Raw genomic sequence first — 57,671 nt, 5'->3', positions numbered from 1 at the left:
GCTCCAGCACCGTCTCCAGGTCGTGCGCGGGCACGAGCCCGCCGCCCTGCCGCTCCCGCCAGCGCACGACCCGCACCGGGCCGTCCAGGCTCATCGTGGGACCGGTGAGCAGCAGCAGGTCGCCGCCGTGCGGGCACATGTCCCGCACGCCCAGCCCGCCGAGGTCGAGGAAGTGCTTGCGGTACGGCCCGTCCAGCCGTAACCGGCCGCCGCCGTCGTCCACCGGGCGGATCTCCAGCACCACCGCCCAGCCGCGCAGCACCGGCCCGCGCAGCCCCAGGTAGACCCGCTCGCCCACGACCGCGATGCCCTCGATGTCCAGCCCGTTGTCCTTGCCCGGCAGCGCCAGGAACGGCGCCAGATGGCGGTCGCCGGACAGCATGGCCGCGACGTTGCGCTCGCCGGACAGGATCGCGCCCGGCAGCGGACGCTCGCCGGTCCCGTCCAGCGGCAGGCGGACCAGGATGAACCGGTTCTCCTCGCGGACGACCGTGCCCAGCCTCCTGATCGACTTCTCCGGCGAGCCCGGCTTGGCCTTGCGGCGTTTGAGGCTGTGCGAGCCGACCGCCCACAGATGGCCGTCGGCCCTGGCCAGGCCCTCGATGTCGGCCTCGTCGAAGCGTCCGGCGGGCAGGTCCACGTAGTCGGCCAGGAAGAAGGAGCGCTCGTCGCCGAAGTGGTCGCCGGTCCAGGTGAGCCGCTCGACGGTGGCGGTCTCGTCGCCGGCCACCCACAGACCCGACGGCTCCCACCTGACCGCGGAGAGATTCGTGTGCGTCTGGGCGAACCGGGAGTCCTCGCCGAACCGCAGTTCCACCTGTTCCACCCCGCCATGATTGCACTTCGGTCGCTTCACACACGCAATGGCGGGATATGTCGTACGCTCCCGTCGTGCTCCATGGGGAAGATGAGACCGAGGGTTCACGAGTGAGAACCACAGACCGCCCTGCGAACCCTGTTTCACCGCCCAGGCGCTCCCGCATCGGCGATGTCCGGATGCGGTCGATATATCGGGGGCTCGCCGTCGTGGCGGCCGTGGCGGTCGGCGCCACGGTGATCGTCCTGGCGCTCCCCTCCGGGCCGGACGAGGTCGTGGCGGGGCCGGTAACCGCGCCGCCGGCTGCACCCGCCTCGTCCGCACCCGCCTCCTCCGCGCCGGCCCCCACGCCGTCGGCATCCCTCACGCCGACGTCGCCCGCCACGCCGGCGTCCACGTCCGCGCCGACCCCGACGCCCTCGCCGGGCGCCTCGCTGGCGCCCGGCTACACCGCCATGCAGGCCCTCTACGCCGACCCGCGGGTGCCCCGCCTGACCGGCCGGACCAAGCGGATGGCCCTGCCCCGGCCGGCCCGGCGGCTGCTGAAGGACAGGCGCACCGGCCTGGCCGTGCCCCGGCTGGGCAAGCCGTGGAAGACGCACGGGGCGGCGCCGTTCACCAGCAAGCAGGTGCTGCCCGCGGCGCGCGGCGGCAAGCTGCGCGGCATGCTGGTGACCTGCCCGCTGCCGATCATGGAGCAGAAGTCGCCGCGCGACACGGCGCTGCTGGCCGCCCGCTGGACGCTCAACCACCACCCCAAGGGCTCCAAGATCAGTTGGCTCGCCTCACAACGGGTTAAAACCGGATGGATGCTCGTATACCGCGTTAAATACGGCAAACATTCCTCCCGGGCGGCCGTCGTCGTGATGGACGGGGGAATGAGCAAGCCGGGACTTGCGTTCGTCACAGTGCCTGACTCGCAGAGAAAGCGTTGGCGTGATATTGGCCGCGTGGTCTCAGGAGTGCGTGTTCTAGGCTAGAAAGATCATGTATGCGGCGATGTGGGGGAGTGACGCCGTGGAACGCTCTGGACCGCCGCAGGCACCGAACAAGGGCAAGGTCAAGCCGCCCTGGCGCTCGGAGGGCCTGCCCGGTTCGCCAGGCGGGCGGCCGAAGATCAACTGGTGGCGCTTCGTCGTCACCCTGCTCGTGGTGTACGCGGGCTTCTTCGTCGTCTCCTCCCTGGTCGACAACAACTCGGTCGAGACGATCTCCTACACCGAGTTCACCAAGCAGGTCGAGGCGAAGAACGTCAAGGACATCTACGCCCAGGGGCTGTCGGTCGAGGGCGACCTGAGGAGCGCGGCCAAGAACCCCGAGAGCAACGAGTCCTACACCAAGTTCCAGACCGAGATCCCCGCCTTCGCCAACACCGACCAGCTCGACCAGCAGCTCAAGTCGGCCCAGGTGGAGACCACGTCCAAGCCGCTGACCCGCGGCTTCTTCTCCAACCTGCTGCTGTCGCTGCTGCCCGTCCTGCTGCTGGCCGGCCTGTGGATCTGGATCATGCGCCGCGGCGCCAGCATGATGGGCGGCGGCCTGAGCGGGCTCGGCAAGTCCAAGGCCGCCAAGCCGGTCGAGGCCGCCAAGGTGCGCGTCACGTTCGACGACGTCGCCGGCATCGACGAGGTGGAGAACGAGCTCGTCGAGGTCGTCGACTACCTCAAGGACCCCGGCAAGTACCGCAGGCTGGGCGCCAAGCTGCCCAAGGGCGTGCTGCTCGCCGGTCCTCCCGGCACCGGCAAGACGCTGCTGGCCAGGGCCGTGGCGGGCGAGGCCAAGGTGCCGTACTTCTCGGCCAGCGCCTCGGAGTTCATCGAGATGATCGTCGGCGTGGGCGCCTCGCGCGTCCGCGACCTGTTCGAGGAGGCCCGCAAGGTCGCGCCCTCGATCGTGTTCATCGACGAGATCGACGCCATCGGACGGGCCCGCGGCGGCGCGGGCGGCATCGGCGGCCACGACGAGCGCGAGCAGACGCTGAACCAGATCCTCACCGAGATGGACGGCTTCTCCGGCGCCGAGGGCGTGATCGTCATCGGGGCCACCAACCGGCCCGAGATCCTCGACCCGGCGCTGCTGCGTCCCGGGCGCTTCGACCGTACGGTGCAGGTGGGCCTGCCCGACGCGGCCGGACGCACGGCCATCCTGGAGGTCCACTCGCGCGGCGTGCCGCTCGACGGCGAGGTCAGCCTCGACCGCATCGCCAAGACCACCCCCGGCATGACCGGCGCCGACCTGGCCAACCTGGTCAACGAGGCCGCACTCCTCGCCGCCAAGCGCGGCAAGGAGAAGGTCGACATGTCCGACTTCGCGGACGCGCTGGAGAAGCTCCAGCTCGGCGCGGCCCGCAGCATCGTGATGCCGGAGGAGGAGCGCACCCGCACCGCCTTCCACGAGGCCGGGCACGCCCTGCTCGGCATGCTCCAGCCCGGCGCCGACCCGGTCAGGAAGATCTCGATCATCCCCCGCGGCCGGGCGCTCGGCGTCACGCTGTCCACCCCCGACACCGACCGCTACGCCTACGACGAGCCGTACCTGCGCGGGCGCATCACCGGCGCGCTCGGCGGCATGGCGGCCGAGCAGGTCGTCTACGGCATCATCACCACCGGCGCCGAGAACGACCTCGAACAGGTCACCATGATCGCGCGCGGCATGGTGGGCCGCTGGGGCATGTCGGAGAAGATCGGCCCGCTGACCATCCTGCCCAACGACGGCTCCTCGCCGCAGGCGTCGCCGGCCACGCTGGCCACCGTCGACGAGGAGGCGCGGCGCATCGTGGACGAGTGCTACGAGCGCGCCGTCCAGGTGCTCACCGAGAACCGCGAACGGCTCGACGGCATCGTGGCGGCCCTGCTCGAACACGAGACGCTCGACGAGGCGAGCGCGTACGCCGCCGCCGGCCTGGCCAGCGGCAGCAAGCAGCCCGCCCTCGACTGACCCCCGGGAGACCCGCCTTTCCCGAGACTTAGGGGAACCCCGGCCTTGCCTCGATCACGGCCGGGGAACGTCCTCCCGCGACTCGGATCGGGGGACTGCCTTGACACTGAATGACGAGCTTCTCACCCAGCTCGGCGACTCAGGCGTAGACCAGATCGCCGGCATGCTCGGCACCGACACGGCCACGGCGCGCAAGGTCGTCGAGGCCGTGGCCGGCACCGTGATCGGCGGCATGGCCCGCAACGCCGAGCACCCCGACGGCGCAGAGGCCCTGCGCGGCGCCCTCGACGACCACGTCGACGCCGACCCCTTCAACGGCGACGTGGCCTCGCTGACCCGCGACGGCCACAGCATCCTCGGCCACGTCCTCGGCGGCCAGGGCACCGAACGGGCCGCGGCCGGCCTCTCGCAACTGGCCGGCGTCAGCTCCGGCACCATCATGCGGCTGCTCCCGCTCGTCGCCCCCATGGTCATGTCCCTCCTGGCCGGCCGCGCCGCCAAGGCCAACATGGACGCCTCCGCCCTCGCCGCCGACCTGCGCCAGGAGCACGCCTCGCTGCCCGGCGGCCTCGGCCACCTGCTCGACGGCCTGCTGAGCGGCATCTTCGGCGGCGCCGTCCCGGCCCAGGGCGGCCCGTACGACCCCGCCGACCGGCAGCCCGCGAGGGGCACCCCGAACCACGACTGGTGACCGCGCGGGCCTTCGGTAAGCTGGGACGGTGATCGTTCTGGCCTCTGCCTCGCCCACCCGCCTCACCGTGCTGCGCAATGCCGGCCTCGACCCCAAGGTGATCGTCTCCGGGGTCGACGAGGACGCCTTCACCGCACACTCGCCGGCGGCGCTCAGCCTCGTCCTGGCCAAGGCCAAGGCGGAGGCGGTCGCGAGCGGGCTGGAGGAGGGGCTGGTCATCGGCTGCGACTCGATCCTCGAAATCGACGGCCGCCCCTACGGCAAGCCCGGCACCCCCGAGGAGGCCGTCGAGCGCTGGCGCATCATGCGCGGGCGCACCGGCCGCCTGGTGACCGGCCACTGCGTGATCGACGTGCCGGCCGGCCGGCAGGCGGCCCAGGTGGCCACCACCGTGGTCCGCTTCGGCCAGCCGTCGCAGGAGGAGATCGCCGCCTACGTCGCCACCGGCGAGCCGCTCGGCCTGGCCGGCGGGTTCAGCATCGAGGGGCGCGGCGGCTGGTTCGTCGAGGGCATCGAGGGCGACCACGGCAACGTGCTCGGGGTGTCCCTGCCGCTGCTGCGCGAGCTGTTCGACGAGCTGGGTTACGCGGTCACGTCGTTCTGGCGCTAGCCTGCCGGGCATGCGATCTCTGCGCGACTTCGCCGCCGGCGTCGGCTTCTTCTTCCAGGGTCTCGGATGGGTGTCGCGGCACGGCCGGTGGTGGCTGTTCGGGCTGATCCCGGCGGTGATCGCATTCGCCGTCTACGTGGCGGCGCTGATCCTGCTCGGCACCCACGCGCGCGACCTGGCCGAGTTCTTCACCCCGTTCGCCGACTCGTGGAGCTGGGCCGACCTGTTCCGCACGCTGGTCGGCATCGCGCTCTTCCTCGGCGGGCTGGCGCTGGCGGTGCTGACGTTCACGGCGCTGACGCTGGCGATCGGCGAGCCGTTCTACGAACGGCTCTCGGCCGAGGCCGACCCGCTGCCCGGCGCGGTGGAGCAGCCGTGGTGGCGTACGCTGCCCCGCTCGATCAGGGACAGCCTGGTCACCCTGTTCTACGTGCTGCTGTTCACCGTGCCGCTGTTCTTCCTGGGGTTCGTGCCGGTGGTCGGCCAGACGGTGGTGCCCGTGGTCGGCGCCTTCGTCTCCGGCTTCTTCCTGACGGTCGAGCTGACCACGCTGGCCCTGGAACGCCGGGGGGTGGCCAGGAAGGAACGGTTCACGCTGCTGCGCCGGAACATGGCGACCACGCTGGGGTTCGGGGTGGTGGGGTTCCTGCTGTTCCTGGTGCCGTTCGTGGCGGTGGTGACGATGCCGGCCGCGGTGGCGGGCGCCGCCCTCCTCGTACGCGCCCGCATATCCCCCACCCAACCCCCCGACCCCACCCCCAACCCCACCCACCTAACCCCACCCGCCTAACCTCCCGCCCGCGCCCTCCCTCGGCCTGACCCCCACCCGCATGTCCCGCACCGGCGTGACCCCCACCCGCGCGCTCCCTTCCGGCCTGACCTCCACCCGCGTGACCTGCACCGGCGCGCTCCCCACACGCGCGCTCCCCACCGGCCTGCCCCTCACCCGCGTGCTCCCACGGGCCTGACCCCCACCCGCGGGCCCGCACCTGTGCCTGACCCCCACCCGGCGCCTGATCCTCACCTGCGGTTCCGCCCCCTGACCTGCCGGTTTGGCCCATCCCTTCGGTCGTCCACAGGGCAGGACGTCGGGGAGGTCGTCATCCACAGAACCGCGCTCGGGCGCTTTCGAAGCGTGCCTCCCCGGCACCCTTGACGCTCATGACGACCAACGCCCCGGCCCCCTGCCTCACGCTCACCAGCCCGGCCGACATCCTGGCCGCCGTCCCCTACCTGGTCGGCTTCCACCCCCACGACAGTCTGGTCGTGATCGGCCTCCACCGAGGCCAGGCCAAGGTGGCCGCGAGGTGGGACGTCCCGTTCCCCCGGGGCACCCTCGACCCCCTCACCGGCCTGCTGTCCCGTGAAGGCGTCACCGAGCTGGTCATCGTCGGCTACGGCAGCGGCGACACGGTCACGCCCGCCGTCGACGAGGCCAGGCTGCTGGCCGCCGCATCGGAGATCCGCGTGGGCGAGGCGCTGCGCGCCCACGAAGGCCGCTACTGGTCCTACGTCTGCGACCTGCCCCGGTGCTGCCCGCCCGAAGGCACCCCGTACGACCCGACCACCAGCCAGATCGCCGCCGAGGCCACCGTGCGCGGCCTGGTCGCCCTCCCCGACCGCCGCAGCCTCGAGCGCACGATCGCCCCCGCCGCCGGCCCTGTCCGCATGGCGATGCGCCAGGCCACCGCCACCGCCGTAGCCGAGGTCCGAACCCGCCTGGTGGCCGCCCCAGACCTGGACACCTTCGCCCGCGGCTACGTCGCCGAGGCCCTCGCCGAAGTCCGCGCGACCTTGACCGCCCACGCCGGCGGCGTCCGCCTCGACGACATCGCAGCCGCCCGGCTGGGCCTGGCCCTGACCGTGATCAGAGTCCGCGACGAAGCCTGGACCATGATGCGCGACGCCCACCTGCCCCTGTGGAAAGATCTCACCCGCCGCCTGGAGCCCCGCTTCGTCCCGCCGGCCGCCTCCCTGCTGGCCATGGCGGCCTGGCGCACGGGTGACAACATCCTGGCCACCATCGCCCTCGAACGCGCCCTCACCACCGATCCCCACTACTCGATGGCCAACCTCCTGATGCACGCCCTGCAGAGCCTGCTCTCACCCGCCGTCGTCCGCGGCCGCCTGCCCAGCCCCGCCGAGCTCGACACCGCCATGGGCTCGCCCAACGGGGGCTGGCTGATCCCCATGCTCGGCCTGCTCGACGACGTCCCGTCCCAGCCGGGGCCCGGCCCGCACCGGGGGGCGGGTGGGGGCGCATGAAGAAAGGGTGCCGGTGGCCTCCACCAGCACCCTTCCCGCCGGAACTACAGGCTGCCTTCTTCGCGGCGCCGGCGCTCGTTGTACGCCCGCATCCGAGGGGGGTAGCCCGTCAGCTGCACGTCGTACACCGGTAATGCCAGATCTCGGGCCACCTTGTGGATCACCGCGGGCGACCCGACCCGGCGCCTGGTCCACTCGCCGTCGTCGGCCACCGCCACGGCGGTCGTGTCGGTGGCGAACGTCTCAGGCTCGACGTAGAACTCGACGCCACGCCGCGAACGTGCGAAGGCGATGAGCGCTTCGATGTCGGCATCGGTCGCCTCGCGGTCGAACCGCGCGATCTTCTGCCCGCGCAGCCGACGGATACCGTAGCGGTCTCGCCATCTCATGGATCCTTTTTATACCGTCCGAAGCGCCGGTGTCGGGGATGATCTCGGGGACAGCTCGGGGTTTCTCCCGATGGCACGTCCGGCTCCGAGGACGCAGTATGAAGGTTGACTGCCGATTCCAAGGAGAGGCATGACCATCATGGCTGGGGTACCCAAGACCCCCGGGCCGGGACAGGTGCCGCCAGCTCATCTGCGCGTCACCCACCAGGACCGAGAGCACGTCGTCGAGCACGTCAAGGCCGCCTACGCGGAGGGCCGCTTCGACAAGCTGGAGTTCGACGACCGGCTGGAACGCGCGATGACCGCGCGTACGCACGGCGACCTGATGCCCATCATGAACGAGCTGTACGGGACGATGGCGGTGCCCAGACTCGCGCCGCCGATGCCCCGTCGGGTCCATCCGGAACGGCCTTCGGAGAGCAACGAACGCCTCCAGGCCGCCTTGGGCCACCTGCTGATCGCCATCGGGATCCCGGTGGTTGGCCCGTTGATCCTGCTGCTCACGGCGGCCAAGACGTCCCCGTACCTGCGGCGGCATGCGTTGGAAGCCCTGAACTTCCAGCTCACCGTGGTGGGGGCGACCTGCATCCTGCCCCTCACCGTCATCGGCGTCGTGCTGCTGCCGGTGATCTGGGTCGGCGCCGTCGTCCTGGGCATCGTCGGCGGCATCTCGGCCCTGGCCGAGAGCAGCTTCCGCTACCCCCTGACGGTCCGCCTGGTCAAGTAACGCCTCCTGTCGGGTTGGAGGAAACCGACTGCGGCGGAGGCTGACGAACAGACCCGCAGATTGCAGATTCGGGGGCCACGGATAGCGGAGGTCGGGGGGTCTCCGGAAGATGGATCGCGACATCCGAGGATCTGGATCAGGACCAAGCGCTGTCGGGGCTCAGGAAACTAGATCGGTCCCAAGGATGTCGGGGGGCGTCCATGAATGGCAGCGGGCCCGGGGCCCGGGACGCGCGTATTGGGACCAAGGGACGTCGGGGGACGTCCGGGGACATCGGGGGCGTCCCCGGGGTATCGCGGGTCCAGGAATTCGAGTCGGGGGCTTGATGGATCACGAGACCAGGGCCGCATCGAAGTATCCGGAAATGCGAAGGGGCAGGGGATCTCGAGTCGAGGGCCCCGAGGCGTTAGGGCCGCGACCGGAGAGCGTCCGAAGAGCGGGACCCGGGGATGGTGGGGGACATCTGGGGATGCCGGCCAGGTGCCCGGGGGCCGGAACTGTGGCGTTGCAACCGCGATCGGGGAACGAACCTGCGGGACGTCGGGGGACGTGACCGACGTCGGGAATGGCGGGGGATTGCGGACCCGAATCCGGCCCCGCGGTTTCGTAACCGAGGGACGTTAGGGGACGTCCGGGGACAGCGGGGGCGTTCCCGGGAGATCGGGGGCGGAGATTTGGGTTGGGGCCCGGGGTGTCACGGGACCAGGACCCACGTCGGGGTATCCGAGATGTCGAAAGACCGGGGATTCCGGGTCGGGGAGCCATCGAACCGCAGTATTGGGTCCGCGATCGGGAAGGCGTCCGGAGAGTGAGCCCCAGGGATGTCTGGGACCAGAACCAGTAACTCGACCACAGCTCTCGAACATCCTGGCCGCAGTCCTCTTGACATTCCAGGCCCCCAGCTCTCGGGCCTCAGCGCTCGCAGGGGTTTCGGTCGCAGCTTCCCGACGTCTCGGGTCCCGCTCCCCTGGACGCCCGACCCGGTTCCTTCGATCCCGATGTCGGGGTTCCAAGTCCTTGGCTCCACGGCCCTCCGATGGAGGCCGGCGATCGGAGCTGGGATGTCGGCAGTCAGGATCGGCGCATGTGCGGCATTCGTGGGCGCGGTGTTGAGGGAGGCCCGGCCCGCCCCCGGGGGACGAATGAGTGGGGGCGGGGCCGAGGGGAGGCCGGACGTCGTCAGCGGGCCAGGACTTCGTAGCGGACGGTCATCACGCCCGCGCCCAGGCTGCCGATCGCGTCGAACGCGGCCCTGGAGAGGTCGAGGCACCGGCCGCCCACGTACGGGCCGCGGTCGTTGATGCGTACGGTGACCGACGAGCCGTTGCGCGGGTTGATGACGCGGACGCGGCTGCCCAGCGGAAGGGTCTTGTGGGCGGCCGTCATGGCGGAGGGATTGAAGCGTTCGCCGCTGGCCGTCATCTGGGGCTCGCCGTAGTACGAGGCGCCACACGTCCCGGAGGACAGAACGCGAACCTTCGGCTTCGTGGCCCGGAGCTTGACCGGCTTGACGGTCTTGGTCGTCTTCTTCGCCGTGTCGGAGGCCGCCGCGTCGGACGAAGCCGTGTCGGAGGAGGCTGTGTCGGAGGCCGGCGTCTCGGTGGCGTCGGGGGCCTTCGGCGCGGGGTTGGCGCCGTGCGGAGAGTTCGGGACGCTCTTCGCGCTCGGCCCCGAAGCGGTGGAGGTCGAGGCGCTGGGGCTTGATGCCGTGGGAGCCGGGGTGGTGGTTCTGGCCTGGGAGACGTTGGCCGCGACCGGCGGGTTGGGGGCGCCGGTGGAGGTGGACGCCGTGGCGGCGTCCTTGGCGGCGGTGGTGCCGGGGGCGTCGTTGCCGACGGCGGCCCAGGCGGTGGTCGAGGCGGCGGCCACTACGGCGGCCCCAGCGGCGATGGCGGTCCAGCGGCGCTTGCCCGGGGAGAGCTTGCGGTCGTTGGGGGACGATTTGTGGGAGTGCTGGCCCAAGGTAAACCACGGTCCTAGCTAGGGGACAGGAAAGGGAAAGGCCAGGTCAAGGGGGGTGGGAGGCGTGTGACGGCCTGTCCGCCCGCAAGGGATGGGGGATCCGGCGGGCGAGGACGAACATATGCGACAAACAGCAGGTAAAGACAACTTAATGCGACATACAGTGATATATCTCACTTAAGGGCGCAAGAGGCCCAGAACGCCGAGCGTACGCCGAGGATCTTGGGGTTTCTGGAGAACGACAGAACTCGTCTAACCCCACGCCTCAGACCAACCCGACCCCAAGTCACAAACGCTCCAACCTGCCCCAAGGCCATAAACGGCCCCAACCGGACGTCAGACCGTGAGCGGCCCCACCGGACGTCAGACCGTGAGCGGCCCCACCGGACGTCAGGACCGTGAGTGGCCCAACCGGACGTCAGGCCGTGAGTGGCCCAACCGGACGTCAGGATGCGAGCGGCTCAACCGGGACGTCAGCTCGTGAACCGGCCAACCCTGCCCCAGGCCGCCAGCGGCTCAACCTGGACTCAGGGTGCGAGCGGCCCGAATGGATGTCAGGTCGTGATCGGGGGAGTTCAAGGAGTGTGTGCAGGGGGAACCGATGGGAGCGCCAGACGACCCCATTGCCTGCCTCCAGGTGCAGGTCTCTGGGGTTCGGGTGTGCGGTCTGGTAGGTGTGGGTGGGGTCAGAGCATGAGGGAGCGGACGGTGGCGACGGTGTCGGCGTCCTCGGGGCGTTTGTCCGGCCGGTAGCGCAGCACCCGGGCGAAGCGCAGCGCCATCCCTCCGGGGTAGCGCGGCGAACGCTGCACTCCGTCGAAGGCGATCTCCACGACCAGTTCGGGCCGCAGCTTGACCGCCCACTCGTCGGTGGGGCCGTCGGCGAGTTCGAGGAAGCGTTCGGTCTGCCAGGCCAGCAGCTCGTCGGTGAGCCCCTTGAACGTCTTGCCCAGCATGACGAACCCGCCCTCGGGGTCGCGCGCGCCCAGGTGGAGGTTGGACAGCTTGCCCTCGCGCCGTCCATGGCCCCACTCGGCCGCCAGGACCACCAGGTCGAGCGTGTGGCGGGGCTTGACCTTGATCCAGCCCGCGCCGCGCCGGCCGGCCGCGTACGGCGAGGACAGGGACTTCACCACCAGGCCCTCGTGGCCCGCCTTGACGACGTCGGTGAAGAACTTCTCCGCCTCGGCCACGTCAGCGGTGATCAGCCGCGGCGTCAGCAGGCCGGGCGGGACGGCGCCGGCCAGGGCCTCCTGGCGTTGCGAGTACGGCAGGTCGAGCAGGTCGGCGCCGTCGGCGCGCAGCGCGTCGAAGAAGAACACGCTGAGCGGGGTCTGCTCGCGCAGCCTGGCGACGTCGGTCTTGCTGGAGACGCGGCTCGCGGTCACCTGGAAGGGGTGGGGACGCCCGTCCGGCCGCAGCGCGAGGACCTCGCCGTCGAGCACCAGGTCGGCGGAGTCGAGCCCGAGCACCGCCTCGACCAGCTCGGGGACCTGCGCGGTGATGTCGTCGAGGGTGCGGGTGAAGACCCGCACCTGCGTGCCCGAGCGGTGGGCCTGCACGCGTACGCCGTCGAGCTTCCACTCCAGGGACGCGGGCGAGCCGGCCTTCTCCAGCGCGGCGGCCACGTTGGGCGCGCTGCCGGCGAGCATGGGGGAGACCGGCCGCCCCACCTCCAGCTTGAACGCGTGCAGCGCCGCCACGCCGCCGGTCAGCGCCGCCGCGCCCACGGCGGGCAACCAGCCGCGCAGGGTGAGCGCCCGCCGCACGTCGGCCGACGGCGCGCCGGACGCCTTGGCCAGCGCTTCGATCATGACGCCGTCGAGGGCGCCCTGGCGCAGCTCGCCGTTGAGCAGCCTGCGCATGAACTGCTGCTCCTGGCTGGTCAGCCCGGCGAACAGCTCGGCGACCAGCGCTCTGCGCGCCGCCTGCGAGCCGGGGCCGGAGACGGCCTTGATGCGGGTCAGCAGCGCGTCGACGGTCGTGAGGGTGGCGGTGGCGGCGAGTTTGGGCTGCGGGACGTCCTCCAGCGAGCGCCAGCCCACGCCGATCTGGCGCTGCGGCAGGTCGCCCGACAGGTAGGCGATGGCGATCTCCGCCTCGTCCGGGCCGACCCGGGCGAGCAGCTCGGCCAGATGCCCGACCTTGCCCAGCCGTGCGGAGGTGCGCGTCACCGCGTCGGAGGTCCGGACCACGTCGATCAGAAGCACACCGCTATCGTGCCTCACCACGCCGACATTTCCCCACCCGATATGTGCCGGGTTTTCCAAAGCAGGGGTAGCCGGGCGGGCCACCGTCGGCGGCCCGCCCGTGCCCGGTCTAGCTGACGCCGAGCAGGTCGACCACGAAGATCAGCGTCTCGCCGCCCTTGATGCGCGGCGGCGCGCCGCGGTCGCCGTAACCGAGGTGCGGCGGGATGACGAGCTTGCGACGGCCGCCGACCTTCATCCCGGCGACCCCGCGGTCCCAGCCCGCGATGACGCGGCCGCCCCCGAGCGGGAACTCGAACGCCTGGCCGCGGTTCCACGACGCGTCGAACTCCTCCCCGGACGAGAACGAGACGCCCACGTAGTGGACGCTGACGTTGTGGCCCGGCTTGGCCTCGGGGCCAGTGCCTTCGACGAGGTCGACGATCTCCAGGTCGGCGGGCGGGTTGCCCTCGGGGAAGTCGATCTCGGGCTTCTCGAGTGCCACGAATGTGCTCCTGTTGACGATGACAATAACCCGACGACTCTATGCCGTCGGGGTACGGCCGTCGTTCATGGCCGCCCTTTCTCCCGGCGCCGGGCCGCTCGGCGGGCGCGTCGCCGGGGGGCGCCGGCGCCGGTGGGTGGGCGTCACCAGCTCTGGTGCAGCGGCATGCCCTCCGCGTAGCCGGAGGAGCTCTGGATGCCGATGACGGCCTGCTGGTGGAACTCCTCCAGGTTGGCCGCGCCCGCGTACGTGCACGACGACCGCAGGCCCGCGACGATCCCGTCGATCTGGTCCTCCACGCTGGGCCGCTTGGGGTCGAGGTACATGCGCGAGGTCGAGATGCCCTCCTCGAACAGCGCCTTCCTGGCCCGGTCGTAGGCGGAGTCCTCGGCCGTCCTGAGCCGCACGGCGCGGGAGGAGGCCATGCCGAAGTTCTCCTTGTACTTGCGCCCGTCGGCGTCGGTGCGGGCGTCGCCGGGCGACTCGTACGTGCCGGCGAACCACGAGCCGATCATCACGTTGGACGCCCCGGCCGCCAGCGCCAGGGCCACGTCACGGGGGTGCCGGACGCCGCCGTCCGCCCAGACGTGCCTGCCGAGCCGGCGGGCCTCGGCCGAGCATTCGAGCACCGCCGAGAACTGCGGACGCCCGACGCCGGTCATCATCCGCGTGGTGCACATGGCGCCCGGGCCCACGCCGACCTTGAGGATGTCGGCCCCGGCCTCGACCAGGTCGCGCACGCCCTCGGCGGTCACCACGTTGCCAGCCGCGACCGGCACGCCGGGGTCGAGCGCCCGGACGGCGCGCAGGGCGGCGATCATCTTCTCCTGGTGGCCGTGGGCGGTGTCCACGACCAGGCAGTCGGCCCCGGCCTCCAGCAGCTCCTTGGCCTTGGCGGCGACGTCGCCGTTCACGCCGACGGCCGCGGCGATGCGCAGGCGGCCCTGGGCGTCGAGCGCGGGCTGGTAGAGCGTGGCCCGCAGCGCGCCCGTGCGGGTGAGGATGCCGACCAGCCGGCCCTCGTCGTCCACGATGGGCGCCAGGCGGTGGCGGCCCTCGTGCAGGCGGTCGAAGGCGGCGCGCGGGTCGAGCCCGGCGGGCAGCGTCAGCAGCTCGCTCGACATGACCTCCGACAGCTGCGTGTACATGTCCACGCCCTGGCAGTCGGCCTCGGTCACCACGCCGACGGGGCGGTTGTCCCAGTCGACGACGATGACCGCGTTGTGGGCGCGCTTGGGCAGCAGTTGCAGCGCCTCGCCCACGGTGTCGTGCGGGGTGAGGGTGAGCGGCGTGTCGTGGACCAGGTCGCGCTTCTTGACCCAGTCGACCACGTCGGCGACGACGTCGAGCGGGATGTCCTGGGGGATCACGGTGATCCCGCCGCGGCGGGCCACGGTCTCGGCCATGCGGCGGCCGGCGACCGCGGTCATGTTGGCGACGACGACGGGGATCGTGGTGCCCGTGCCGTCGTTCGTGGAGAGGTCGACCGCGAGCCGCGATCCGACCGAGGAGCGCGACGGCACCATGAACACGTCGCTGTAAGTCAAATCGTAACGAGGCTCTTGGTCGTTGAGAAACTTCACGTTCATCCATCTTATGGGGTGACAGGGCTAACAAGGGGTTTCCCCCGTTCTCCGGGGCTTATGATCGGCCGGGGACACATTTGGGGGAGGTAAGTCGTGGACATCGTCGAACGGGCCGAGCTGACCGTCGTGGGCTTCGCCGTACGCACGACGAACGCCGACGAGGCGGATCCGGCGCGGGCCGCGCTGCCCACGCTGTGGCAGCGGGCGGGCGCGCCGGGGGCCTTCGCGCACGTGCCGGGCCGCATCGACGAGAACCTCTACGCGGTCCTGACCGACTACGAGAGCGACCACACCGGCGCCTACACGCAGATCGTCGGCATCGGCGTGCGCACGGTGCCGCGCCTGCCCGAGGGCATGGTGGCGGTGCGCGTGCCGGCCGCCAAGTCGCTCAGGCTGGAGGCCCGCGGGCCGCTGCCGCAGGCGCTGATCGAGGCGTGGCAGCAGGTGTGGCAGCACACCGAGTCGGGCGGCCAGCCCTCCCGCGCCTTCACCACGGACCTGGAGGTCCATCACTTCGGCGGCGCCGACCTCTACGTGGCCGTCTAGGCCCCGGAAGTCACAGGCCGGGCGTCACAGGCCGAGCGCTTCGGCCGCCGCCGCGACGGCCGTCGGCTTGACCTCCTCCAGGGGGAGGCCGGCGTACTCGACCGTGCAGTCGGCCATGCCGCCGAGCGCCAGCGTGGCGCGGATCTGCTGGGCCTGCGTGAGGTCGGGGCCGAGCAGCAGGGCGATCAGCTCGCGCCGCCATTCGAACATGCGCCGGCCCAGGTCGAGGTAGGCCAGGATCGAGATGTCGCGGACCATCATCCCGGTCACGTCCCGGTGGCGCCACATGAGCTCGAAGTAGTCGTCGAGCAGCGCGCGCGGGTCGCCGGGCTCCTGCCTGGCGGTGAAGCGCTCGAAGTCCTCCACCAGCGGCTGCACGATGCTGCGCACCAGGTCGTCGCGCGAGGCGAAGTGGTAGTAGAGCGCGGGCTTGGTGATGCCCAGCCGGTCGGAGATCTGGCGCAGGCTGGTGTTCTGCACGCCCTGCTCGGCGAACAGCTCGCGGGCCACCGCCTGGATGCGGGACTTGGTGTCACTGGGCATGGCTGAAGTTTATCCCTTACCTACCGTTAAGTAAGGACGCGTGCTAGCGTGGACTTACCTACCGTTAAGTAAGGAGGGGGCCATGAAGGTCCTCATCTCGGGAGCCAGCGTCACCGGGCCGGTGCTGGCGTACTGGCTGACCAGGTACGGCTTCGAGGTCACGGTCGTCGAACGCGCCCCCGCGCTCAGGAAGTCGGGCGGCCACGCGGTGGACCTGTTCCGGCCCGCCATGGACATCGTCGAGAAGATGGGCCTCCTGGAGCCCGTCATGGCGAAGAAGACCGGCACCGACTGGCTCAGGATCCACCGCGAGGGCCGGGCGCGGCCCGTGGAGCTGGAGCTGCGCCGCATCCTCACCGCCGTCTCCGACCGGCACGTCGAGATCATGCGCGACGACCTGAGCGAGGTCTTTCACGAGGCCACCCGGCACGACGCCGCCTACGTCTTCGGCGACTCCATCGCCTCGATCTCCGAGGACGGCGAGGTGCGCTTCGACAGCGGCCGGCAGGACCGCTTCGACCTGGTGATCGGCGCCGACGGCCTGCATTCCAACGTGCGCCGCCTGACCTTCGGCCCCGAGGAGCGCTTCGCCACCTGGATCGGCGCCTACCTGGCCGTCGCGTCCGTCCCGAACTTCCTGGGCCTCGACGGCCGGATGGAGGCCATGGCGGGCGAGGGCTACATGGCCGCCGTCTACAGCGCCGCGCACATGGACGACGCCAGGGCCGGTTTCCTGTTCAGGACGCCGGAGCCGCTCGACTACCACTACCGGGACGTGGCACGGCAGAAGGAGCTGCTGCGCGAGCGGTTCGGCGGCCTCGGCTGGCAGGTTCCCAGGATCCTGGACGAGGTGGACCGCGCGTCCGTCTTCTACTTCGACTCCATCACCCAGCTCAGGCTCGACTCCTGGTCGCGCGGCCGGGTGACGCTGGCCGGCGACGCCGGCTACTGCCCGGGGCCGGCCGTGGGCGGCAGCACGAGCCTGGCGGTCGTGGGGGCGTACGTGCTGGCGGGCGAGCTGGCCGCGCACGGCGGCGACCACCGCACGGCCTACCCCGCCTACGAGGCCGAGATCGGCGAGTACGTGCGCCGCAGCCGCGCCTTCGCCCGCCGCGCGGCCAGGGGGATCGTCCCGGGGAGCCGCTTCGACGTGTGGGCGCTCGCCCAGGGCGTCCGGCTGGTCGGCCACCTGCCGGTCGCCCTCACCAGGGCCGCGACCAAGACCAGCGGCAAGGGCGTGCGCCTGCACGACTCGATCCGGCTCAAGGACTACGCCGCCCACGCGCGACCGGCGACGTCCCGCCCCTGACGAAGGCTCAGGCCAGCACGCCCTGCTCCCGCAGCTTCTCCGCCTCCGCCGCCGGCAGCCCCCACGCGGACAGGTCCGTGAGGCGGGTGGCGGGCGACAGGTCCGGGGCCGGCGCGCCGAGCAGGCGCGGCGCGGGCGCCGGCTGGGTCACGCCGCCGACCTCGGCGAACGTGCCCCGGGCGACGTTGTGCGGGTGCCGCGCGGCCTCGGCCATGGACAGGACGGGCGAGACGCAGGCGTCCGAGCCCTCGAACAGGGCCTCCCACTCGGCACGGGTGCGCTTGGCGAACTCCTCGGCCAGCCGGGCCTTGAGCGCGGGCCACTGCGTCCTGTCGTTGCGGTCGGGCAGGCCGGTCAGGCCCATCAGGTTCACCATGGCGTCCCAGAACTGCGGTTCGAGCGAGCCGACGGCCAGGAAGCCGCCGTCGGCGGTCTCGTAGGTGTCGTACTGGGGGGCGCCGGTGTCGAGCAGGTTGGTGCCCCGCGGGCCCCAGAAGCCGCTCTGGGCGGCCTGGTAGAACATCGAGAACAGCAGGGCGGCGCCGTCCACCATGGCGGCGTCGATCACCCGGCCCTTGCCGGTGCGCTCGCGTTCGAACAGGGCCAGCAGCACGCCGTAGGCGAGCATGAGGCCGCCGCCGGCGAAGTCGCCGAGGATGTTGATCGGCGGGGTGGGCTTGCCGCCCTCGCGGCCGAGCATCGACAGCACGCCGGAGATCGCGATGTAGTCTATGTCGTGGCCGGCGGTGGGGGCGAGCGGGCCGTCCTGGCCCCAGCCGGTCATCCGGCCGTAGACCAGCCGCTCGTTCACCGCGTGCAGGTCGGCGGGGCCGATGCCGAGCCGTTCGGCGACGCCGGGACGGAAGACCTCGATCACCGCGTCGGCGTTGCGGGCCAGCTCCTTGAAGGCGGCCACGCCCTCGGGTGACTTCAGGTCCAGGCCGATCGTCTGCTTGCCGCGGTCCATGACGTCCGTACGAGGTCGGTCGGAGACGGCCTGCACCCGGTCGACCCGCAGCACCTCGGCGCCGTGGTCGGCCAGCATCATCCCGGCGAACGGCCCGGGGGCCAGCCCCGCGAGCTCCAGCACGCGCACTCCGGCCAGCGGGCCGCCACTACCCTTCGACATGGACATCTCCTCGACAGTCGCACCGGCAAACGATCGGCTGCCGGGCTCCGAACCTGCCTCAGTAGAACAACATTCGGCAAGTCGTGGCAAGCGGCCTTTTGCGTCCTTCCCGCGAACTCGTGGGAGGTATGGGAAACTTGCCCACTGTTCGGGTGGTCTACAGATCGCCGGCGTCCAGCGGCTGTCTGCAGCAGGCGCTCGCGCCGCTACAGGGGTAGGACATGGTTTCGGAGAGCAACCGGCTTGTCGCCAGGCGCTACCAGTTACTGCGCGAACTGGGCCGCGGGGGTATGGGCGTCGTCTGGGAGGGCTACGACACGCTGCTCAACCGGCAGGTGGCCATCAAGGAGGTGCTGCTGCCCGAGGGGCTGTCGCCGGGCGAGCAGGAGCGCCACCTCATGCGCACGGCCCGCGAGGCCCGTACGGCGGCCAAGCTCAACCACCCCTCCGTGGTCGCGGTCTACGACGTGGTCGAGGAGGGCGGCCGGCCCTGGATCGTCATGGAGCTGGTCGCACATCCCTCGCTCGAAGAGGTCGTGGCCACCTCGGGGGCCCTGCCCGTACGGCAGGCGGCCGACGTGGGCCGCCAGGTGCTGTCGGCGCTCAGGGCCGCCCACGAGGCCGGGATCCTGCACAGAGACGTCAAGCCCGCCAACATCCTGCTCGCCGACGACGGCCGCGCGGTGCTGATGGACTTCGGCATCGCCACGGTCGAGGGCGACGCCTCGCTGACCAGGACGGGCATGGTGACCGGCTCGCCCAGCTTCCTGGCCCCCGAACGGGTGCGCGCGGACGAGGCGGGACCGCCCTCCGACCTGTGGTCGCTCGGCGCGACGCTGTTCGCCGCGATGGTCGGCCGCTCGCCCTTCGACCGCGGCGAGGCCATGGCGACGATCAACGCGCTGCTCAACGAGGAGCCCGACTACCGGCGCATCCCGCCGATCATGCATCCGATCCTGAAGGGCCTGCTGCGCAAGGAGCCCGCCGACCGGGTGGACGCCGAGGAGGCCGACCGGCTGCTCGCGGCCATCGAGGTGGCGGCCAAGCCCGCCTACACCGACCTGCCGGAGAAGAAGCCGGGCAGCGGGCGCGGGCGGGCCGTGCTGGCCGTGGCCGCCGCCGCCGTCGTGGTCGTCGCGGGCGGCGCGGTCGCCTACTTCAAGCTCGCCACGCCCGCCGAGGGCGCCCCGCGCACCGCCCAGCCGGCCGCCGCGGCCAGCCCGCTGAGCCCGTCCCCCTCGCAGCAGCCCACGACGAGCCGGACCCCGTCGGCGACCCCCACGCCGACCGTGCGGCGGGTGCGCCCGCTCGTACGGGCGTGGACCTCGCGGGAGGGCTGGTCGATCCTGCGCCCGATCGGCTGGCGGGGCGCGCTGCGCGAGTCCGTCACCGAGTGGACGCGCCGCGACGGCAACGCCCACCTCGGCGTGGAGGCCCTGTACTCCAGCCTCGACGCCAACCAGATCCTGCGCGACTCGGAGGAGACGCTGCGGCAGCAGGGCCAGGAGGTGATCAGCCGCGGCCGCCGCGTGGTCGAGCACCGGGGCGTCAAGGCGGTCGAGTGGGAGTTCTCCTGGACCGCCGCCAGCGCCGCCGGCACCCGCTGGATCAGGCCGGGCATGACCTACCACGAGGTGCGCCGCGCGGTGGTGTCCGGCGAGACGGCCTACATCCTGTCCTGGACCGTCGCCCAGGACCAGTGGCTGCGCAACAGGGGACTGATGCGACAGGTGATCGACAGCTTTACTGTGAAGGCATGAGCCCCTGGAACCTGCTCGCCCTGCCGCCGCTCCCCGAGGAGGCGACGCGCGGCCTGCTCGCCCCGCTCGGCGACCGGGTGACGGTCCGCGTGCCCGCCACCCGCGACCGGGCCGGGCTGCTGGCCGCGCTGCCCGGGGCCGAGATCGTGCTCGGCGACTGGACCTCCACGCTCGTGCTCGACGCCGAGGCGGTCAAGCACGCGCCCGCGCTGGCCTTCGTGCAGCAGCCGTCGGTGGGCGTCGACGGCCACGACCTGGCCGCCCTGGCCGAGGCCGGGGTGCCGCTGGCCAACACGCCGGGCGTCAGCGCCGTCGCGGTGTCGGAGTGGTGCCTGGCCGCCACGCTGTCGCTGTCGAGGCGGCTGGGGGCCGCCGACGCCGCCGTCCGCGCGGGGGAGTGGCCGCAGCAGGGCCTGCGCCCGCGCGAGCTGAGCGGCCGCCGGGTCGGCGTCGTCGGGTACGGCCCGATCGGCGAGAACTGCGTGCGCCTGTTCGGCGCCCTGGGCTGCGAGGTCTCCTACTGGACCAGGTCCCCGCGGCAGGCGCCCGGCCGCGCCGACCTGGAGACGCTGGTGGCCGGCAGCGACGTGCTGGTCGTGGTGATCGCGCTGTCGGAGGAGACCCGCGGGCTGATCGACCCGCGCCGCATGAAGCAGGGCGCGCTGCTGGTCAACGCGGCCAGGGGCGGCGTCGTCGACCAGGCGGCGCTGGTCGCCGCGCTGCGTGACGGGCACCTCGGCGGGGCCGCGCTCGACGTGTTCGACACCGAGCCGCTGCCCGCCGGCGACCCGCTGCGCGATCTGCCGGACGTGCTGCTGTCCCCGCACGCCGCCGGGGTGACGCCTGAGGCGACGACGCGCCTGCTCACGGCCGTGCTGGACAACCTCACGGCGGCACTGGAGGGACGAGAGGTGCGTGCCGTGCTCAATGGTGTCTCACCCCAGGTCCGACGTAGATTTCCGCATTTGCCTGCCATATAGGCGTTTCACCTGGCACGATGAACAGTTTTCGTGTCTTTAACGACCCCGGTCTGTTCGAGCCGGGCCGCGGGAGATACGGTCTTACGGACGATCTCTACCAGCTCAAGGGGGTGCTTCCGTGACGACGACGATGTCGACACACCAACGGGCAGTAGAGCAGATCCGGCAGTCCTACGCCGAGATCCCCGGCGACGCCGCTCCCCGGTTGGCCAAGTCCACGTCCAACCTGTTCAGGTTCCGTGACGGAGGCAGGACGGCCAAGCTGTCGGCCAGAGACCTCGACGAGGTCATCAGCGTGGACCCGGCGACGATGACGGCCGAGGTCCAGGGCATGACCACGTACGAGCACCTCGTCGAGGCCACGCTGCCGCACGGGCTCATGCCGTACGTGGTGCCGCAGCTCAAGACGATCACGCTCGGCGGCGCCGTCACCGGCCTCGGCATCGAGTCGACCAGCTTCCGGGACGGCCTGCCGCACGAGTCGGTGGAGGAGCTGGAGATCCTCACCGGCGACGGCCGCATCATCGTGGCCCGTGACGACAACGAGCACCAGGATCTGTTCCGCGCCTTCCCCAACTCCTACGGCACGCTCGGCTACGCCCTGCGCATCCGGATCAAGCTCCGCAAGGTCCAGCCGTACGTGCACCTGACGCACATCAGGTTCACCGACGCGGCCAAGTGCATGCTCGCCATGCAGGAGATCTGCGACAGCATGGTGCACGACGGCGAGCAGGTCGACTTCGTGGACGGCGTCTTCTTCGACCCGGAGGAGATGTACATCACGCTCGGCCGCTTCGCCGACCGCGCGCCCTACGTCTCCGACTACACCGGCATGCGCATCTACTACCAGTCGATCAGGCAGCGCAGCCGCGACTGGCTGAGCATCCACGACTACCTGTGGCGCTGGGACACCGACTGGTTCTGGTGCTCGCGGGCGTTCGGCGTGCAGCAGCCGGTGGTCCGCTCGCTGATGCCGCGCCGCTGGATGCGCTCCGACGTCTACCGCAAGCTCGTCGCCCTCGACCGGCGGACCGGCCTGACCGCCCGCATCGACCGCTGGCGCGACCAGCCCGTCCAGGAGTCGGTCATCCAGGACGTCGAGGTGCCGATCGAGCGCGGCGCGCAGTTCCTGGAGTTCTTCCACGACAAGGTGGGCATGACCCCCGTCTGGATGTGCCCGCTGCGGGCGAGCTCCCAATGGCCGCTGTACCCGCTGGAGCCGGGGAAGCTCTACGTCAACTTCGGCTTCTGGGGCATGGTCCCGCTGCCGCGCGGCCAGTTCGACGGCTACTACAACAGGCTCATCGAGGACTCGGTACACGAGCTGGACGGCCACAAGTCGCTCTACTCGACCTCCTTCTACGCCCGTGAGCAGTTCTGGGAGCTGTACAACGGTGATGCTTATTGGCCGGTCAAGCGGGAATACGACCCGAACGGTCGCCTGCTGGACCTGTACGAAAAGTGTGTACGGGGAAGGTGAGCATGGCTCTCGCAAGCATCTTTGAGAAGATCGTCGGCTCTGACGCGAACATCTCGTTCATGGCCTACGACGGCAGCAAGGCCGGTCCCGACGGCGCCGACCTCGGTCTTGAGGTCAAGTCGCCCATCGCGGTGGCCTACCTGGCGCAGGCCCCCGGGGAACTGGGCCTGGCCAGGGCGTACATCTCGGGCCACATCGACGTGCACGGCGACCTTTACACCCTGCTCGACCGCATGTGGAACATCACCACCAACGACCTGACCGCGGGCGAGAAGCTCGCCGCCGTACGGTCGCTGGGCGTCAAGCCGCTGCTCATGCGGGTGCCGCCGCCCCCGCAGGAGGTGCGCCAGAGCGCCCTGGCCCGGCTCGGCTCGCGGCACGCCAAGCAGCGTGACGCCGAGGCGATCCACCACCACTACGACGTGTCCAACCGGTTCTACCGGTGGGTGCTGGGGCCGTCCATGGCCTACACGTGCGCGACCTTCCCCGAGGAGGGCGCGACGCTGGAGGAGGCCCAGTACACGAAGTTCGACCTGGTGGCCAGGAAGCTCGACCTCAAGCCGGGCATGCGCCTGCTCGACGTCGGCTGCGGCTGGGGCGGCATGGTCATCCACGCTGCCAAGCACTACGGCGTCAAGGCGCTGGGCGTGACGCTGAGCCGTCAGCAGGCCGAGTGGGCCCAGAAGGCGATCGCCGACGCGGGCCTCCAGGACCTCGCCGAGGTGCGCTTCATGGACTACCGCGACGTGCGGGAGACCGGCTTCGACGCGGTCAGCTCCATCGGCCTGACCGAGCACATCGGCAAGGACAACGTCCCGTCGTACTTCGAGTTCCTCTACGGCAAGCTCAAGCCCGGCGGCCGGCTGCTCAACCACTGCATCACCCGTCCGACGGGCAAGGAGAAGACGTTCAACAAGGGCGGTTTCATCAACCGCTACGTCTTCCCCGACGGCGAGCTGGAGTCGGTGGGCTGGCTGATCAGGCAGATGGAGGACATCGGCTTCGAGATCCGCCACGAGGAGAACCTGCGCGAGCACTACGCCAAGACCCTGCGCCACTGGTGCGACAACCTCGACGCCAACTGGGACGAGGCCGTCCAGGAGGTCGGGATGGGCACGGCCAGGGTGTGGGCCCTGTACATGGCGGGCTGCATCGTGGGCTTCGAGCGCAACAAGGTCCAGCTGCACCAGGTGCTGGGCGTCAAGCTCGACGACGACGGCCGGTCCGGCGTGCAGCTCCGCCCGGCGGTCAACTGGCCGTGACGCTCAGGAGAGGGCCCGCCGCCCTCTCCTGACGGGCTCGTCCGCACCCCGCAGGTGGCGCGCAGGTCGCGGAGCACGGGCAGCAGCGCGTCGGGGATCGGCTCGTACACGTCCCGGATCCTAGACGCCCCCCGGCCGGGTCCCTGAACGGCGCTTGGCATCGCCCGGCGTAGCGTGGTCTCACGGTCGAGAGGGAGGGGCGGACGGTGACGGCTGGGAACAAGGTCCGGGTGCGCCGGGTCTACGAGGAGCCCGCGCCGGACGACGGCGCCCGGGTGCTGGTCGACCGGCTGTGGCCGCGCGGGCTGGCCAAGGCCGACGCCCACCTCGACGAATGGTGCAAACAGGTCGCTCCCTCCACCGAGCTGCGCACCTGGTACAAGCACGACCCCGACCGGTTCGCGGAGTTCGGCCACCGCTACCGGGACGAGCTGGCCGAGCCGGAGCGGGCCGAGGCGGTGGCCCACCTGCGCGAGCTCGCCGGGAAGGGCCCGCTGACCCTGCTCACCGCCACCAGGCAGCCCGAGATCAGCGAGGCCGCGGTGCTCGCCGAACTGCTCAACGCCTGACCCCCGCGAACGCTCAGCGGGCGAAGGGCCCGCCGGCGGCCAGGCCGTCGAGCGTGCGGGTGAGGAAGTGCAGGCTCAGGTCGGTGTCGCGGGTGCGGCCGTGCGGGGCGCGGAACAGTGCGACGTACGCGGCCACGTCGTCGAGGCTCCAGCGCAGCCGGTAGAGGGCCAGCGCGGCGGGGTCGGGCGTGCGGCCGGCGGCGGCCGCGTACCTGGCCAGGTCGCCGGGGGTCCTGGCGACCAGCCACAGGTCGCGTTCCGGCACGGCCAGGCCGACGGTGTCCCAGTCGATCAGCAGGCAGCGGCCCTCGTGCCGGAGCAGGTTGCCGGGGTGGGGTTCGCCGTGGGTGACGACGGGCGGGCCGAGGTCGCGGCAGCCGCGGTCGAAGTCGCGCAGCCGGGCGTCCAGGGTTCCGGCGTGCCGGTCGAGCAGCGTCCGGGCCTGTTCGGCGTACGGGCCGCCGGTCCACGGGCGGCCGGTCTCGGCCAGGGCCCGCTCCAGCGCCGCCCGTCCGGCCGGCTGCAGCGGGCGGGACGGCGTCGACGGGGGCGGTGTTGTGGCGTGCAGCTCGGCCAGCAGGTCGATGACCTGGGCACGGTCGTGCTCGGCCGGCTCGTCGTCGAAGCCGCCGGTGACGCCGTCGACGAACGGGAAGACGCTCAGCGCGTACCGCGGGGCCAGCGGGCGGAGCAGCGCGCCGCCGTCGAGGTCCGGCACGGGCGCGACCACGAAGCTCAGGGACGCCGACAGCGCCGCCGCCGTCTCCAGCGCCCGCCCCAAGTCCCCGAACGCCGCCCGCGCAGCCCCGTGGGGGAGGGTGGCGGCGGTGAGGAACCAGCGCCGTCCGTCGGCGCCGGTCGCGATCCAGTGGTGGTCGCCGAAGCCCACCGGCGCGTACGCCAGCTCGACGGCCTTGATCCCCCACGCCTCCAGGGCGGGCGCCAGCAGCGATTCGTCCAGATCCGCGGGTCTGTCACGCATCCGGTCACACTAGCGGCCGCTCCCGCCGCCGGGCATCCGGATTAACAGCTCCACGGCCGCGAGCACGTCGTTCACCGTGAGGTCCGCCGGGGGAGCCGCCGCCCCGGTCCCGCGGTCGATCCAGATCGTTCGCAGACCGGCCGCGCGTCCGCCCGCGATGTCCTTGTCGGGATCGTCGCCCACCATCCATCCGCCCGCCGGGACGGCTCCGCACCGGTCGGCGGCGATCCGGAACAGCCGCTCGCCGGGTTTGCACACGCCCTCCGCGCCGGAGATCGCCCATCCGTCCACCCGCTCGGCCAGCCCGGTACGCCGGATCTTGCCCGTCTGGTTGTCGGCCATCCCGTTCGTCACGATCCCGACCGCCCAGCCCGCCGCCCGCAGCCGGTCGAGCCCCGCCAGCACCTCGGCACGGCACTCCACCAGCCACGGCAGCCTGGCCCGGTAGGCCCGCCACAGCTCCTCGACAGGCTCGGTCAGCGCGAAGCGCTCACGTACGCGGGCGAAGAAGGCGTCCATCGGCACGGAGCCGTCGGCGTCCAGCCGTACCAGCCAGTCCGCGGCGTCCGGGCCCAGGCCGCGGACCTCGGCGAACTCGGCCGCCCACAGCCGGAACGCGGCCAGCCGGTCGATCAGCGTGTTGTCCAGGTCGAACAGCACGAGCGGGCGGTCGTCGGGAAGGCGCGGGCCGGAGCCCGCGCCGCGGCCGGTCAGCGAAGCTCGCGCTTGAGGATCTTGCCCGTGGCCGTCATCGGCAGGGCGTCGCGGAACTCGACGATCCTCGGGTACTTGTAGGCCGCCATGTTCTCCTTGGCCCAGGCGATCAGCTCGTCCTCGGTGACCGACGAGCCGGGCGTGCGGATGACGTACGCCTTGACCTCCTCGCCGTGCGACTCGTGCGGGACGCCCACGACCGCCGCCAGCGACACCGCCTCGTGGGTCATGAGCACCTCCTCCAGCTCGCGCGGGTAGACGTTGAAGCCGCCCCGGATGATCATGTCCTTGGCCCGGTCGATGATGGCGTAGTAGCCGTCGGCGTCGCGGGTGGCGATGTCGCCGGTGCGGAACCAGCCGTCCTTGAGCACCTCGGCGGTCGCCTCGGGGCGGCCGTAGTAGCCCTTCATGACGTTGTGGCCGCGGATGGCGATCTCGCCGGGGCCCTCGCCCTCGACCGTCTTCCAGTCGCCCTCGATCAGCTTCATCTCCACGCCCCAGATGGGCGTGCCGATCGTGCCGGGCTTGGTGGGCCGTCCGAGCTGGTTGAAGCTGGCCACGGGGGAGGTCTCGGACAGGCCGTACCCCTCCAGGATGCCGATGCCGAAGGTCTGCTCGAAGTCCTTCAGCACCTCCACCGGCGAGGACGCGCCGCCGGCCACGGCCACCTTCAGGCTGCGCGGCACCTCGACGCCGTCGGCGTGGATCTTCGTGAGCATGCCCCAGTACATCGTCGGGACGCCGGCGAAGGTCGTCACGTTCTCCCTGCGCATGAGCTCCAGGGCCTCGCCCGGCTCGAAGCGCGGCATCAGCACGACCGTCGCGCCGCGCATGAAGGCGGTGTTCATGACGGTCGTCTGGCCGAAGGAGTGGAACAGCGGCAGCACCGCGAGGTAGGTGTCGCCGCCCTCGCTGCGCGGGAACATCCGGTCGCTGATCAGGGCGTTCATCAGCATGTTCTGGTGGCTGAGCTCGGCCCCCTTGGGCTGGCCCGTGGTGCCCGAGGTGTAGAGGATCACGGCGGTGTCCTCGGGGTCGGTCTGCACCGTCTCGAAGTCGGCCGGCACGCCGTTGAGCGCCGCCCACACCGTCTCGCCGTACGGGGACTCGGTGGCCAGCGGGGTGGCGGGCAGCACGAAGAAGTGCTCGCAGCCGTCCGCGGCCTCGAAGCCGGCCTTGCCGCGCTCGCCCAGCGGCAGCTCCGGCGAGCCCTCGAAGCAGAACAGCGCCTTGGCGTCGCTGTCGTCGAGGTGGTAGGCGATCTCGCGGCCCTGCAGCAGCACGTTCAGCGGCACCACCGTGGCGCCGGCCTTGAGGATGCCGAAGTAGACGAACGGGAAGTACGGCAGGTTGGGACAGGCCAGCGCCACCTTGTCGCCCTTGCCGATGCCGCGCGACACCAGCAGGTTCGCCACCTGGCGGGCGACAGTGTCGATCATGCCGTACGGCAGGCGCATGTCGCCGAAGACGATCGCCGTGCCGTCGGGGTTGTTTCTGGCGCTGTCCTCCAGGACGACCGACAAGTTGAGCATGAACGCCTTCCTCCTCTGTACGCGCTTGCCCCATCTTGGCAGCCCCACATACCGACCGGTAGGGCGAATTTCATTCGGCCCTGCTGCGGCCCGCTGAACGCGGGCCGCAGTAGGTAACAGAGGTTACAGATGCATATGGACGCGCCAGCTCACCTGGAGTAAGCAAGTGACAGGTTACTTAGCCCCCTGGAGTGCTCATGCAGTACGACTACGTGATCGTCGGAGCGGGGTCCGCCGGGTGCGTGCTGGCCAACCGGCTGTCGGCGGACCCGTCGGTGTCGGTGGCGCTGGTCGAGGCGGGCGGGCATGACGACAAGCTGGAGATCCGCATGCCCGCGGGCTTCGCCAAGCTGTTCAAGACCGACTACGACTGGAACTTCACGACGGCCAAGCAGGGCGAGATGTCCGGCCGCGAGCTCTACTGGCCGCGCGGCCGGGTGATCGGCGGCTCGTCCTCGCTCAACGCGCAGATGTGGGTGCGCGGCTGCCAGGAGGACTACGACCAGTGGGGGGTGCCCGGCTGGACGTACGAGGAGGTCCTGCCATACTTCACCAGGGCCGAGCAGCGCGTCGGCAGCAACCACGGCGGCGTCTACGGCACCTCCGGCCCGCTCTACGTCTCCGAGCTGCGCAGCCCCAACGTCACCACGGCGGCCTTCCTGCGGGCCTGCGAGGAGCTGGGCCTGACCCGGCTGGCGGAGCTGAACGGCCGCTCCAACGAGGGCTACTGCCCCACCCCCGTCACCCAGAACCGCGGCCGCAGATGGAGCGCCGCGGACGCCTACCTGCGCCCGGCCGCCGCCCGGCCGAACCTCACCGTGCTCACCGGCGCGACCGTGGACCGCGTGGTGTTCGAGGGCAACCGGGCCGTCGGCATCGAGCACAGCGGCGGCACCCTGGTCAGAGCGGCCAAGGAGGTCGTCCTGTCGGCGGGGGCGATCGGCTCGCCGTACCTGCTGATGCGCTCCGGGGTGGGCGCGGCCGACGAGCTGCGCGACGCGGGGGTGCCGCTCGTGCGCGAGCTGCCCGAGGTCGGCAAGAACCTCCAGGACCACCTCGCCTCCGGCGTGTACGTCGAGTGCAAGGAGCCGGTGACGCTGACCAAGGCCGAGTCCCTGGTGAACCTGCTGCGCTACATCGTGCTGCGCTCGGGCATGCTGACCACGAACGTCGGCGAGGCGGTCGCCTTCGTCAGGACCTCGGCCGAGGAGCCCGCCCCCGACATCGAGCTCGTCTTCGCCCCCGGCCCGTTCGTCGACCACGGGCTCACCCCGCCGACCGGCCACGGCCTGACCGTCGGGGTCGTGCTGCTGCAGCCGGAGAGCCGCGGCCGGGTCGGGCTGAGCGGGCGCGACGTGCTGATCGACCCCGGCTACCTGAGCGCGGAGGCCGACGTCAAGCGCCTGGTCGCCGGGCTGAAGACGGCCAAGCAGGTGTTCGCGACGAGCGCGATGAAGCGGTACGCGGGCGGTCCGATGGCGCCGTACTGGGGGCCGGAGAGCGACGAGGAGCTGGCCCAGTGGGTGCGCGAACGCGGCGAGACGCTCTATCACCCGGTCGGCACCTGCCGGATGGGCGTCGACGAGGGGTCGGTCGTGGACCCGTCGCTGCGGGTGCGCGGCCTCGACGGGCTCAGGGTGGTGGACGTGTCCGTCATGCCGACGCTCAACCGCGGCCACACGCACGCCCCGGCGATCATGATCGGCGAGAAGGGCTCAGAGCTGATCCTGGGGAGCCGGTAGCCGGGCGCCGCGACGCGGCGGACCTTGACGTAAGTGAGCACTTGCCCAAGGCTTGTACGGTATGACGCTCTCCGCGGATCTGGACATCTCGCAGATACCGTTCTGGGGGCTGCCGCAGGAAGACCGCATGGAGACCTTCCGCCGCCTGCGCCGGCTCGAACGGCCCCTCTTCGTGCCGGAGCAGAGGGTGCCGTTCATCGGCGGCGGCCCCGGCTACCACGCCCTCGTCCGCCACGCCGACGTGACCGAGGCCAGCAGGAACGCGGCCGTCTTCAGCAGCGAGCCGTGCTCCAACAGCATCCCCGACATGCCGCGCTGGCTCAGCGTCTACTTCGGCTCGATGATCAACATGGACGACCCGCGCCACGCCCGCCTGCGCCGGATCGTCTCCAGGGCCTTCACCCCGCGCATCCTGTCCAAGATGGAGGAGGACCTGGCCAGGGCCGCCGCCGAGATCGTGGACGAGGCGATCGAGCAGGGTCCGGGGGACTTCGTGGCGCAGGTCGCCGCCCGGCTGCCGGTACGGGTCATCTGCGACATGATGGGGATTCCGCCGAAATTTCATGACCTGGTGTTGCGGCGGACCAACGTCATCCTCGGCAACGCCGACCCCGAGTACACCGGCATCGACCCGAGCTTCAGCCGCGTCAACGTCGCCCGCGGCCTGGCCAAGCTGCTGCGCGCCGGCTACTCGCTGAACCGGATGGCCGCCCGCCTCGGCGACGAGCGCCGCAAGCGCCCGACCGGTGACCTGGTCAGCCTGCTCGTGGGCGGCGAGGAGCGGCTCAGCCCGCAGGAGCTGGGGTCGTTCTTCATCCTGCTGGTGGTGGCCGGCAGCGAGACCACCCGCAACGCCATCGCCTACGGGCTGAAGCTGTTCACCGACCATCCCGGCCAGCGGGACCTGCTGCTGGCCGACTTCGACGCGCGCGTCGGCCGGGCGTGCGACGAGATCGTGCGCTACGCGACCCCGGTGATCCAGTTCCGCCGCACGCTGACCCGGGACCACGAGATGAACGGCGTGCCGTACAAGAAGGGCGACAAGGTGCTGCTCTTCTACAACTCGGCCAACCGCGACGAGTCCGTCTTCACCGACCCGGACGTCTTCGACATCACCCGCGACCCCAACCCGCACGTCGGCTTCGGCGGCCCGGGGCCGCACTACTGCCTGGGCGCCCACCTGGCACGCCGGGAGATGAGCGTGATGTTCCGCGAGCTGTTCACCCGCCTGCCCGGCATCAGGACGACCGGCGAGCCCGACTTCCTGCTGTCGAACTTCATCAACGGCATCAAGCACCTGCCGTACACGTTCTGACCGCCTCGGCCAGGCCGTCGTCCGGGCCGCGCCAGGCCACGAACCCGTCGGGCCGCACCAGCACGGTCCCGTACGGCCAGCCGTCCACCACGTGCACCGGGACGCCCGGGTCGGGCACCGGCGCGCCGGTGAACACGCTGAAATCGGGCCCGACCAGGTCGAGGCTGGACCGCTCGCCGATCCACACGTGCGGCAGCCGCGAGCCGGGCGAGCCGTCGAGGCAGAGCGTCACGTCCTCGGTGGAGGGCAGGCCGTCGACCGCCGAGGCGCCGCCGTACCGGTAGCCGACGTGCACGATCGGGGCGTTCACCGCGCCCGCCGCCGCCCTGAGCCGGACGGCCTCGGGGCCGGAGCCGAAGTGCATTCGCAGGTCACGCATCCGCAGCCGCGACTGCTCCAGCGCCAGCAGCGCGACCGGCCGCCGCTCGTCGTGGTAGGTGTCCAGCAGCGCGGGCGCCGACCGGCCGGCCAGCACGCGGGCCAGCTTCCAGGCCAGGTTGTGGGCGTCGGCGACGCCCGTGTTCAGCCCGAACGCGCCGGTCGGCGGCACGGCGTGCGCCGCGTCGCCGGCCAGGAAGACGCGCCCCTCGCCGAACCGGTCGGCCACCTGGCCGCGGGCCCGCCAGCCGAGCACACTGACGATCTCGACCTTCAGCCCCGGGTCGCCGATCGCGGTCCTGATCAGGTCGGGGCTCGGTTCCTGGGCGGTGTGGAAGACCCATTCGCTCTCGCCGTCGATCGCCATGAGCATGCCGGGGGCGTCGGGGGTGGTGATCTCGGCGAGCGCGAAGCCGTACCCGTCGGTCAGGTGGCTCAGGTCGGCGTGGAACATGACGTTGTGCAGCTCGGGGCCGAGCGCGCCGGGGCCGGTCACGCCGATGCCGAGCGCCGCGCGCACCCCGCTGCGCACGCCGTCCGCGGCGATCACGTAGCGGGCGCGCAGGGTGCGGGTCCCGTCCGGGCGGGACACGACCGCGGTCACGCCGTCGGCGTCCTGCTCCAGGGAGAGCAGTTCGGTGTCGTACGCGACGTGCGCGCCGCGCTCGCGGGCGGCGTCGAGCAGCACCCGGTCCAGCCGGTTCTGCGGACATATGCCGCGCAGCCGGGCCGGGCTGTAGGCCGCCGTGTCGAACATCCGCGTCCGGGCGGGCAGGCCGGCCGCGATCGCGGCGAGGTCGGCGCCGGCCAGCGTGTCAACGGTGATCTTGCCGAGGGTCGCGTTCGTCATGTCGATGGCCACCTCGTCCACCGCCCGTTCAAGACCGGCCTCGCGGAGCAGCTCGACCGTGCGCGGGCCGATGCCGGTGGCGCGGGGGTGCGCCCGCGGGCCGGGCTCGCGCTCGACGACCAGGGCGGGCACGCCGTGGCGGGCGAGGAACACGGCCGCGCTCAGCCCGACGCTGCCGCCGCCGACGATCAGGACGTCGGCACCGTGTGGGAACACTGTTTCCGTCATGGGAACACTGTAGCCACAGGCGTACGATGAAGGCCAGAGGGGGGAGCCGGATGTCACTGGTGTGGAGTCGCGAGCCGTACGCGCCGAAGCGTCACGCCCTGAGCGTCGAGGCGATCGTGCGGGCCGCGATCGCGGTGGCCGACGCCGAGGGCCTCGGCGCGGTGTCCATGCGCCGGGTGGCGAACGAGGTCAAGTCGGGCACCACCTCGCTCTACCGCTACCTGGAGAACCGCGACGAGCTGCTCGACCTCATGGTCGACGCGGTGTGGGGCGAGGGCGAGCCCGGCCCGCTCACCGGGGACTGGCGGGCCGATCTCGCCGGGGTGGCCCGCGACCAGCGCGCGGGCCTGCTGCGCCATCCGTGGCTGGCCGCGCTGATGACGAGCAGGCCGGTGCTCGGGCCCAACTCGCTGCGGCGGGTGGAGCACGCGCTGTCCGCGGCCCGGCCGCTGACCTCCGACATCACCCGGGCCGCCGCCGTGATCGGGGTGATCGGCGACTACGTGCTCGGCGCGGTGGCCAAGGAGCTGGCCGAGCAGGAGGCGCTGCGCCGTACCGGGCTGTCGGAGCAGGAGTGGCGGGTCTCGATCGGCCCCTACATCCGCCAGGTGATGGCCACCGGCGCCTACCCGGAGTTCAACCGCCGGGTGGTGGAGGCCGACGACCTCAGCTTCGCCGACCAGTTCGAGTTCGGGCTGGAGTGCCTCCTTCGGGGGCTCGCGGAGCGAACCCGCTGAGCAGCGCCGCCACGGCCAGGTCGAAGCGCTCCCGGTGGTCCTGCGGCGTGCCGAGGCCGTCGGCGACCGCCCGCGCCAGCACCGGATAGTCCGCCAGGTCCAGGTCGGGCTGCCGCGGGCTGTCCGGCCCCGCCTCGGCCAGGGTGTGCCCGATCACGAACGTCGACACCGCGTTGATGACGTGCAGCGCCTCCTTGGCGGTGAAGCCCGCCCGGGTCAGCGCGGCGGCGGCGCCTTCGACCATGCCCAGGGCTCCGGGCGTGGCCACCGGCCGGATCGCGACCACCGGCATCAGCGCGGGATGCCGTAGCAGCTCGGCCCTGATCGACTCGGCGAACGCCCGCATCCAGGCCCGCCAGTCGCCGGAGGGCTCGATCGTGACGCGGGAGAGCACCAGCTCGACCAGCCCGTCGAGGACCGCGTCCTTGTTCGGCACGTAGTAGTAGAGCGTCATCGCCTCGACGCCCAGCTCCTTGCCCAGCTTGCGCATGGACAGCCCGGCCGCGCCCTCGCGGTCGAGGAGTTCGAGCGCCGCCTCCAGCACCCGCTCCCTTGACATCCGCTCTCTCATACACCGTAAGATACTCCCGTCTTACACCGTAAGAGAGAGGGTCTGACCGTGATCGCCGACTTCTTCGCCGCCGTCAACGAACGCCGCCTCGACGATCTGGGTGCTTACCTGGCACCCGACGTCGTCGACCACAACAAGATCATTTTTGGCGAGCCGGACGAGCCCGGCGCCGCCTTCGAGGGCATCCGGATGCAGCTCGACGCGTTCGATCCGTTCCACATCGAGGTCGAGGAGGTCGTCGCCGAGGGGGACAAGCTGGTCGCCCGGATCCGCATGACCGGCACGCACTCCGGCACCCACCCGCGCATGCCCACGCCCACCGGGCGCAGCTTCGAGGTCGAGGCGATCTTCCTGGTCACCCTGCGGGAGGGGCGGATCAGCGAGATCCGCGCGGTCAGCGACCGGCTGGGCCTGTTCCTCCAGCTGGGCTGGGACTGGCCGGAGACCGACTGACTCGCCTGCCCGGCAGGACGGCGGGGCGATCGTCACGGCGGTCAGGTCCACCACCGCGAGCACGATGGTCGGTGAGGCGGGAGCGAGAACCATGCCTGGTCCTCACGATGAAAGGGCCCCTTGCGCAGTGGTGCTCCCGGAAGGGGGCGAATGCTAGGTTTCGCAGTCATGGAGATCAGGACGATCCACGCCAACGGTGTGGAGTTCGCGTATCTGACCGTGGGGGAGGGGCCGCTGGCGTTGTGCCTGCACGGGTTCCCCGACACCGCGCACACCTGGCGGCACCTGATGCCCGAGCTGGCCGGACGCGGCTACCGCGCGGTCGCGCCGTTCAGCCGCGGCTACGCGCCCACCGAGATCCCGGCCGACGGCGCGTACGAGGAGGCGGCCCTGGTCGCCGACCTGCGCGCGCTGCACGAGGAGCTCGGCGGCGACGAGAACGCGGTGATCGTCGGGCACGACTGGGGGGCCTTCCCCGCCTACGCCCTGGCCGGGCGCTTCCGCCGGGCGGTCGCGCTCGCGGTGCCGCCGCCGGGTGCGCAGCTTCCCGGGCTGCTGGCGTACGAGCAGCTCAAGCGGTCGTTCTACATCTTCCTGTTCCAGACCGTGCTGGCCGAGCCGGCCGCCGCCGACCCGGCCTTCCTCGACCGGCTGTGGCGGGACTGGTCGCCCGGCCACGACCCGGCCGAGGACCTGGCGTTCGTCCGGCGCAGCCTGGGGGAGCCCGCCAACATGGCGGCGGCCATCGGGTACTACCGCGCCGCGCTCGGCACCACGCCCCCCTCGGGCCGTTACCCGGACGTCGACCCCGCCACCGCGGGCCCGGTCCTGTACCTGCACGGCGAGCGGGACGGGTGCATGGGCGCGGAGATGGCCAAGGACGCGGCCGGCAGCCTGCCGCCGGGGTCGCGGGTCGAGCTGGTGGCGGACGCGGGCCACTTCCTGCACCTGGAGCGACCCGCGGAGGTCAACCGCCTCATCCTCGACTGGCTCGGCCCCGCCACCTGACCGCATCGATCACGGTGAGCCGACCGGCTCGGCCCTCCTGACCAGGGCGATCACCGGGAGCCGGCCGGCTGCCGTCCTTCCTCCTGATTGCGGGGATCATCGGGTGGTGCCTCGTCAGATCCGGCCCCGCCTGCTGAGCACGGTGATCAGCGGGTGGCGGCCGGACAGGCTCACCCGGATCGCCTGCTCGACCGCGAACCCGCGTGGCGTGCCCGCCGGTGTCCCGCCGGCGCCGGGATCGTCGTGGAGCAGTGCGACGGCCAGGCCGCCGGGTTCCAGCACCCGCCGCACCTCCCGCCACAACAGGTCCAGGCCGGGCCCGAGCAGGCCGCGCGGCGGCACCTGACGTCCCCAGGGCGGGTTCACCAGCACCCGCCGCACGCTTCCGTCCGCCACCGGGAGCCGTCCGGCGTCGGCGAGCCCCCAGCGGAACGGGCCCGGACCGCCCGGCGGAAGGGCGGCCCGCGCGTTCGCGGCGGCCGCGGCGACGGCGGCCGGGGCTCGATCGAACCCCACAAACCCGACAAATCCGGAAAGCCCCACGGATCCGGCGAAGCCGGTGGAGTCGGGGTGTGGTGGGAGTGTCAGGGCGTGGGCCTCGATGAGGGGGGTGCCCGCACCGCAGCAGGGGTCGAGCACGACGCCGTGGAAGCCCTCCGCGCCCACCCCGGCGAGCTGGGCCATCGCGGCGGCCAGCGGCGGGTGCAGCGTGCCCGGGATCGAGGCCGTCTTGTACGGCCTGCGGTGCAGCGGACGGTCACCGGCCCGCCGGGCGATGACCGCCTGGTCGCCCTCGATCGTCACCCGCCACGCCGTCGCCCCCGCGGGCGGCCGGCCGCCGTCGCGCCGGGAGTGGTAGCGCAGCCGCCAGGACCGGGCCAGCTCGGTCCCGACGGCGTCCTCGATCTCGTGCCTGGTGTAGTTGCGGCGTCCCACGAACGAGGCCGAGACCTCGACGTCGGGGCCGCCGGGCGGGCCGAGGTCGAGCCCGCGGGCCGCCCGCGCCAGCCGGGCGAGCGCGGAGCGGCCGTGGCCGACCCCGTCCACCACGGCCGCGGCCAGCAGTACGTCGTCCGCGGTGCGCAATCCCAGGAGCCCGGCGCCGGGCCGGACCTCGAACCACACCTCCCGATGGCGGACGCCGACGACGGCCCCGAGACGGGCACGCCGGATCTCCGCCGCGACCAGGGGTTCGGTGCCACGCACCGCCCTGGCCACCGCCAAGGTGAGCAACTGTCCTTCTCCCACGTAGCGACCCGGGACGGCGGCAGGCCGCCCCGCATCGCCGGCGGTGGGTCAGCCCACGGCCCGCCGGCGGATCGCTAGCCGAGCAGGAAGAAGAACGTCATGCGCGGCACCCTACAAAAGCCCCGACCGCACGGGCCACCGGTTTTCCCGGCAACCACGTACGGTGTACGTCGAACCCATTGACGTAAGTGGTCGCTTTCCCAATGATTGCCCTATGACCGTCCTGGACTTCGACCTTTCGGACCGGAACTTCTGGGCCAGGCCCATGAGCGAGCGCGAGGCGGCGTTCGACCGGTTGCGCGCCCGCGAGACGCCGGCCTTCTTCGAGGAGATGGAGATGGCCGTCGCGCCCAAGGGGCCCGGCTACTACGCGCTGGCCAGGCACGCCGACATCCTGGAGGCGAGCCGCAACCCCGAGGTCTTCTGCTCCGGCGACGGCGGCGCGACGAACATCCCCGACATGCCCGCCGAGTTCACCGAGTACTTCGGCTCCATGATCAACATGGACGACCCCCGGCACGCCCGGCTGCGCAGGATCGTCTCCCGCGCGTTCACCCCCAAGATGATCAAACAGTTCGAGTCGGACGTCGATGCCGCCGCCGTGCGCATCGTCGACGACCTGGTGGCCGCCGGTCCGGGCGGCGACTTCGTCACCGACGTGGCCGCGCGCCTTCCGCTGAAGATCATCTGCGACATGATGGGCATCCCCGAGCGCGACTACCGGTTCGTCTTCGACCGCTCGAACATCATCCTCGGTGGCTTCGACCCCGAGTACACCGGCGGCGACCTCGACCAGCTCGCCACCCGCCTGCTCACCGCCGGGATGGAGCTGCAGCAGCTCGTCCAGGACCTCGCCGCCCACCGCACCGCCAACCCCACGAACGACCTGACGTCCTCGCTGGTCAACGCCAACATCGACGGCGAGCGGCTGACGATGCAGGAGCTGGGGTCGTTCTTCATCCTGCTGGTGGTCGCGGGCAACGAGACGACCAGGAACGCCATCTCCTACGGCCTGCGCCTGCTCACCAAGAACCCCGACCAGCGCGCCCTGTGGCTGGAGGACGTCGAGGGCCGGGCCCCCGGAGCCGTGGAGGAGATCGTCCGGCTGGCCTCGCCGGTGAACTTCATGCGCCGCAAGGTCACCCGCGACCACGAGATGAACGGCCACCTCTACCGCGCCGGCGAGAAGGTGGTGCTGTTCTACTGGGCGGCGAACCGGGACGAGCGGGTGTTCGCCGACCCGTACCGCTTCGACATCACCCGCCACCCCAACCCGCACGTCGGCTTCGGCGGGCCGGGGCCGCACTTCTGTCTCGGCGCCCACCTGGCCCGGCGGGAGATCACGGTGATGTTCCGCGAGCTGCTGCGCCGGGTGCCGCACATCGAGGGCGGCAGGCCCGACCGCCTGCACTCCTCGTTCATCAACGGGATCAAGCACATGGAGTGCACGTTCTGAGCCGGGCGCGGCGGCGCCCGGGGCTCAGGACTGCGTGGTCAGCTTGAGCTGGTTCATCACGGTACGGATGTCCGGCAGGAGCTGCTTGCCCTCGTCCGGGATCGACACGAACACGATGGCGGGCACGCTGCCGCCGGTGTTGACCGCCATCGTGACGATCGTGGCCTTCTCCGTGCCGGCGGTCATGGCGTACGCGATGAGCCGGCCGGTGGAGGCGCCCACCTTGATCGGCTGCTGCGCGATCTTCCTGACCTTGTTGCCGTCGGGGTAGAAGTCCTTGCGGGCCTGGAGCACCATGCGCCGGATGACCGGCTCCAGGTCGTCCTCCTGGTAGAGGGAGGACAGGTTCGCCGGCAGCGGGCCCGACATGACCTGGGCGTACTTGTCGGGCGCGACCTCCGTGTACTGGCGGGTGTCGTAGCCGAACGTGGACTTGACCGTGGCCCGCTGGTCGAGCTGCCAGCTGCCGCCCAGGCGGGGCAGCGAGACCCCGGCCGCCGCGTCCTCGACCCGGCCGGTCACCGGGGACGCCTTGCCCGGGTACTTGGGCAGGGCGGGGATCGTGGTGGAGCGCTTGCCCGTGCCCGCCTTGGTGGGGCCGGCCGAGGCCGCCGGGGAGGCGGCGGTCTTGCCCTCAGGGGTGTCCTCGCCGGCCAGCGGGCCCGCGAGGAAGGCCCACAGCAGCGCCGCGATCAGGGCGATCACGACCGAGCCGCCGAGCGCGTAGATCCAGATGGGCTTGCCCGGCTCGTCGTCCAGGGAGTCGTGGTCGCCGCCCTGGTACTCGTCGCCGAAGACGTTGTTCCAGAGCTCCTGCTGACGGTCGGGGGGCGGGGTGCGCGAGCCGCTGATCTGGCCGGCCGTCACGAAGCGGCGGTCGGGGTCGGAGGGGTCGCGGTTCAGGTTCGAGCCGGGGCGCGGCTGGTCGGGGTGGCCGTCGCCGGGCAGGCCCGGTCCGGCAGGGGGCGCGCCGACGTGGGCCGCCGCGAGCGGGCCCGGGGGCGTCGCGGGGTCGCCCACCATGGTGTCGGCCTGCCGGCCGCCGTACATGACGGTGTGCTCGTCGGCCGGGGCGCCGGGCCCGCCGGGCCCGTCGAGCGGCGACGGCGCGGGCTGGACGGGGGCGTCGAGCGGGCCGGACGCGCGGCCCAGCGTGACCGTGCGGTCCAGCGGGTCGGCGGCGGACGCCGACGGGGCGGGGGCCGGGGCAGGGCTGTTGGGCCAGGGCGCCGGCGTGGACAGGTTGGACCACGCGCCGGGGGACGGCGTCGGCGGCTGCGACCAGGCGGGCACCGGGTCCTGCGGCTGGACCGGCTGCTGCTGCTCCGGCCAGGAGACGGGGACCTCCTGGCGGGTGGCCTCGGGCCGGCCCTGCTCCTGCCGGGGCGCCTCGGGCCAGCCCTGCTCCTGCCGGGGCGGGTCGGGCCAGGACGGCCGCGCCGGCTCCGGCCAGGACGCGTCGCCGCCGCGCTGCCGCCCGCGGGGCTCGTCGTGAGAGGAGCCGCGGGACGAGCCGTCGCGAGCGGAGCCGTTGCGCGGGACGTCGGGCCAGGAGGCGTCGGGACGCGGCGGCTCGGGCCAGGACGGCGCCTGCGGGGCCTCGGGCCAGGACGGCTGGGCCGGGGCGGCCTCCGGCCACGACATCGGCACGCCGGAGGACTCCTGCCCGCTGGACGGCCAGGAGGAAGGCACGTCGTTGCGGACCTCCGGCCAGGACGGTGGCAGGTGCGACGCTCCGGAGCTCGCGGAATTCTCCGTTGCCATTGCTGCCGGCCCTCCCGAGGTTGTGTCCGGATGTGCCGCTATATCCGGATTTGACGTACCAGGCATGATCTCATGGGATTTTCCAGGAGATACGGCTGGTTTCGCAGCGAAACGAGCGAAGCCGTGCGGATCGGTTGGAGGATCCTGCAGCGGCAGGTCGCCCTCCGGTCGATCTGGCTCAGCTGGGTACACCACGCGACGACAGTATTCTAATGGGACATATGAGGTCACAACGGATACATCACCATCAGGTCTCGCTGGACCTGAAGGGTCTATTGTGCCTGCGCCGGTCGCCGGAGTATCTGCATTCCGTCGAAGACGTGCGCTAGGCTTGACACATGCGTTCCGCGACCCTGCTTCTTAGCGGGCCGCGACGGCCCTGAGAGGTCTCGCCGTCGCGGCTACCCCTCGTTGTGCACGAGGGGTTTTCTTATGGGTCCGAGTCAAGCCAGAAGGACAGTAGCCGTGAGTGAGTACGACCCGCAGGCGCTGCAGGCCAAGTGGCAGCAGCGATGGGAGGAACAGGAGCCCTACCGGGCCAGCGAGGACGCGACCGACTCCCGGGAGCGGCGCTACATGCTCGACATGTTCCCCTACCCGTCGGGCGACCTCCACATGGGCCACGGCGAGGTGTTCGCCATCGGCGACGTCGTCGCGCGCTACTGGATGCAGCAGGGCTACAACGTCCTGCACCCGATCGGCTGGGACTCCTTCGGCCTGCCCGCCGAGAACGCCGCGATCAAGCGCAACGCCCACCCCGCCGAGTGGACCCACGCCAACATCGAGACGCAGGCCCACTCCTTCCGCCGCTACGGCATCTCCTTCGACTGGTCGCGTCGCCTGCACACCAGCGACCCGGAGTACTACCGCTGGAACCAGTGGCTGTTCAACCGCTTCTTCGAGCGCGGCCTGGCCTACCGCAAGGGCGGCCTGGTCAACTGGTGCCCCAACGACCAGACGGTGCTGGCCAACGAGCAGGTCGTGGCCGGCAAGTGCGAGCGCTGCGGCGCCGACGTCATCCGCCGCGAGCTGACGCAGTGGTACTTCAAGATCACTGACTACGCCCAGCGCCTGCTGGACGACATGGAGCAGCTCGACGGCTGGCCCGAGCGCCTGCTGACCATGCAGCGCAACTGGATCGGCCGCTCCGAGGGCGCCGACGTGCTGTTCGAGATCGAGGGCCGCGACGAGCCGGTCCACGTCTACACCACGCGCCCCGACACCCTGTACGGCGCCACGTTCTTCGTGGTCGCGGTCGACGCCGCGCTGGCCGACGAGATCGTCACCGACGAGCAGCGCCCGGCGTTCGAGGCCTACCGCGCCGAGGTCGCCAAGCTGAGCGACATCGAGCGCCTGTCCACCGACAAGGAGAAGACCGGCGTCTTCCTGGGCCGCCACGCGGTCAACCCGGTCAGCGGCGAGCGCATCCCGGTCTGGGCGGCCGACTACGTGCTGTCCGACTACGGCCACGGCGCGATCATGGCGGTGCCCGCCCACGACCAGCGCGACCTCGACTTCGCCAGGAAGTTCGAGCTGCCGGTCAGGGTCGTCGTCCACACCGGTCTGGCCGACCCCGGCGAGACCGGCGAGGCCACGCCCGGCGAGGGCACGCTGGTCAACTCCGGCCCCCTCGACGGGCTGACCAAGACCGAGGCCATCGCCAAGATCATCGAGATCCTGGAGGTCGAGGGCCGGGGCGCCGGCGCGGTCAACTTCCGGCTGCGCGACTGGCTGCTGTCCCGTCAGCGCTTCTGGGGCACGCCGATCCCGATCATCCACTGCGCCGACTGCGGCGAGGTGCCCGTCCCCGACGAGCAGCTGCCCGTCACGCTGCCCGACCTGCGCGGCGAGGCGCTGGCGCCCAAGGGCGTCTCCCCGCTGGCCAGCGCCACCGAGTGGGTCAACGTCGAGTGCCCCAAGTGCGGCGGTCCGGCCAAGCGGGACACCGACACGATGGACACGTTCGTCGACTCGTCCTGGTACTTCCTGCGTTACACCTCGCCCGGCTACACCGACGGGCCGTTCGACCCCGAGCAGGTGCGCAAGTGGGGCCCGATCGACCAGTACGTCGGCGGCATCGAGCACGCCGTGCTCCACCTGCTGTACTCGCGCTTCTTCACCAAGGTCCTGCACGACATGGGCATGGTGAGCTTCACCGAGCCGTTCCTGCGCATGCTCAACCAGGGGCAGGTGATCAACGGCGGCAAGGCGATGTCGAAGTCCCTGGGCAACGGCATCGACCTGGGCCAGCAGATCGACGCCTACGGCGTCGACGCCGTGCGCCTGACGATGATCTTCGCCGGTCCGCCGGAGGACGACATCGACTGGGCCGACGTCTCGCCGGCCGCCTCGCAGAAGTTCCTGGCCCGCGCGCTGCGCGTGATGTCGGAGGCGACCGCCGAGCCCGGCGTGCCGTTCGAGGGCGGCGACGCCGAGCTGCGCAAGGTCACCCACCGCACGATCGACGAGGTCACCAAGCTGGTCGAGTCGCAGCGCTTCAACGTCGCGGTGGCCCGCATGATGGAGCTGACCTCGGCCGCCCGCAAGGCCATCGACTCCGGTCCCGGCGCGGCCGACCCGGCGGTGCGCGAGGCCGCCGAGTCGCTGGCCGTCATGCTGTCGCTGGTGGCGCCCTACGTCGCCGAGGAGGGCTGGGAGCGCCTGGGCCGCACCGGTCCGGTCGCCTTCGCCGGCTGGCCCGTCGCCGACCCCGCGCTGCTGGTGCAGGAGTCGGTCACGTGCGTGGTGCAGGTGGCGGGCAAGGTGCGCGACCGGCTGGAGGTCGCCCCCGACATCTCCGAGGACGAGCTGCGGGCCCTGGCCCTGGCCTCCGACAAGGTGACCGCCTACCTCCAGGGCACGCCGCGCAAGGTGATCGTGCGCGCGCCCAAGCTGGTCAACATCGTCCCGTAGGCGGCTAGATCCGGCGCAGGGCCGGCAGGAGCTCCTTCTCCGCCCAGTCGAAGAACGGCTCCTGCTGGTCGTGCCCGATCTGCACGAGCGCCACGTGCGTGTACCCGGCGTCGGCGAACTTCTTGACGCCCTGCACGACCGCGTCCAGGTCGTCGCCGCAGGGCACGCTCTCGGCGACGTCCTCCGGGCGTACCGAGCCGGCCGCGGCGGCGAAGTTCACCGGGCCGGGCAGCTCGGCCATGACCTTCCAGCCGCCGACGCCCGACCAGCGCCACAGCCGGTGGGCCCGCTCCTTGGCGGCCTCGGGGTCGGTGTCGTAGGCGATGGGGAGCTGGCCGTAGACCGGCTTGCCCTGCCCGCCCGCGGCGTGGAACTGCTGCACCACCTCGGGCATCGGGTCGTTGATGACCAGCACGTCGCCCAGCTCCGCGGCGATCTCGGCCGACCGGCCGCCGGAGGCGGCGATGCCGATCGGCACCTGCTCGTCCGGCAGGTCGTAGAGCTTGGCGGAGTCGACGTCGAAGAACTCGCCCTGGTAGGTGACGTACTCGCCGCTGAACAGCTCCTTGATGATCTGCACGGCCTCGGCGAACATCCGGTGCCTGGTGTCCACCGGCGGCCAGCCCTCGCCGACGACGTGCTCGTTGAGGTTCTCGCCGGCGCCCAGGCCCAGGGTGAACCTGCCCTCGCTCAGCACCCCCATCGTGGCCGCCTTCTGCGCCACCACGGCCGGGTGGTAGCGCATGATGGGGCAGGTCACGTACGTCATGAGCGGCAGCCGCTCGGTCACCTGCGCCGCCGCGCCCAGCACCGACCAGCAGTACGGCGAGTGGCCCATCTCCTCGATCCACGGGAAGTAGTGGTCGGAGATGACCGCGTAGTCGAAGCCGACGCGCTCGGCGGTGGCGGCGTAGTCCACCAGTTCGCGGGCCGGCGTCTGCTCGGACATCAAGGTGTAGCCGATTTGTACCATGTGGTCGGGCTACCCAGGTTTGTCCGGATTAGGGTCGGGCGTCCGGAGATCAATCGTCACTGCGGAGCTCCTCGATCACCAGCCCCAGGCCGATGGCCAGCAGCCAGAGGTCCTTGGACAGGCCGATGCCCTGCTGGGTCGGGCGCAGGCTGCCCTCCTCGCGCATGCCCGGCGTCCTGAGATAGAGCCCGAGCAGGCCCGCGGCGAACGCGGTCAGCCCCGCGCCGGCCAGCAGCGACGGCACGAACGGCAGGACGAGCGCGGCCCCGAGGGCGAGCTCGCCCTTCGACAGCAACCGGGTGAAGGCCACCGGGTCCTGGCCGCGCAGGAACGGGTACGTGCCCGCGGCCATGCCGTGCAGGCCGGCCGCCGTCTGCTCGTCGGCCTTGCTCTTGCCGATCCCGGAGTTGAGGATGATGGCGGCGGCGGCCAGGCGGCCAGGGAGCTGGTGCGGCCGGACGAAAATTCGCATGATTCCTCACAGTGTGTGATTTGTGGGCGTTTGGCTCCTTCCCTGCCGCTCTCCGCACATCCGGGACATCGGACGGTCTTGGCTGTTCGCGGACGGTGGACCCCGCTGTGAGAGAAAATCTTTAGCTGGTTTGGTGTCTCGCATTAGTGTCTAGCTGTGACATATGGCGCATACCTGAGATATCCACATCTGTCCGGTGACCTGGTCACCTTCGTCGCCGACGACGATGTCTGGCTCGCCCCCGTCGCCGGCGGCCGGGCCTGGCGCTTCACCGCCGACCGCGTGCCGGTCTCCTCCCCGCGGTTCGCGCCCGACGGCTCGCGCATCGCGTGGACCAGCGGCAAGGAAGGCGCCCCCGAGGTGTTCGCGGCCGAGCTCGACGGCGCGGAAGGCACCCGGCTGACGCACTGGGGCAACGCCATGACCGGCGTCCGCGGCTGGACCGCGGACGGGGCCGTGCTCGCGGTCAGCTCCACCGGGGAGGCGTCGCGCACCCGGCTGTGGGCGTACGCCGTCCCGCTCGACGGGGGGCCGGCCGGGCGGCTGCCGTACGGGTGGGTCAGCGATGCGGCCGTCAGCGGCGCGAAGGTGGCCACGGTGTCGCCGGTCTGGCGCGAGCCGTCCCAGTGGAAGCGCTACCGGGGCGGCACGGCGGCCAAGATCTGGGTCGACGCCGACGGCGACGGGGAGTTCGTCAGGCTGTTCGCCGACAGCCCCGCCCAGTACTGGGCGGTGAACTGGGTCGGCGACCGGATCGTCTACCTGTCCGACGCGGACGGCGTGGGGAACCTCTACTCGGCCCTTCCCGACGGGTCCGACGTGCGCCGGCACACCAGCCACGACGAGTTCTACGCCCGTCACGCCACGAGCGACGGCGAGCGGGTGATCTACAGCCACGCGGGGGACCTGTGGCTGCTGGAGAGCCTGGACGCCGAGCCGTACAAGCTGGAGGTGAAGCTCGGCGGCCCGCGGCCGGGACGCGCGCGCCGGCCCGCGCCCACGCGCGTCGGCGGCTTCTCCCCGGACGCGACCGGGCGGGCCAGCGCGGTCGAGATCCGCGGCACCGCGCACTGGGTGACCCACCGCGACGGTCCCGCCGGCGCGCTCCGGGTGGAACCCGGCGTGCGGGTCCGCCTGCCGCGCGCCCTCGGCGCCGACGGCCGGGCCGTGTGGGTCTCCGACGCCGGCGGCGAGGACGGCCTGGAGATCGGCACCCCCGGCGGCGAGATCAGGAGCCTGGCCGGCGGGCAGCTCGGCAGGGTGCTCGAACTGACCGCCGCCCCCGACGGCAAGCACGCGGCCGTGGCCACGCACGACGGGCGGCTGCTGGTCGTGGACCTCGAATCGGGCGACCTGCGGGAGCTCGACCGCACCACCCAGGGCGACATCAGCGGGGTCTCCTTCTCGCCGGACTCCGGCTGGCTGGCCTGGGTGCACCCCGACCACGAGCCGCTGTCGCAGATCAAGATGGGCCGCGTGGACGGCACGTCGGTGATCGACGTGACGCCGCTGCGCTTCTCCGACTACGACCCGGTGTTCACCAAGGACGGCAAGCACCTGGCCTTCCTGTCGGTGCGCACGTTCGACCCGGTGTACGACGCGCACGTGTTCGACCTGTCGTTCCCGGCGGGCTGCCGGCCGTACATCGTGCCGCTGCAGGCCGCCACGCCGTCGCCGTTCGACCCCTCGTTGCAGGGACGCGGGTTCAACGGGGAGGACGACAAGCCCGGCAAGGACGACAAGAAGGATGACGCGCCGCCGCGTACCGAGGTGGACCCGGAGGCGCTGGCCTCCCGCGTGGTGCCCGTACCCGTGCCGGCGGGCCGCTACGGCAACCTCAGGACCGCCAAGGACGCGCTGCTCTGGCTCCGCCATCCCCTGACGGGCCAGCTCGGCGACGGCACCGAGCCGGTGAGCGAGACCGTGCTCGAACGCTACGACCTCAAGAAGCGCGCCAAGGCCGAGCTGGGCAAGGAGGTGCGGGCCTTCGAGGTCAGCGGCGACGGCACCAGGCTCGTCACCAACGGCAAGAACGGCCTCCAGACGCGGGCGGCCGGCGAGGGCGACGAGGTCGTCACGATCGACCTCGACCGGATCACCGTCCAGATCGACCCGGTCGCCGAATGGCGCCAGGGCTACCGCGAGGCCGGGCGGCTCATGCGCGACCACTTCTGGCGCGAGGACATGGGCGGCGTCGACTGGCAGGCCACGCTCGACCGGTACGAGCCGCTGGTCGACCGCCTCGGCTGCCACTCCGAGCTGATCGACCTGCTGTGGGAGGTGCAGGGCGAGCTGGGCACCTCGCACGCCTACGCCAGGGGCCACGACGGCGTCAGCGACCCGCGCCGCCGCCAGGGCCTGCTCGGCGCCGACCTGGCCAAGGACGAGGACGGGACCTGGCGCGTCGAGCGCATCCTGCCGGGCGAGACCTCCGACCACGCGGCCCGCTCGCCGCTGCTCGCGCCCGGCGTCGCGATCCGTCCCGGCGACGCGATCGTGGCGGTGGGCGGGCGTCCGGTCGATCCGGTACGCGGCCCGCTCGCGCTGCTGTCCGGCACTGCCGACCGGCCCGTGGAGCTGACCGTGCGGCCCGCGGCCGGCGGCTCGACGCGCCGGGTCGTCGTCACCCCGCTCGCCGACGACAGCCAGCTCCGCTACCACGACTGGGTGGAGAGCCGGCGGGCCTTCGTCCGCGAGTCGTCCGGCGGGCGGCTCGGTTACCTGCACGTCCCGGACATGGTGGCCTCGGGGTGGGCGCAGTTCCACCGCGACCTGCGTACCGAGATGGCCTTCGACGGGCTGGTCGTGGACGTGCGCGAGAACGGCGGCGGGCACCTGTCCGAGCTGGTGCTGGAGAAGCTGTCGCGCAAGGTCACCGGCTGGGCGCGGGCCCGCGGCTACGAGCCGATGCGCTACCCCGAGGACTCGCCCCGCGGGCCCATCGTGGCCGTCGCCGACGAGTTCGCCGGGTCCGACGGCGACATCGTCAGCGCCGGGATCAAGAACCGCGCCCTCGGCCCGCTCGTCGGCACCAGGACCTGGGGCGGCGTCATCGGCATCGACTCGCGCTACTCCCTGGTGGACGGGACCGTGGTGACCCAGCCGCGGTACGCGTTCTGGCTGGAGGGGCCGGGCTGGGGCGTGGAGAACCACGGCGTCGATCCGGACGTCGAGGTCGTGATCACGCCGCAGGACCGGGTGGCGGGCCGCGACCCGCAGCTGGCGAAGGCCGTCGAGCTGGCGCTCGCCGCGCTGGAGGAACGTCCGGCCGCCACCCCGCCGGAACTGCCGCCGCTGACCTGATCGCGCTGAAGGGGCGGCCCATCGGGGCCGCCCCTTCAGCCTGGCGTTCCGTCCGGCGGGGCCTCGGAGCCCGTCGGGTCGGCCGCCCTCTCAGCTCAGCCTGGTGAGGATCTCCGAGAGCACCGGTTCGGTCGTCGCGAAGTTCAGCCGTACGTAGTCCGCGCCGCCCGGCCCGAACGACGCGCCGTCGTTGAGCCGCACCCGGGCCTCCCGCTCGATGACCTCGGCCATGCCCGGCTGCCCGGTGTGCAGCCACGCCAGGTAGGTGGCCTGGGGCATCCGGTACCCGAACCGGTCCGGCAGCCGCTCGGCGATCAGCCGGCGGTTGCGGTCGAGCAGCGCCCGCGTCCGGTCCAGCCAGGCGTCGCCGTGCCGCCAGGCCGCGACCGTGGCCTCCACCCCGAACAGGTGCGTCGACCCGAAGAGGAACGGCGGCTGCGCGGCCAGGGCCGCGCGCACCCCGGCGTGCCCGATGTGGGCGACCGAGCAGCGGATGCCGCCCAGGTTGAACGCCTTCGTGGCCGAGGTGAGGGTGACCGTGCGCTCGGGCAGGATCGTCGCGAAGGGGATGTGCCTGTGGGGCTCGTAGGCGAGGTCGGCGTGGATCTCGTCGGCCAGCACCAGCAGGTCGTGGCGCTCGGCCTGCTCGGCCAGCGCCTCCAGCTCGGCGCGGGTGAACACGCGGCCCGTCGGGTTCTGTGGGTTGACCAGCAGGAGCACCCGGCAGCCGGACAGGTCGGGCACCTCGAACCGCCACGCGTCGCCGTCCGGTTCGAGCTGGATGGGGACGAGCGGACGTTCCATGACATCGAGGGTCGTCAGGAACGGGTGGTAGGCCGGGGTGTGCAGCGCGATGCCGTCCCCCGGCTCGGTCCAGAGGTGCAGCAGCACCTGGAGGGCCTGGTTGATGTCGCTGAACGTGTGGACGTGCGAGGGGTCGGCCGTCCAGCCGTGGCGGGCGGCCATGCGCTCGGCGAACGCCTCGGCCAGGGGGCCGGCCTGCGGCTTGTCCAGCCAGGTCGGGTAGCCGAGGTCGCCGGCGGCGCGGCGGGTCAGGGCCTCGATCACCTCGGGGGCGGTGGACAGGTCCATGTCGGCGATCCAGGCGGGGATGACACCGGGGGCGGTGATTGCCCATTTGAGACCGTCATGCGTCTCTTTGAGGTCCTTCATCTCTTTGGAGGCGGGGGTCTCTTTTGGGGCATTCGTGTCGGTCACGGGCACAGTTTAGGAGTGCGCGGTGTGGCGGTATGAGGGGGCCTTACGCCGGTTCGTGCGGACAGTGGGCGTTGCGAAGGCGTCGAACCGGGGATGGGACGTCCGGGTCGGGGCGGTGCGCGGGGCCGGCCGCGTTCTGTTCCGGGGCCCGAAGGAACGTCCCGGGAGAAGGGTGAACCGACGCCGCCCCCCACGCGAGGCCGATAAGGGCCTCGACGTCGGAGGGCGGCGTTCGGTGCGTGCGACGTGCGAGGAATCGCCACATGGCGCCGGCGATCACAGCTCCCCGTGCGAGGGGGGCCGGATCGCGGGAAGTCGAACGGCGGCCGCGGCCTCTTAAAGGGCGGCCGACCGGCGGATGGACTAGAGGCGGCGGAGGACGGCCACCACCTTGCCCAGAACGCTGGCCTCGTCACCGGGGATGGGCTCGTAGTTCGAGTTGTGAGGCACCAGCCACACGTGCCCGTCCTTGCGCTTGAAAGTCTTGACCGTGGCCTCGCCCTCGATCATGGCGGCCACGATGTCACCGCTCTCGGCGACCGGCTGCTGGCGGACGACCACCCAGTCGCCGTCGGCGATGGCGGCCTCGATCATCGAGTCACCGGCCACCTGGAGCAGGAAGAGCGTGCCCTCGCCGACGAGCTGCTTGGGAAGGGCGAAGACGTCCTCCACGCTCTCCTCGGCCAGGATCGGGCCACCGGCGGCGATGCGGCCCACGAGCGGGACGTAGGCGGCGGTCGGCCGGCTCACCGGGGCCTCGTCGTCGGTGGCGTCGGGGTCGACCCACAGCACGGGCTCGCCGGGCAGGCGCACCTCCAGCGCGCGCGGCCGGTGCGGGTCGCGGCGCAGGTATCCCTTGCGCTGCAGGGCGGTCAACTGGTGCGACACGCTGGACGTGCTCGTCAGCTGCACGGCCTCGCCGATCTCGCGCATCGAGGGCGGGTAGCCGCGCTGCTGCACCGAATCGCGGATCACTTCGAGGATCTTGCGCTGCCTGGGTGTCAGGCCCAGGGAGTCGCGCCGGCGCACCGCGAGGTCTGTGACCCCGTTAGCGTCTTCCCGCTCGCTCATGCTCTTCCTCCTCGCCTGGCGGCGGCCCGCCTCACCGGCGAACCTCCCGGTCCGTGGTCTTGATGTCGCACACAGCGACCGTATCGCTGTTGAAGATCATCTTCAAACAATTGTTCGAGTCTTCCTCGAAATTGTCGCCAGCGTGGTGTACAACATCGTACGGGAGTTCGATCGACACCGTGTTCGATTTGCTGATCTTATTTTGGCCGTTTCCTCGGGCCAGACGGCGGGAGGCCAATCGTGCGAACGACCCCGAGCACCGACCCGACCAGCGAAGACGCCAACCGGCTCACCCTCATCGCCGACGCCACCCGGGGCGGCGGCCGACGTGGAGACGACCCGCAAACCGGCTCCGGCCGCCGTGAGAATCCGGGAAGACGACCGGCTCCCGATTCGAACACCCGGCGACGCCGCGTGGGCGGCCCCGGGGGTGCCACCCATGGCTCGGGCCGCCCCCGGCTGTGGCTGGTTCCCTCCCCGCGTCCGGACGAGGACACGGAGGCTGAACGGACGCTGTCCCAGGAGCGCGGTGGACAGCCTCTCACCGACGACACCCGCGCCGCTCGCCGCCGGGTCGAAGGCACACAGGGCATGCCCGGCACGGACGTGACCAAGCCTCCCGCCCGCCCACCCGAGCCCGCCGCCCGGCGCCGCCGGCCACCCGAAGCAGCCGGACAACGTTCGGAGGAGCTGGGAAGCCGAGGTCCGGCGGAGGGGTCGGGTAGGCGCGGCGAGGAGGAGGCGTCAGGAGGCCGAGGTTTGGCGGAGGCGTCGGGGAGGCGAGGTCAGGGGGGCCGTGCGGCGCGACCGGCGGGCCGGAGCTCGGCGATCCCGCCGGAAGGAGAGCGGGAGCGCCGGGCGGAGACCCGAGCGGACCGCCCTTGGGAACGGCGGCGTCCAGGGGAGGCCACGGGCCGGCCCGAGCTTCGCAGGCGGCGCTCCGGTGAGCCCACGGCCTCGCCCGAGACGCGAAGGCGGCGCTTGGGCGACTCGCCCGAGCAGCCCGAGACAGAGGGGCGACGCCGCAAGAGGGGCGAGCGGCTGGGCGGGCAGGGGCGGCGCTCGGGACGGACGGCGGAGCGGTTCATGGCACGGGGGTCGCGCTCCGGGGAGGCCATGGGCCGGGATCGGGGGCAAGTGGTGAGCGGGCCGGGGGGCTCGCGGCGCCGGGGGGCGCGGAGGAACGGGGGTTCTGGTGACGATGAGGCTCGCAGGGGGCGGGAGATGTTGGGACGTGTTGTGGGGGCGGAAAGCGCTCCGGCCGGTGACGGTGCGGGGCTTGCGCGGAGTCGTCGTACGTCGCGGCGACGGCGGGGGCGGGGTGCCGGGGTGGTTTCTGTGGGGACTGGCGTCAAGGCTCCGGCTCCTCCGGTGCGGCTGACCCGCCGGGGGCGGATCGTGCTGCTGGTGGTGGTGATGGTGTCGCTGTCCCTGGGCGGCTTCTGGCTCGGGACGCGGGCGGCCGGGCACGCGGCTGCGGGCGTCGGGGTGTCCGGCGATTCCACGGTGGGCGCCGAGGTGCCTGGCCGCGCGGCCGTCAGTGCCGGGCTGCCTGGCCGGGCGAGCTCGCCGTGGGCGGCGGTCGGCTGAGGGAGCAGTCGCGCTGGAGGACACCTGGCCGAGCGGTCGCTCAACAGGCACTCCACAGGTTCTCAACATCGGCCTGGCTACCTTCGCGGTGTCCAGTACGACGAGCACCAAGGAGAACTCGATGCGAACGTTCAACACGATGGTCGTCGGTGCGGCGGTCGCCGCCGCGGCTCTGACGGCGGGCGCCCCTGCGCAGGCCTCCGTCCAGACCGGCGCCCAGACCTTTGCCACCACCGTCACCACGGCTGGCGCGGCGGCCGGCTCGGCGACGATGTCGTGCCGTGAGGTGCGTGTGTACCGTCCGGAGATGCGCAAGGGACACGTGGCCGCGACGGGCTGGGCGATTGGCTGCTCCAGCAACCAGCGCGTCAAGATCATGCTGCAGCGCAAGCGCTGGTGGGGCTGGCAGAACATCTCCAGCGCCTCCTGGTACGGGGCCGGCAAGAGGACGTTGTACAAGGGCTGCAAGCGGGGGGACACCTTCACCTACCGCCTGCAGGGCCAGGTCAGCTACTACGCGGGAAGCAAGTACGTCGTCCACAACGGCTGGAGCCCCACGATGCGCGCGAAGTGCCCGTGACGCGCTCGGTCCGCCACCGCGTGGGGTGACCATCCAGAGCGTCAGTGACGCTCGGCGATCTTGAGGCGTAGGGGGGCGCATGGAGACGGCCACCGCGCGATCATTCGGAGTCCGTGAAGACACCCGAAGATCGTGCGGTGGCCGCTGCCGCAGCGCTGCCCCTGGCGGCTGGTTGGGTACTTTCAACGAACTGGCCTCCTGTCGCCATTAGGCAACTGCTCGACACTGCCTCTACAAGCCGCGCGGCGGCGCCGGTGCGGCGGCTCAGGGGCACCGGGCGATGGGTGGTCGGCGAGGGGCAGATCCCAACCGTGATCGTGATGTGGCGCGCGCATTGGAGTGCTGAGAAGCGGGGGCCTCTGGGGGCAGGGGTTGGCTCAAGGGGGTGAGCCGTCTGGGGGGCAAAGGGAGCAGGACCCAGCGGGCGAGGGGAGGGGCGAACTCAAGGATGCGGGCCGTCCGGTGGGGACGGGGTCGGATCGGCTCAAAGGAGCAGGACCGAGAGGGTGGGGGCAAGGGGGCCCAGGGCGAGGCGCTGCGTTCCGCGCGCGTCGGCGCCCTGCGTTCCGCGCGCGTCGGTGAGAAGGGGGCTGCCGCGGGGTTCTGGGGTGAGTTGTGGGGGTAGGGGAGGGGGCTTCGGGGGTGGTGGGAGGTGGGGGGAGGCCGTGGGCTCCGGTACCTTTGTGGGGCCTGTTTGGGCTGGTCGCCGTCGGGGCGACGGGGCCGGTCGGGTGAGGCGCGCGAGGGGCCGGCCGGGGCGACACGCCCGGGGCCCGTGTGACTGAGGGGCTGATCAGCGACTTCAGCTCCACGGTGTTGCTCAACTTGCGTTCATGGTCGCGCGCTTCTACGGTTGGACCACAACATCTAGTAGTTACACCGATGTCGGTTCACCACACCTTGTGTTTCCGTGACCGCACCATGGCGAGCCGTGGGGCGTGCGCGAGCGTACCGCGGCGAGGGTTTTACGCGTGTGGTGGGCCGGGCGGGTCGAGGAGGCGAAGCCGTGCACTGTCCGTTCTGTCGCCACCCTGACACCAGGGTCATCGACAGCCGGTCCACGGACGACGGCGCGGCCATCAGGCGCCGCCGCACCTGTCCCGAGTGCGGGCGCAGGTTCACCACGCAGGAGACCGTCCTGCTGATGGTGAGCAAGCGTAGCGGGGTGACGGAGCCGTTCTCGCGGGACAAGGTCGTCGCGGGCGTGCGGCGGGCCTGTCAGGGCAGGCCGGTCAGCGAGGACTCGCTGGCGCAGCTCGGGCAGCGGGTAGAGGAGGCCATCCGGGCCAAGGGCGCGGCCGAGCTGCCGTCGAACGAGGTGGGCCTGGCGATCCTCGGCCCGCTCCGGGAGCTCGACGAGGTGGCCTACCTGCGATTCGCATCGGTTTATCGCGGTTTCGAGAGCCTGGCGGACTTCGAGGCCGAGATCTCACAGTTGAAGGCGGAGAAGGGGGAGTCATGACGGACACGGCCAGCGGTTCAGTGGCGCGCGGGGGTAAGCGGCCGCGTAAGGGGCTGAGGATGAAGCGGATCTTCACGAAGCCCGGCGTGCACCCGTATGACGAGGTCCAGTGGGAGCGCCGTGACGTCGTGATGACGAACTGGCGCGACGGCTCGATCAACTTCGAGCAGCGGGGTGTCGAGTTCCCCGAGTTCTGGTCGGTGAACGCGGCCAACATCGTGACGACCAAGTACTTCCGCGGCGCGGTCGGCACGCCGCAGCGCGAGTGGAGCCTCAAGCAGCTCGTCGACCGGGTGGTCGGCGTCTACACCCGCACGGGCGTCGAGCACGGCTACTTCGCCAGCGACGAGGACGCCGAGATCTTCGACCACGAGCTCAAGCACGCGCTGGTCCACCAGGTCTTCGCGTTCAACTCGCCGGTCTGGTTCAACGTGGGCACCGCCTCGCCGCAGCAGGTCAGCGCCTGTTTCATCCTCTCCGTGGACGACCAGATGGAGTCGATCCTGGAGTGGTACAAGGAAGAGGGCGTGATCTTCAAGGGCGGTTCGGGGTCGGGCGTCAACCTGTCCCGCATCCGTTCGTCCAAGGAACTGCTCTCCAGCGGCGGCACGGCCAGCGGGCCGGTCAGCTTCATGCGCGGCGCGGACGCCTCGGCGGGCACGATCAAGTCGGGCGGCGCGACGCGCCGGGCGGCCAAGATGGTCGTGCTCGACGTCGACCACCCCGACATCGAGGAGTTCATCGAGACCAAGGCGCGCGAAGAGGACAAGATCCGCGCCCTGCGTGACGCCGGTTTCGACATGGACCTGGGCGGCAAGGACATCGTCTCCGTCCAGTACCAGAACGCCAACAACTCGGTGCGGGTCTCCGACGAGTTCATGCGCGCGGTGGAGAAGGGCGACCAGTTCGGCCTGCGCGCCCGCCTGACCGGCGAGGTCATCGAGAAGATCGAGGCCAAGGACCTCTTCCGCAAGATGGCCAAGGCCGCCTGGGAGTGCGCCGACCCGGGTGTGCAGTACGACGACACGATCAACGACTGGCACACCACGCCGGAGACCGGCCGGATCACCGCCAGCAACCCGTGCTCGGAGTACGTGCACCTGGACAACTCCTCGTGCAACCTGGCCAGCATCAACCTGCTGAAGTTCCTGAAGGACGACAACACCTTCAACGTCGCCGACTTCGTCAAGCTGACCGAGCTGATCATCACCGCGATGGACATCTCGATCACCTTCGCCGACTTCCCGACCGAGCGCATCGGCGAGACCACGCGGGCCTACCGCCAGCTCGGCATCGGCTACGCCAACCTGGGCGCGCTGCTCATGGCCACGGGCCACGCCTACGACTCCGACGGCGGCCGCGCGGTGGCCGGGGCGATCACGTCGCTGATGACCGGTGTGTCCTACCGGCGCAGCGCCGAGCTGGCCGGGGTGGTGGGCGCGTACGACGGCTATGCCCGCAACGCCGAGCCGCACAAGCGGGTCATGCGCAAGCACGCCGCCGCCAACGACAACCTGCGCACGGTCGGCACCATGGACGCGAAGATCCACGCCGAGGCGTCGCGCCAGTGGTCGGAGTGCCTGAAGGTCGGCGAGAAGAACGGCTACCGCAACGCCCAGGCCAGCCTGCTCGCCCCCACGGGCACCATCGGCCTGATGATGGACTGCGACACCACCGGCATCGAGCCCGACCTCGCGCTGGTCAAGTTCAAGAAGCTGGTCGGCGGCGGCTCGATGCAGATCGTCAACCAGACGATCCCGTGGGCGCTCAGGCAGCTCGGCTACCAGCAGGAGCAGATCGAGGCCATCGTCGAGTACATCGCCGAGCACGGCCACGTCGTCGACGCCCCCGGCCTGCGCACCGAGCACTACGAGGTGTTCGACTGCGCGATGGGCGAGCGGGCCATCGCGCCGATGGGCCACGTGCGGATGATGGCGGCGACCCAGCCGTTCCTGTCCGGCGCGATCTCCAAGACGGTCAACCTGCCGGAGTCGGCCACGATCGACGACATCGAGCAGGTCTACCTGGAGGGCTGGAAGCTCGGCCTGAAGGCGCTGGCCGTCTACCGCGACAACTGCAAGGTCGGCCAGCCGCTGTCGGCCGGCAACGGCGCCAAGAAGGACGAGCCGAAGGCCGTCGAGGCCGAGCCCGAGGTCAAGGTCATCGAGGTCAACCGGCCGACCCGGCGGCGCATGCCCAACCAGCGTCCCAGCATGACCACCCGCTTCACCGTGGGCGGCGCCAAGGGCTACATGACCGCTTCGTCCTACCCTGACGACGGGCTCGGCGAGGTCTTCCTCAAGATGTCCAAGCAGGGCTCGACGCTGGCGGGCGTCATGGACGCCTTCTCGGTGGCGATCTCCATCGGCCTCCAGTACGGGGTGCCGCTGGAGACGTACATGAGCAAGTTCGTGAACATGCGGTTCGAGCCGGCAGGCATGACGGACGACCCGGACATCCGGATGGCCACGTCGGTGATGGACTACATCTTCCGCCGCCTGGCCCTCGACCACCTGCCCTACGACGAGCGGGCGGCGCTGGGCATCTTCTCGGCGGCCGAGCGCGCCGCGCAGCAGCGCGGCGAGGACCCGGCGGCGCTGCCGGAGGCGGTCGACCGGGAGGCGCTGGCCCAGTCGGCGCCCATCGAGAAGCCCAAGGAGGAGCCGAAGGAGGAGCCGGTCCGGGAGCTGACGCTGGAGAGCCACCAGCGCTTCACCGCCGACGCGCCGCTCTGCATGACCTGCGGCACCAAGATGCGGCCGGCCGGAAGCTGCTACGTGTGCGAGGGCTGCGGCTCGACCAGCGGCTGCAGCTGATCGTCCGCTTGGTTCGACGCTGAACTGAGATGAGGGGGCCCGGGAACGGGCCCCCTCATCGGCGTTCCGGGGGTCAGGCTCCGGTCAGCAGGTCGCGCAGGACGTCGGGTTTGTCGGTGATGATGCCGTCCACCTGGTACGTCACCAGGCGTTGCATGACGTCGGGGCTGTCGACCGTCCAGGCGAAGACCTTCATGCCGTGCTCGTGGGCCAGCTTCACGTACGAAGGCGTGAGCGCGGCGTACGGCGGGTTGACGTGGTCGGCGAACCGGGCCAGGCCGGGCAGCGCGGCGGCGCCCGGCGTGCCGAGCAGCCCGATCGGCACGCCGGGCAGCAGCCGGTGGAAGGCGCGCATCGAGTCCCAGTCGAACGACTGCACCACCAGCCGCCCCGGCGCGAGCCAGGAGGGCTCGGCGCGCAGCGCGCGGACGATGCGGGCCTCGATGCCCGGGTAGAGCTTCGGCTCCTTGACCTCCAGCAGCATCCCGGCGCGGGATCCGGCCGTCGCGCGCAGCGCCTCCTGAAGGGTCGGCACCCGCTCGCCGGTGTACTCCCGGTCGAACCAGGAGCCCGCGTCCAGCCTGCGGATCTGCGCGAGCGTGAGGTCGCGCACCCGCCAGGGCGCCAGGCCCGGCAGGGCGCGCTCGGCGTCGGTGGTGCGGGCGAGGGTGGTGTCGTGCATCAGGACCAGCTCGTGGTCCTTGGTCTCCTGGACGTCCAGCTCGAACAGGTCGGCCCCCTGGCGGGCGGCGAGCTGGAAGGCTGCGACGGTGTTCTCCGGCGCGTACGCCGACGCGCCCCGATGGGCGACGTTGAGCACCGCGCCGACCGCAGTGTCGACGGCAGTGTCGACCGCAGTGTCGACGGCGGCGGCGGCGGGCGGGGAGGCCAGGGGGAGGAGGGCGAGGGGCAGGAACAGGGCGAGTCGCCGCAACATGGATCTCCTCGGTGGGGGAGAGACCGACAACCCCGACCATGACCAGCAAGGATGACCGTGAGTTGAGGGCAGAGTAACGCAGCGGTGCCCAACCGATGAGACTTCGACACGCGGACATGCGTGAGGGCGGGCCGCCCGCGGCGGCCCGCCCTCAGCTGACACCGGCTACTTCAGTCCGGCGTCCAGCGCGGTGGTGAGGACGCCCGGGTCGCCGGACATCTCCCAGATCATCGCGCCCAGCAGGCCCTTGCTCTTCAGCCAGGCCGTCTTCTTGCCGATCGACCAGGCGTCGTCGAACGTCCACCACTGCCCGTTGTTGCCGGTGTAGCAGTAGGTGGCGACGGCGACCTCGTCGTGCCGGACCGTGCAGCCGGGCACCATGGCCAGCAGGTTGCTGTAGCCGCGGGTGCCCGCCTCCTCCTGGAACTGGCCGGGAGCCGCGCCGTGCGCGTCCTGCCACTCGCCGGCCCTGCCGCCGTCGGTCACCTGCTGCCAGCCGCGGCCGTAGTAGGCCAGGCCGATGGTCAGCTTGCGGGGGTTGACGCCGGCCTGGAGGTAGACGTCCACGGCCTTCTCGACGCTGAAGTCCGGGTTGTACGGACTGTCCGCGTCGAGGTACAGGTTGCCCTGGTGGCCGGTGCGGTTCGGCTCCCAGGAGTTGTCGCTGCCCGCGCCGTGGAAGTCGTAGCCCTGGATGTTGAAGATGTCCAGCGACTTGGCGACCTCGGGCAGGTCCCAGCCGGCGGCGATCTTGGCCGGGTCGGCCGGGGTGAACGCCGTGAGCTGGTACCGCTTGCCGGTCGTCGTCGTCAGCGCGTCGAGCTGGCGGCGGAACTCGGCGATCAGCAGCGTGTTGTTGGCCTTGTCGTTCTGGCCGATGTGGTTGCCCGCGTGCCCTTCGGCGCCCGGCCACTCCCAGTCGAGGTCGATGCCGTCGAAGATGCCCGCGGCCGTGCCCGGACCGCCCTTGCCGTTGTAGTCGGGCAGGTTGCCCTTGATGTAGGTGTCGATGCAGGAGGCGACGAACTTCTTGCGGGAGGCGTCGGTCGCCGCCACGTCGGAGAAGTACTTGGAGTACGTCCAGCCGCCGAGCGAGATCAGC

47 protein-coding genes (2 of these 47 running past the window's edge) are annotated in these 57,671 nt (G+C 71.5%); 26 read left to right on the top strand and 21 right to left on the bottom strand.

The genetic code is table 11. From position 1 onward, the window contains the following. Window positions 1-826, bottom strand: the 5' portion of a protein-coding gene (locus ACIBST_RS36380) for a DUF3616 domain-containing protein (RefSeq protein ID WP_352357880.1). Its footprint begins 140 nt before the window's first position; 826 of the gene's 966 nt are visible here — the first part of the coding sequence; the start codon lies at window positions 824-826; the stop codon falls past the left edge of the window. A 170-nt stretch (window positions 827-996) separates the two neighbouring features. Between ACIBST_RS36380 and ACIBST_RS36375 the strand changes: the two genes are divergently transcribed. From ACIBST_RS36375 to ACIBST_RS36350, 6 genes are all read left to right on the top strand, one after another. Beyond that, entirely contained in the window at window positions 997-1,797 is an 801-nt protein-coding gene (locus ACIBST_RS36375; RefSeq protein ID WP_397178112.1) for a hypothetical protein, read from the top strand. Window positions 1,798-1,834: 37 nt separating this feature from the next. Further along, the gene (ftsH, locus tag ACIBST_RS36370) at window positions 1,835-3,754 is read left to right on the top strand and encodes an ATP-dependent zinc metalloprotease FtsH (protein ID WP_397178111.1); all 1,920 of its coding nucleotides are present in this window, start codon (window positions 1,835-1,837) and stop codon (window positions 3,752-3,754) included. 100 nt (window positions 3,755-3,854) lie between these two features. Continuing rightward, window positions 3,855-4,445, top strand: coding sequence for a DUF937 domain-containing protein (locus ACIBST_RS36365; RefSeq protein ID WP_397178110.1), 591 nt, complete (start codon window positions 3,855-3,857; stop codon window positions 4,443-4,445). A 28-nt stretch (window positions 4,446-4,473) separates the two neighbouring features. Continuing rightward, window positions 4,474-5,055, top strand: coding sequence for a Maf family protein (locus ACIBST_RS36360; protein WP_397178109.1), 582 nt, complete (start codon window positions 4,474-4,476; stop codon window positions 5,053-5,055). Window positions 5,056-5,065: 10 nt separating this feature from the next. Continuing rightward, a complete protein-coding gene (locus ACIBST_RS36355; protein WP_397178108.1) occupies window positions 5,066-5,845 on the top strand; it encodes an EI24 domain-containing protein in 780 nt (259 codons plus the stop codon). A 371-nt stretch (window positions 5,846-6,216) separates the two neighbouring features. Beyond that, on the top strand, window positions 6,217-7,320 hold the full coding sequence (locus tag ACIBST_RS36350) for a DUF4192 domain-containing protein (protein WP_397178107.1): 1,104 nt from the start codon (window positions 6,217-6,219) through the stop codon (window positions 7,318-7,320). A 44-nt stretch (window positions 7,321-7,364) separates the two neighbouring features. Here the strand turns inward: ACIBST_RS36350 and ACIBST_RS36345 are convergent, their stop codons facing one another. Further along, window positions 7,365-7,709, bottom strand: a complete 345-nt coding sequence (locus ACIBST_RS36345; RefSeq protein WP_352327808.1) for a hypothetical protein — start codon at window positions 7,707-7,709, stop codon at window positions 7,365-7,367. Between the two features lie 130 nt (window positions 7,710-7,839). Between ACIBST_RS36345 and ACIBST_RS36340 the strand changes: the two genes are divergently transcribed. Continuing rightward, a complete protein-coding gene (locus tag ACIBST_RS36340; protein ID WP_397178106.1) occupies window positions 7,840-8,436 on the top strand; it encodes a DUF1707 and DUF4870 domain-containing protein in 597 nt (198 codons plus the stop codon). 1,179 nt (window positions 8,437-9,615) lie between these two features. On the opposite strand, the gene ACIBST_RS36335 is transcribed toward ACIBST_RS36340, so the two are convergent. The 4 genes from ACIBST_RS36335 to ACIBST_RS36320 all read right to left on the bottom strand — a co-directional run bounded on the left by ACIBST_RS36335 (window position 9,616) and on the right by ACIBST_RS36320 (window position 14,675). Beyond that, the gene (locus ACIBST_RS36335) at window positions 9,616-10,398 is read right to left on the bottom strand and encodes a septal ring lytic transglycosylase RlpA family protein (protein WP_397178105.1); all 783 of its coding nucleotides are present in this window, start codon (window positions 10,396-10,398) and stop codon (window positions 9,616-9,618) included. Window positions 10,399-11,084: 686 nt separating this feature from the next. Continuing rightward, a complete protein-coding gene (locus ACIBST_RS36330) occupies window positions 11,085-12,608 on the bottom strand; it encodes an ATP-dependent DNA ligase (RefSeq protein ID WP_397178104.1) in 1,524 nt (507 codons plus the stop codon). 109 nt (window positions 12,609-12,717) lie between these two features. Then, window positions 12,718-13,092 (bottom strand): FKBP-type peptidyl-prolyl cis-trans isomerase, encoded by a 375-nt coding sequence (locus ACIBST_RS36325; RefSeq protein WP_352357863.1) that lies wholly within the window; start codon window positions 13,090-13,092, stop codon window positions 12,718-12,720. A 143-nt stretch (window positions 13,093-13,235) separates the two neighbouring features. Then, complete coding sequence (locus ACIBST_RS36320) at window positions 13,236-14,675, bottom strand: GuaB1 family IMP dehydrogenase-related protein (RefSeq protein WP_397178103.1); 1,440 nt, start codon at window positions 14,673-14,675, stop codon at window positions 13,236-13,238. A 96-nt stretch (window positions 14,676-14,771) separates the two neighbouring features. Here ACIBST_RS36320 and ACIBST_RS36315 point away from each other — a divergent pair, with 96 nt between their 5' ends. Beyond that, window positions 14,772-15,224, top strand: a complete 453-nt coding sequence (locus ACIBST_RS36315) for a GyrI-like domain-containing protein (RefSeq protein ID WP_397178102.1) — start codon at window positions 14,772-14,774, stop codon at window positions 15,222-15,224. A 24-nt stretch (window positions 15,225-15,248) separates the two neighbouring features. Here the strand turns inward: ACIBST_RS36315 and ACIBST_RS36310 are convergent, their stop codons facing one another. After that, window positions 15,249-15,767: a TetR/AcrR family transcriptional regulator gene (locus ACIBST_RS36310; RefSeq protein WP_397178101.1), complete on the bottom strand. Its 519-nt coding sequence runs from the start codon at window positions 15,765-15,767 to the stop codon at window positions 15,249-15,251. A gap of 82 nt (window positions 15,768-15,849) precedes the next feature. On the opposite strand from ACIBST_RS36310, the gene ACIBST_RS36305 reads away from it, so the two are divergent. Next, on the top strand, window positions 15,850-17,076 hold the full coding sequence (locus ACIBST_RS36305) for an FAD-dependent monooxygenase (RefSeq protein WP_397178100.1): 1,227 nt from the start codon (window positions 15,850-15,852) through the stop codon (window positions 17,074-17,076). Window positions 17,077-17,083: 7 nt separating this feature from the next. Here ACIBST_RS36305 and ACIBST_RS36300 read toward each other — a convergent pair whose 3' ends face one another. Then, window positions 17,084-18,205: a CaiB/BaiF CoA transferase family protein gene (locus tag ACIBST_RS36300; RefSeq protein WP_397178099.1), complete on the bottom strand. Its 1,122-nt coding sequence runs from the start codon at window positions 18,203-18,205 to the stop codon at window positions 17,084-17,086. A 221-nt stretch (window positions 18,206-18,426) separates the two neighbouring features. On the opposite strand from ACIBST_RS36300, the gene ACIBST_RS36295 reads away from it, so the two are divergent. The 5 genes from ACIBST_RS36295 to ACIBST_RS36275 all read left to right on the top strand — a co-directional run bounded on the left by ACIBST_RS36295 (window position 18,427) and on the right by ACIBST_RS36275 (window position 24,256). Continuing rightward, window positions 18,427-19,965: a protein kinase gene (locus ACIBST_RS36295; RefSeq protein ID WP_397178098.1), complete on the top strand. Its 1,539-nt coding sequence runs from the start codon at window positions 18,427-18,429 to the stop codon at window positions 19,963-19,965. Further along, a complete protein-coding gene (locus tag ACIBST_RS36290) occupies window positions 19,962-20,945 on the top strand; it encodes an NAD(P)-dependent oxidoreductase (RefSeq protein WP_397178097.1) in 984 nt (327 codons plus the stop codon). The genes ACIBST_RS36295 and ACIBST_RS36290 overlap by 4 nt, the downstream gene beginning before the upstream one ends. Window positions 20,946-21,075: 130 nt before the next feature. Then, window positions 21,076-22,425: an FAD-binding oxidoreductase gene (locus ACIBST_RS36285; RefSeq protein WP_397178096.1), complete on the top strand. Its 1,350-nt coding sequence runs from the start codon at window positions 21,076-21,078 to the stop codon at window positions 22,423-22,425. A gap of 2 nt (window positions 22,426-22,427) precedes the next feature. Next, the gene (locus ACIBST_RS36280) at window positions 22,428-23,687 is read left to right on the top strand and encodes a class I SAM-dependent methyltransferase (protein ID WP_397178095.1); all 1,260 of its coding nucleotides are present in this window, start codon (window positions 22,428-22,430) and stop codon (window positions 23,685-23,687) included. Between the two features lie 206 nt (window positions 23,688-23,893). Next, complete coding sequence (locus ACIBST_RS36275; RefSeq protein WP_397178094.1) at window positions 23,894-24,256, top strand: DUF488 domain-containing protein; 363 nt, start codon at window positions 23,894-23,896, stop codon at window positions 24,254-24,256. Between the two features lie 13 nt (window positions 24,257-24,269). Here ACIBST_RS36275 and ACIBST_RS36270 read toward each other — a convergent pair whose 3' ends face one another. The 3 genes from ACIBST_RS36270 to ACIBST_RS36260 are packed head-to-tail and all read right to left on the bottom strand — an operon-like array spanning window position 24,270 to window position 27,484. Then, window positions 24,270-25,238 carry a phosphotransferase gene (locus ACIBST_RS36270; protein ID WP_397178093.1) on the bottom strand — a complete coding sequence of 323 codons (969 nt, stop codon included), beginning with the start codon at window positions 25,236-25,238 and terminating at the stop codon, window positions 24,270-24,272. A 9-nt stretch (window positions 25,239-25,247) separates the two neighbouring features. After that, complete coding sequence (locus ACIBST_RS36265; RefSeq protein WP_397178092.1) at window positions 25,248-25,898, bottom strand: HAD family hydrolase; 651 nt, start codon at window positions 25,896-25,898, stop codon at window positions 25,248-25,250. Window positions 25,899-25,948: 50 nt separating this feature from the next. Beyond that, window positions 25,949-27,484, bottom strand: coding sequence for a long-chain fatty acid--CoA ligase (locus ACIBST_RS36260; protein WP_397178091.1), 1,536 nt, complete (start codon window positions 27,482-27,484; stop codon window positions 25,949-25,951). A 197-nt stretch (window positions 27,485-27,681) separates the two neighbouring features. Between ACIBST_RS36260 and ACIBST_RS36255 the strand changes: the two genes are divergently transcribed. Both ACIBST_RS36255 and ACIBST_RS36250 read left to right on the top strand, forming a co-directional pair. Then, entirely contained in the window at window positions 27,682-29,226 is a 1,545-nt protein-coding gene (locus tag ACIBST_RS36255) for a GMC family oxidoreductase (protein ID WP_397178090.1), read from the top strand. A gap of 61 nt (window positions 29,227-29,287) precedes the next feature. Then, window positions 29,288-30,541, top strand: coding sequence for a cytochrome P450 (locus ACIBST_RS36250; protein ID WP_397178089.1), 1,254 nt, complete (start codon window positions 29,288-29,290; stop codon window positions 30,539-30,541). Here the strand turns inward: ACIBST_RS36250 and ACIBST_RS36245 are convergent. Further along, window positions 30,516-31,997 carry an FAD-dependent oxidoreductase gene (locus tag ACIBST_RS36245; protein ID WP_397178088.1) on the bottom strand — a complete coding sequence of 494 codons (1,482 nt, stop codon included), beginning with the start codon at window positions 31,995-31,997 and terminating at the stop codon, window positions 30,516-30,518. The two genes, ACIBST_RS36250 and ACIBST_RS36245, sit on opposite strands and share 26 nt — an antisense overlap. A gap of 50 nt (window positions 31,998-32,047) precedes the next feature. On the opposite strand from ACIBST_RS36245, the gene ACIBST_RS36240 reads away from it, so the two are divergent. Beyond that, window positions 32,048-32,734, top strand: coding sequence for a TetR/AcrR family transcriptional regulator C-terminal domain-containing protein (locus ACIBST_RS36240; RefSeq protein WP_397178087.1), 687 nt, complete (start codon window positions 32,048-32,050; stop codon window positions 32,732-32,734). On the opposite strand, the gene ACIBST_RS36235 is transcribed toward ACIBST_RS36240, so the two are convergent. After that, window positions 32,664-33,305 (bottom strand): TetR/AcrR family transcriptional regulator C-terminal domain-containing protein, encoded by a 642-nt coding sequence (locus ACIBST_RS36235; protein ID WP_397178086.1) that lies wholly within the window; start codon window positions 33,303-33,305, stop codon window positions 32,664-32,666. The two genes, ACIBST_RS36240 and ACIBST_RS36235, sit on opposite strands and share 71 nt — an antisense overlap. Before the next feature lie 48 nt (window positions 33,306-33,353). Here ACIBST_RS36235 and ACIBST_RS36230 point away from each other — a divergent pair, with 48 nt between their 5' ends. Together ACIBST_RS36230 and ACIBST_RS36225 are read left to right on the top strand one after the other, a co-directional pair. Continuing rightward, window positions 33,354-33,758 (top strand): ester cyclase, encoded by a 405-nt coding sequence (locus ACIBST_RS36230; RefSeq protein WP_397178085.1) that lies wholly within the window; start codon window positions 33,354-33,356, stop codon window positions 33,756-33,758. Window positions 33,759-33,908: 150 nt separating this feature from the next. After that, entirely contained in the window at window positions 33,909-34,766 is an 858-nt protein-coding gene (locus ACIBST_RS36225) for an alpha/beta fold hydrolase (protein ID WP_397178084.1), read from the top strand. A 114-nt stretch (window positions 34,767-34,880) separates the two neighbouring features. Here ACIBST_RS36225 and ACIBST_RS36220 read toward each other — a convergent pair whose 3' ends face one another. Next, complete coding sequence (locus ACIBST_RS36220; RefSeq protein ID WP_397178083.1) at window positions 34,881-35,999, bottom strand: RNA methyltransferase; 1,119 nt, start codon at window positions 35,997-35,999, stop codon at window positions 34,881-34,883. 229 nt (window positions 36,000-36,228) lie between these two features. Between ACIBST_RS36220 and ACIBST_RS36215 the strand changes: the two genes are divergently transcribed. After that, window positions 36,229-37,470: a cytochrome P450 gene (locus tag ACIBST_RS36215; protein ID WP_397178082.1), complete on the top strand. Its 1,242-nt coding sequence runs from the start codon at window positions 36,229-36,231 to the stop codon at window positions 37,468-37,470. Between the two features lie 24 nt (window positions 37,471-37,494). Here the strand turns inward: ACIBST_RS36215 and ACIBST_RS36210 are convergent, their stop codons facing one another. Next, complete coding sequence (locus ACIBST_RS36210) at window positions 37,495-39,162, bottom strand: hypothetical protein (protein WP_397178081.1); 1,668 nt, start codon at window positions 39,160-39,162, stop codon at window positions 37,495-37,497. Window positions 39,163-39,699: 537 nt separating this feature from the next. On the opposite strand from ACIBST_RS36210, the gene leuS reads away from it, so the two are divergent. After that, complete coding sequence (leuS, locus tag ACIBST_RS36205; RefSeq protein WP_397178080.1) at window positions 39,700-42,147, top strand: leucine--tRNA ligase; 2,448 nt, start codon at window positions 39,700-39,702, stop codon at window positions 42,145-42,147. 4 nt (window positions 42,148-42,151) lie between these two features. On the opposite strand, the gene ACIBST_RS36200 is transcribed toward leuS, so the two are convergent. Next, window positions 42,152-43,120: a TIGR03557 family F420-dependent LLM class oxidoreductase gene (locus ACIBST_RS36200; protein WP_352357816.1), complete on the bottom strand. Its 969-nt coding sequence runs from the start codon at window positions 43,118-43,120 to the stop codon at window positions 42,152-42,154. A 49-nt stretch (window positions 43,121-43,169) separates the two neighbouring features. After that, window positions 43,170-43,592: a hypothetical protein gene (locus ACIBST_RS36195; RefSeq protein ID WP_397178079.1), complete on the bottom strand. Its 423-nt coding sequence runs from the start codon at window positions 43,590-43,592 to the stop codon at window positions 43,170-43,172. A 156-nt stretch (window positions 43,593-43,748) separates the two neighbouring features. Between ACIBST_RS36195 and ACIBST_RS36190 the strand changes: the two genes are divergently transcribed. Next, window positions 43,749-46,895 (top strand): PDZ domain-containing protein, encoded by a 3,147-nt coding sequence (locus tag ACIBST_RS36190; RefSeq protein ID WP_397178078.1) that lies wholly within the window; start codon window positions 43,749-43,751, stop codon window positions 46,893-46,895. Between the two features lie 90 nt (window positions 46,896-46,985). On the opposite strand, the gene ACIBST_RS36185 is transcribed toward ACIBST_RS36190, so the two are convergent. After that, window positions 46,986-48,113 carry a MalY/PatB family protein gene (locus tag ACIBST_RS36185; protein WP_397178077.1) on the bottom strand — a complete coding sequence of 376 codons (1,128 nt, stop codon included), beginning with the start codon at window positions 48,111-48,113 and terminating at the stop codon, window positions 46,986-46,988. Between the two features lie 363 nt (window positions 48,114-48,476). Further along, window positions 48,477-49,184, bottom strand: coding sequence for a transcriptional repressor LexA (lexA, locus tag ACIBST_RS36180; protein ID WP_352357808.1), 708 nt, complete (start codon window positions 49,182-49,184; stop codon window positions 48,477-48,479). Between the two features lie 1,338 nt (window positions 49,185-50,522). Between lexA and ACIBST_RS36175 the strand changes: the two genes are divergently transcribed. The 4 genes from ACIBST_RS36175 (at window position 50,523) to ACIBST_RS36160 (ending at window position 55,632) form a co-directional block, all read left to right on the top strand. Continuing rightward, complete coding sequence (locus ACIBST_RS36175; RefSeq protein WP_397178076.1) at window positions 50,523-50,774, top strand: hypothetical protein; 252 nt, start codon at window positions 50,523-50,525, stop codon at window positions 50,772-50,774. 121 nt (window positions 50,775-50,895) lie between these two features. After that, window positions 50,896-51,354 carry a hypothetical protein gene (locus ACIBST_RS36170; RefSeq protein ID WP_397178075.1) on the top strand — a complete coding sequence of 153 codons (459 nt, stop codon included), beginning with the start codon at window positions 50,896-50,898 and terminating at the stop codon, window positions 51,352-51,354. Window positions 51,355-52,360: 1,006 nt separating this feature from the next. Beyond that, a complete protein-coding gene (gene nrdR, locus ACIBST_RS36165; RefSeq protein WP_103955744.1) occupies window positions 52,361-52,816 on the top strand; it encodes a transcriptional regulator NrdR in 456 nt (151 codons plus the stop codon). Then, complete coding sequence (locus ACIBST_RS36160) at window positions 52,813-55,632, top strand: vitamin B12-dependent ribonucleotide reductase (protein ID WP_397178074.1); 2,820 nt, start codon at window positions 52,813-52,815, stop codon at window positions 55,630-55,632. The genes nrdR and ACIBST_RS36160 overlap by 4 nt, the downstream gene beginning before the upstream one ends. A gap of 73 nt (window positions 55,633-55,705) precedes the next feature. On the opposite strand, the gene ACIBST_RS36155 is transcribed toward ACIBST_RS36160, so the two are convergent. Then, entirely contained in the window at window positions 55,706-56,569 is an 864-nt protein-coding gene (locus ACIBST_RS36155) for a glycerophosphodiester phosphodiesterase (RefSeq protein ID WP_397178073.1), read from the bottom strand. A 165-nt stretch (window positions 56,570-56,734) separates the two neighbouring features. Continuing rightward, window positions 56,735-57,671, bottom strand: the final stretch of a protein-coding gene (locus tag ACIBST_RS36150) for a glycosyl hydrolase family 18 protein (protein ID WP_397178072.1). 1,625 nt of this gene lie beyond the right edge of the window; the window shows 937 of its 2,562 coding nt (coding positions 1,626-2,562); its start codon lies beyond the right edge, outside the window — the gene reads right to left on this strand; its stop codon occupies window positions 56,735-56,737.

It is taken from the genome of Nonomuraea sp. NPDC049684 (genome assembly GCF_044465345.1).
In the GTDB taxonomy this organism is placed as follows: domain Bacteria; phylum Actinomycetota; class Actinomycetes; order Streptosporangiales; family Streptosporangiaceae; genus Nonomuraea.
Note: the sequence above shows the minus strand (reverse complement) of the source record. Positions and strands in the feature narration are given on the sequence as shown.

Coding starts and splice junctions, on each gene's coding strand:
- ACIBST_RS36170 (WP_397178075.1), top strand. CDS start 50,896: ATGCGAACGTTCAACACGATGGTCGTCGGTGCGGCGGTCGCCGCCGCG.
- ACIBST_RS36355 (WP_397178108.1), top strand. CDS start 5,066: ATGCGATCTCTGCGCGACTTCGCCGCCGGCGTCGGCTTCTTCTTCCAG.
- ACIBST_RS36235 (WP_397178086.1), bottom strand. CDS start 33,305: ATGAGAGAGCGGATGTCAAGGGAGCGGGTGCTGGAGGCGGCGCTCGAA.
- ACIBST_RS36290 (WP_397178097.1), top strand. CDS start 19,962: ATGAGCCCCTGGAACCTGCTCGCCCTGCCGCCGCTCCCCGAGGAGGCG.
- ACIBST_RS36310 (WP_397178101.1), bottom strand. CDS start 15,767: ATGCCCAGTGACACCAAGTCCCGCATCCAGGCGGTGGCCCGCGAGCTG.
- lexA (WP_352357808.1), bottom strand. CDS start 49,184: ATGAGCGAGCGGGAAGACGCTAACGGGGTCACAGACCTCGCGGTGCGC.
- ACIBST_RS36260 (WP_397178091.1), bottom strand. CDS start 27,484: ATGCTCAACTTGTCGGTCGTCCTGGAGGACAGCGCCAGAAACAACCCC.
- ACIBST_RS36285 (WP_397178096.1), top strand. CDS start 21,076: ATGTCGACACACCAACGGGCAGTAGAGCAGATCCGGCAGTCCTACGCC.
- ACIBST_RS36280 (WP_397178095.1), top strand. CDS start 22,428: ATGGCTCTCGCAAGCATCTTTGAGAAGATCGTCGGCTCTGACGCGAAC.
- ACIBST_RS36215 (WP_397178082.1), top strand. CDS start 36,229: ATGACCGTCCTGGACTTCGACCTTTCGGACCGGAACTTCTGGGCCAGG.
- ACIBST_RS36340 (WP_397178106.1), top strand. CDS start 7,840: ATGACCATCATGGCTGGGGTACCCAAGACCCCCGGGCCGGGACAGGTG.
- ACIBST_RS36240 (WP_397178087.1), top strand. CDS start 32,048: ATGTCACTGGTGTGGAGTCGCGAGCCGTACGCGCCGAAGCGTCACGCC.
- ACIBST_RS36160 (WP_397178074.1), top strand. CDS start 52,813: ATGACGGACACGGCCAGCGGTTCAGTGGCGCGCGGGGGTAAGCGGCCG.
- ACIBST_RS36225 (WP_397178084.1), top strand. CDS start 33,909: ATGCTAGGTTTCGCAGTCATGGAGATCAGGACGATCCACGCCAACGGT.
- ACIBST_RS36270 (WP_397178093.1), bottom strand. CDS start 25,238: ATGCGTGACAGACCCGCGGATCTGGACGAATCGCTGCTGGCGCCCGCC.
- ACIBST_RS36200 (WP_352357816.1), bottom strand. CDS start 43,120: ATGGTACAAATCGGCTACACCTTGATGTCCGAGCAGACGCCGGCCCGC.
- ACIBST_RS36300 (WP_397178099.1), bottom strand. CDS start 18,205: ATGTCGAAGGGTAGTGGCGGCCCGCTGGCCGGAGTGCGCGTGCTGGAG.
- ACIBST_RS36250 (WP_397178089.1), top strand. CDS start 29,288: ATGACGCTCTCCGCGGATCTGGACATCTCGCAGATACCGTTCTGGGGG.
- ACIBST_RS36255 (WP_397178090.1), top strand. CDS start 27,682: ATGCAGTACGACTACGTGATCGTCGGAGCGGGGTCCGCCGGGTGCGTG.
- ACIBST_RS36375 (WP_397178112.1), top strand. CDS start 997: ATGCGGTCGATATATCGGGGGCTCGCCGTCGTGGCGGCCGTGGCGGTC.
- ACIBST_RS36155 (WP_397178073.1), bottom strand. CDS start 56,569: ATGTTGCGGCGACTCGCCCTGTTCCTGCCCCTCGCCCTCCTCCCCCTG.
- ACIBST_RS36350 (WP_397178107.1), top strand. CDS start 6,217: ATGACGACCAACGCCCCGGCCCCCTGCCTCACGCTCACCAGCCCGGCC.
- ACIBST_RS36345 (WP_352327808.1), bottom strand. CDS start 7,709: ATGAGATGGCGAGACCGCTACGGTATCCGTCGGCTGCGCGGGCAGAAG.
- ACIBST_RS36245 (WP_397178088.1), bottom strand. CDS start 31,997: ATGACGGAAACAGTGTTCCCACACGGTGCCGACGTCCTGATCGTCGGC.
- ACIBST_RS36195 (WP_397178079.1), bottom strand. CDS start 43,592: ATGCGAATTTTCGTCCGGCCGCACCAGCTCCCTGGCCGCCTGGCCGCC.
- ACIBST_RS36295 (WP_397178098.1), top strand. CDS start 18,427: ATGGTTTCGGAGAGCAACCGGCTTGTCGCCAGGCGCTACCAGTTACTG.
- ACIBST_RS36305 (WP_397178100.1), top strand. CDS start 15,850: ATGAAGGTCCTCATCTCGGGAGCCAGCGTCACCGGGCCGGTGCTGGCG.